Origin of the sequence: Paraburkholderia sp. (assembly GCF_035948235.1) — a bacterium.
Classification (GTDB): domain Bacteria; phylum Pseudomonadota; class Gammaproteobacteria; order Burkholderiales; family Burkholderiaceae; genus Paraburkholderia.
Map to the genome: position 1 here is coordinate 1 of NZ_DASZJJ010000275.1, position 46,884 is coordinate 46,884.

Genomic DNA, 46,884 nt, shown 5'->3' on the forward strand with positions numbered 1-46,884 from the left:
ATTCCGGCCTCGGTTTTTTTGCGGCTTCTGCCATGCTAGACCCCTACTATGTGTTAACACTAATACGCAATTTTACCGCCATTTCTTTTCGCGCTGCAGCGAAATCAGCCCTGCTAACCGCTGATGCGCGCGCGAATCGAACAGCGCGTGGGGGAGTACCCGCATGTCTCGTTGCGGGCACTCTTTCAACTCAAGTCATTCTGATAGTAGTACCCGGTTGTGACATACCATCCACGGCGTACTTCGACCGGTCGGTCTCCATAGGTATAGGACACCCGATCGACGGAAAGCAATGGGAAACCAGCCGGAACATTGAGCAGATCGGCAACGGCGGGTTCGGCCGCCACGGCGCGGATCTTTTCAGTTGCACGAATCATACGCGTGCCGAAGTCGGCTTCGAACATGGCGTAGAGCGGGCCTTTATACTCGGCCAGACGCTCGGCCGTGAGGCCGCGGAAGATACCGCCAGGCAGCCAGATTTCGTCGAGTACGGTACTCTCGCCATCGAACTGCAAAAGACGTTTGATGAGCACCACCGGATCGGCCGGCTTGAGGTCGAGCTGACGCGCGATCTCCGCCGAGGCGCGCAGCCGGCGGCACTCGAGCAGCCTGCTGACGTGCGGATGTTCCGCGCCGTCATCAGCCAGCAATCTAAGGAAGCGAAACTGGGCGCGCTCTTCGTTGTGCGTTGCAACAAAAGTGCCCTTGCCTTGACGTCGAACCAGCAGATTGTCGGCGGCCAGTTCGTCGATCGCCTTGCGCACGGTCCCCTGGCTGACCTTGTAACGGGCAGCCAGTTCGACTTCGCTGGGGATGATTTCACCGGGCTTCCATTCGCCGGACTCGAGGCTCTGTGTTATGAGCCCCTTGATCTGCTGATAAAGCGGACTGAAGGTGGGCGACGGAGAGGCCGCCGGGGCCGCAGTCGAAGAAGCGGAGGCGGACGCAGACGTGCCGCTGTCGGGAGCGGGAGAATTCGCGTTGCTGACCGGGTTCGCATTCATGGCGCGCATTTCAACATAAACCCCCGCTGAAATCTACCCTTTTGGCAGCAACAGTTATGTCTTATATAAGACATAAGATAGTGTTGACTTTACCCATAGCGAATCCTAAACTGCCGATCGAGCAAGGGTTTGCGGGCGAGCGCGTGTCAAACACAGCAGCCGCTTAAAGCATCCACTTCGTGGCGAAATGCGCCGCGGTCCGCCTTGCACATGCTGTTCCTTCTAGCAGTCATGCAGTAGCGGTTTTCGATCCGCCCCGCCCGCGCACTCTCCCGCGCGACGCGCCTGTGGACCGTCCCAGCCGAGCTGTTGCAGGAGTCGGCACACGCAAAGCGGCCCGCGTCAGGCGGCGCTGTCCAGGCGCCCCCGTTCATCCCCGAGCTTCGTCGTACAGGTTACCGGCATGGCGGCCCGCCCGCCGGCGCGCGCAACAGGCCTGCGAAGGCTTCGCCCGCACGCCGGGAAAGAGGACCGTCGGATTCACGAACGCTTCGGGTATCGCGCATATAGAATGGCGTTTTACCCTGGCGTCTAACGCATCTTCCTGGAGATTTTCAATGGCTAAGCCCGCAAAGCGCGTTGCCGTCACCGGCGCCGCAGGTCAGATCGCTTACTCCCTGCTGTTCCGCATCGCGAACGGCGACCTGCTCGGCAAGGATCAGCCCGTCATCCTGCAACTGCTGGACCTCCCGCAAGCGCAAGCTGCCGTCAAGGGCGTCGTGATGGAACTCGACGACTGCGCCTTCCCGCTGCTCGCAGGCGTGGTCATCACGGACGACCCGAAGGTCGCGTTCAAGGACGCCGACGTCGCCCTGCTGGTTGGCGCACGTCCGCGCTCGAAGGGCATGGAGCGTAAGGATCTGCTCTCGGCCAACGCTGAAATCTTCACGGTTCAGGGCAAGGCGCTGAACGATGTCGCCAGCCGCGACGTCAAGGTGCTGGTGGTCGGCAACCCGGCCAACACGAACGCCTACATCGCCATGAAGTCGGCTCCGGATCTGCCGAAGAAGAACTTCACGGCCATGCTGCGTCTGGACCACAACCGCGCGCTCTCGCAGCTCGCCGCCAAGTCGGGCAAGCCGGTCGCTTCGATCGAAAAGCTCGCCGTGTGGGGCAACCACTCGCCGACGATGTACCCCGACTTCCGTTTCGCCACGGTCGAAGGCCAGTCGCTCAACGCGCTGATCAACGACGACGAATGGAACCGCAACGAATTCATCCCGACGGTCGGCAAGCGCGGCGCGGCGATCATCGAAGCGCGCGGCCTGTCGTCGGCGGCTTCGGCAGCCAATGCAGCGATCGACCACGTGCGTGACTGGGTCCTGGGCACGAACGGCAAGTGGGTCACGATGGGCATCCCGTCGGACGGCTCGTACGAAATCCCGGAAGACATCATCTACGGCGTGCCGGTGACCTGCGAAAACGGCGAGTACAAGCGCGTCGAAGGCCTGGAAATCGACGCGTTCTCGCGCGAAAAGATGACGGGCACGCTCAACGAACTGCTCGAAGAGCGCGAAGGCGTCGCTCACCTGCTCAAGTAAGCTTGATGCAGGCAAACCGGGGCTGCGCCGCCACGCGGCGGGTTCCGGTTCTTGCGCGGGTTCTGGCGGCACACGCCGCCCGTCCCGCGCACTGATCCGCACGCGCCTTGCCTGTCCGTCGACCGCAGGACGCGTCCGAATCAGACTATTCCCACAACTCTCGTCCCCTGACGCCGAAGATGCGCGCCATCCTCCCCGCGGAAGTGTTGTTTGACGGTGAAGTACCCCCCACTCTCCTGCCCGCGTGCGACCACTACGCCGGCAGCGAGAAGCTGATGCTCAAATCCCTCGCGCTGCAGCAGGAGCTGGGCCCGGTTTTCGATATCACGCTCGACTGCGAAGACGGCGCCCAGGTCGGCCACGAAGCCGAACACGCGGAGCTCGTCGCCTCGCTGCTGGGCAGCGATCACGACCGCTTCGGGCGTGTCGGCGTGCGCATTCACGATTTCCACCATCCGCACTGGCGCGACGACGTGCGCCTGATCCTGCGCGCCGCGAAGCGCGCACCGGCGTTCTTCATGCTGCCGAAGATCCGCGCCGTGGGCGACGCCGCCGAGATGACCGCGTTTATCGAGGCCACGCGCGTCGAGATGGGCATCGAAAAAGCCATTCCCGTGCAGTTGCTGGTCGAAACCCACGGCGCGCTCGCGCGTGCGTTCGATCTGGCCGCGCTGCGCGGCGTCGAATCGCTCAGCTTCGGGCTGATGGACTTCGTTTCCGCGCACGATGGCGCAATTCCCGACAGCGCCATGCGCTCGCCGGGCCAGTTCGACCACCCGCTCGTGCGCCGCGCCAAGCTTGAAATCGCCGCGGCGTGCCACGCCTTCGGCAAGGTTCCGTCACACAACGTCAGCACCGAAGTGCGCGATATGGAGACCGTCGCCAACGACGCGAAGCGCGCGCGCGACGAGTTCGGCTACACGCGCATGTGGAGCATCCATCCCGCGCAGATTCCGGCCATCGTGGCCGCGTTTGCGCCGCGCGACGAGGAAATCGTTACCGCCGCCGAAATCCTGCTGGCCGCGCAGCACGCCCAATGGGGTCCGACGCGCCACGGCGACACCCTGCACGACCGCGCCAGCTACCGTTATTACTGGTCGGTGCTGCGCCGCGCGCGCTCGACCGGCCGCACGGTGCCGGTGGAAGCCGCGCCGCTGTTCGGCGAGGGCGCGGCGGCATGACGGCGCGACGCGCGGGCGGACCGGATCGCACCTTGCCAGAGCGCGCATAACTTCGGAAAGAACCGGCCAACAGAATTATTTTGACACCGGAAAAACTGAAATCCGCGCCGATAAATAGGTGAAAATAGCGTCCGCTGCGCGCTCACGGGGCGCGCGTAGTGCAACCGGCGGCCACAGTCCGTGGCCGCGCACTGTTCAACCGATTTGAGACATAAAGGTCCGACTCCATGAAGAAATTGCTGATCGCTACCATCATTGGCGCGCTGTCCTCCACGATGCTGCTGGCCGCTACCGACGCAGCCGCGCAAGGCACGTCGACGACGACGGCGAAGAAGCCCGCAAAGCCGGCACCGAAGCACCGCATCATCAAGCGCAAGGCCAACCCGGCCAAGGAAGCGAAGGTTGACGCCGTGCCGGAAGGCTCGGAACACTGGAGCTGCGCAGAAGGCATGCAGTTCGACCTGAAGGGCGACATGGCGCGCGACCAGATCGTCACGGTTCACTGGGCCGGCAAGAACTACAACCTGCCGCGTCAATCGACGACGACGGGCGCTGACCGTTTCCACGACGCCGCCACCGGCCTCGACCTGGTCGTGATCCCGACCAAGGCAATGCTGTTCTCGGATAAGGACAGCTCGCGTCTGGCCGACGAGTGCAAGACTGTTGCAATGCAGCAAGGCGCACCGGCGCCGACCCAGGCGAACGCCCTGAACCCGGCGACCCGCGCCGCACCGGCGAGCGGCGCATCGGGCCAGTAAGGACCGCGGAAAGCCTCGATGTCCGCCCCGCTCCCCAACATCAGGCCGCAGCCGGATCAGGTACTGGTCGATATCGTCGACTACGTACTTGACGGGCTGGACAAGGACGGGGTCGATAGCGCACTCGCGCTGTCGACGGCCCGCCATTGCCTGATCGACACGCTCGGCTGCGGACTCGAAGCGCTTTCCTACCCTGCCTGCACGAAGCTGCTGGGACCGATCGTGCCAGGCACGATCGTCCCGCACGGCGCGAAGGTGCCCGGCACCTCATTCCAGCTCGACCCGGTTCAGGCCGCCTTCAACATCGGCGCGATGATCCGCTGGCTCGACTTCAACGACACCTGGCTTGCGGCCGAGTGGGGCCATCCGTCGGATAACCTGGGCGCGATTCTCGCGACCGCCGACTGGCTCTCGCGCACGGCCGTAGCGCACGGCAAGCCGCCGCTCACCATGAGGCATGTGCTGGAAGCCATGGTGAAGGCGCACGAGATCCAGGGCTGCATTGCGCTGGAAAACTCGTTCAACCAGGTCGGTCTCGACCACGTTCTGCTCGTCAAGCTCGCCTCGACCGCGGTTGCCGGGCAGATGCTCGGCCTCACGCGCGACGAACTCATCAACGCTGTCTCGCTGGCGATGGTCGATGGCCAGGCGCTGCGCACCTACCGCCACGCGCCCAACACCGGCTCGCGCAAGTCGTGGGCGGCCGGCGACGCCACCTCGCGCGGCGTGCGCCTCGCGCTGATGGCTAAAACCGGCGAGATGGGCTATCCGTCGGCGCTCACGGCAAAAACCTGGGGCTTTTACGACGTCTCGTTCAAAGGCCAGCCGTTCAAATTCCAGCGGCACTACGGCACGTACGTGATGGAAAACGTGCTGTTCAAGATTGCGTTCCCCGCCGAATTCCACGCCCAGACCGCCGCCGAAGCCGCCATGACGCTGCACCGCCAGCTCGCGCAAATGGGCCGCACGGCGCAAGACGTCAAACGCATCACCATCCGTACGCACGCCGCGGCGATCCGCATCATCGACAAGAGCGGGCCGCTCGCGAATCCCGCCGACCGCGACCACTGCATCCAGTACATGGTCGCCGTGCCGCTGCTGTTCGGCCGCCTCACCGCCGCCGACTACGAAGACGATGTTGCCAGCGACCCGCGCATCGATGCGCTGCGCGCAAAGACGGTCTGCATCGAAGACCCGCAGTTCACCCAGGATTACCACGACCCCGCGAAGCGTTCGATCGCCAATGCGCTGACCGTCGAGCTGAACGACGGCACGACGCTGCCCGAAGTCGTGGTGGAGTACCCGATCGGCCATCAGCGACGCCGCGACGAAGGCATCCCGCTGCTGATCGAGAAGTTCAAAACCAACCTCGCGCGCCGCTTCCCCACCAGGCAGCAGCACGCAATTCTCGACGTCTCGCTCGATGCGGCACGTCTTGACGCCATGCCGGTGAATGAATACGTAGACTTGTATGTGATCTGAGCAATCGGACAGGTATCAGCACCCGCAGCATACGTGTAGTAAGAAAGCGTTATTTCCGCGATTAAACGAAGGAAAACACCATGGCCCACAATCTCCACAAAACGCTAAAGGAATTCGACAGCGGTTCCGGCAAAGGCAAGTTCTACTCGCTCCCGCAACTGGGCAAGCAGCTCGGCGTGAAGATCGATCGCCTGCCGGTTTCGATCCGCCTCGTGCTTGAGTCCGTGCTGCGCAACTACGACGGCAAGAAGATCGCGGAAGAGCACATCGAGCAGCTCGCGAACTGGAAGCCCAACGCCACGCGCGTCGACGAAATCCCGTTCGTGGTCGCCCGCGTCGTGCTGCAGGACTTCACCGGCGTGCCGCTGCTCGCCGATATCGCAGCGATGCGCGGTGTGGCGAAGCAGATTGGCAAGGACCCGAAGGTCATCGAGCCGCTGGTGCCGGTGGATCTGGTCGTCGACCACTCGGTGCAGATCGACTACTTCCGCCAGAAGGACGCGCTCGACCTGAACATGAAGCTGGAATTCCAGCGCAACAACGAGCGCTACCAGTTCATGAAGTGGGGCATGCAGGCGTTCGACACGTTCAAGGTCGTGCCGCCGGGCATCGGCATCGTCCACCAGGTGAACCTGGAGTATCTCGCGCGCGGCGTGCACAAGAAGGCCGAAGGCGGCGATACGGTCTACTACCCGGATACGCTCGTCGGCACCGACTCGCACACCACCATGATCAACGGCATTGGCGTGGTGGGCTGGGGCGTGGGCGGCATTGAAGCCGAAGCCGGCATGCTCGGCCAGCCGGTGTACTTCCTCACGCCGGACGTCGTGGGCGTCGAACTGAAGGGCAAGCTGCGCGAAGGCTGCACGGCCACCGACCTCGTGCTGACCATCACGGAAATGCTGCGCAAGGAGAAGGTCGTCGGCAAGTTCGTCGAATTCTTCGGCGAAGGCACGGCCTCGCTGTCGCTGCCGGACCGCGCGACCATCGGCAACATGGCGCCCGAATACGGCGCGACCATGGGTTTCTTCCCGGTCGACGAAAAAACCATCGACTACTTCAAGGGCACGGGCCGCACGGAAGCCGAAATCTCCGCCTTCGAGAACTACTTCAAGGCGCAGGACCTGTTCGGCGTGCCGAAGGCCGGCGAGATCGACTACACCAAGACGCTCGTTCTAGACCTTAGCACGGTCGCGCCGTCGCTGGCCGGCCCGAAGCGCCCGCAGGACCGCATCGAAATCGGCAACGTGAAGTCGACCTTCACGGACCTGTTCTCGAAGCCGGTTGCGGAAAACGGCTTCAACAAGAAGGCCGACGATCTCACCGCCGAATACACGGTCACCGACAAGGTCAACCTGCACAACGGCGACGTGCTGATCGCCGCGATCACGTCGTGCACCAACACCTCGAATCCGTCCGTGCTGCTGGCCGCCGGCCTGCTGGCGAAGAAGGCCGTGGAAGCGGGCCTGACGGTCGCGCCGCACATCAAGACCTCGCTCGCGCCGGGCTCGCGCATCGTCACCGAATACCTGACGAAGACGGGCCTGCTGCCGTATCTCTCGAAGCTCGGCTTTGAACTGGCTGCTTACGGCTGCACGACCTGTATCGGCAATGCGGGCGATCTGACGCCGGAACTGAACGAGTCGATCGTCAAGAACGACGTCGTCGCGGCAGCGGTGCTGTCGGGCAACCGTAACTTCGAAGCGCGTATCCACCCGAACATCCGCGCGAACTTCCTGGCTTCGCCGCCGCTGGTGGTGGCCTACGCGATCGCGGGCAACATCACGCGCGACCTGATGACCGAGCCGGTCGGCAAGGGCAAGGGTGGCCGCGACATCTACCTCGGCGACATCTGGCCGACCAGCGAAGAAGTCAACGCGCTGCTCAAGTTCGCGCTCGACGCGGACGTCTACCAGAAGAACTACGCGCAGCTCACCAAGAAGGGCGACCTGTGGAGCAAGATCGAAGGCGAAGAAGGCCAGGTCTACGACTGGCCGAAGTCGACCTACATCGCCGAGCCGCCGTTCTTCGGCAAGGACTTCTCGATGACGCCGTCGTCGGGCGTCGCTGAAGTCAAGGGCGCGCGTGCCCTGGGCATCTTCGGCGACTCGGTCACGACCGACCACATCAGCCCGGCCGGCTCGATCAAGGAAGACTCGCCCGCAGGCAAGTGGCTCAAGGAAAACGGCGTGCAGAAGGCCGATTTCAACAGCTACGGCTCGCGTCGCGGCAACCACGACGTGATGATGCGCGGCACGTTCGCGAACGTGCGGATCAAGAACCTGATGATCCCGGCCAAGGCCGACGGCACGCGCATCGAAGGCGGCCTGACGATCCATCAGCCGAGCGGCGAACAGCTGTCGATCTACGACGCGGCCATGAAGTACATCGACGCCGGCACGCCGACCATGGTGTTCGCGGGCGAAGAGTACGGCACGGGCTCGTCGCGCGACTGGGCCGCCAAGGGCACGCAGCTGCTGGGCGTAAAGGCTGTTGTCGCACGCAGCTTCGAACGTATCCACCGCTCGAACCTGGTCGGTATGGGCGTGCTGCCGCTGCAGTTCAAGGGTTCGGACAGCGTGCAGACGCTCGGCCTGACCGGCGAGGAAACCTTCGACATCGAAGGCCTCACGGACGACTTCAAGCCGCAACAGGACCTGACGCTGGTGATCCATCGCAAGGACGGCCGTGACGAGCGCGTGCAGGTGCTGCTGCGCATCGACACGCCGATCGAAGTCGACTACTACAAGCACGGCGGGATTCTGCCCTTCGTGCTGCGCTCGCTGCTCGCGGCGTAAGCGACAACGGCGTAAGCAGTTTTTTGCAGGTGCCGCGCCCGGCAACGGGTGCGGTCACACTTGGAGCCCGGCGAAAGTCGGGCTTTTTTTTCGCATTGCGACGGAATTTTGACGGGCGTAAGGTTAAATCGCCTCTTGAGAACAGGCGAGCCTTATGAACCCCGGTCCACGGACAGCGTCCCGACCGGGATTTTTTTGGATGCTTCGGAGAGTCGCGCGCCAGGAGGGAAAAGCGGGCGCAGCGTAGGGAATTCTGTAAATGACGGATCACCGAATGAGGAGTTCGGCATCGCCCCAGCCAGAGCTAGACCCGTCACGAACACCATTATCGGGCCTCGCTCCCGATGCGTCATTAGCACAAGCCGCAAGAATCCATTACAGATATTGTCAAGATGTGCGGACGCGTCCTGTGGTCGCAGTTTTCGGCGCTTGATCTGGCGCGCCCTGCGACGCTGCCTGCATCCGCTAACATGACGGTTTCCTCCAAGCCGTCTTGCCTGCTTTGCCCACCTACACCCTCGCCTCAACCGTCAGCGCGGAGCTTGAGATCCGCAAGAGCCGCTTCATCGGGCTCGCGATTCCGGTCGCCGACCGCGACGCGGCCATGATCGAGCTGCGCCGTCTGCGCGACGAACACCCTACCGCTACGCACGTCTGCTGGGCGCTGCTCGCGGGCGGCCAGTCCGGCATGTCCGACGATGGCGAACCCTCCGGCACGGCAGGCCGGCCGATCCTGGAAGTGCTGCGCCATCACGATCTGGACGGCGTGCTGGCCGCCGTGGTGCGCTATTACGGCGGTGTGAAGCTGGGCGCGGGCGGCCTCGTGCGCGCCTATACCGACGCCATCGCCAGCACGTTGCAGAACGCGCCGCGCGTCGAGCGCGTGGCGCAGGCGCGGCTCATGGTGGAAGTCGGCTACCCCGAAGAGACGCACGTGCGCCATTGGATCGAGCAGGCCCAATACACGCTCGTGGACAGCCGCTACACGATGACGGTGCGCCTGACCATCCAGATGCCCGTCACCGCCGTGGACGCAGCGCGCGACGCACTGCGCGACCTCACGCAAGGGCGCGCGGGTTTTCCCGAGCACGACTGAATGATTGAGCGCTTGAACGCACGTAAGCTTGCAAACGTAGCGCTCAAAAAAAAACCGCCGATAAAGATCGGCGGCTAAACAGGGGACGTGAAGAACAACCGCGAATCGACTATCGAATCGACCCGACACACCCATCATGGCTTCGCAAAATTAAGGCAAACTTAAACCCGCTCAAACGCATGCGAAATCTTGCCGGCCAAAGTGCGACGCGTACGCCCTGAAAGCGCGGAATCGGCCCATCGCTATAATCGATTCGAGGCTGATTCAAGTCGGTCGGCGGGCTGCGTACGGTGACGGGCCTGCCGGTTGTCATCCACCAGGAGGGCCACCCATGATTTTCGATCGACTGAGAGCCGGCGCCGGCCCGGAACGACGCCATCGCGTCTGGAGCAAGCTGCGCATTCTTGTAGCCGCCATCGGCACACTGGGCTCCGCAACGGGCATTGCCATCGCCGTGATTGGCCTCGTGGAATTCAATCACGCCAAGGTGGTGACAGGCGTGCTCGTCATCATCGTCTCGACCGCCATCTACGTGTCGATCCTCGTGCGCGATCGCGACCGCGTAGATTGAACGGTCATGGAGCGCGCCCGGTTTCAGGCGCGCTTCCCTGCGCGTTTACATCACAATCAGCGCCATTACTCCACGCGGGCGCCGTTGCGCATCACTTCCACCGCCGTTGCGCCCACATAGTCGGCGCGAATGCTGTCACCCACCTTGAGCTTTTCGAGCGGCACGTCCGGCGGCACGCCCACCACCATGGTGCGCGTCGGGCCACGCAATGTCACCTTGCGCTGCTTGCGGTCGATCTTCTGCACCGTCGCCACCACCTGCACCGCCTTTGCCGCCACCGTCACGCCGCCCGAGGCCGGCGTTTCAGCAGTCGTTTCGACGCGTGCGCGAATGCCCTTGGTATCCACCTTATCGGCACGCAGCAGCAGCGCTTCCTTGTAGACGATGTTGACCTGGTCGCCCGGCGCCAGTTTGCTGACGTTCGCAACGGCCGGGTCCACCGCCACCGTCACCTGCTTGCCATGCGGGCCGCGCAGCGTGACGGCATTGGCCGCCGCATCCACGCTCACGACGTGCGCCACGGTCTGCACCTCGCCGGTTTGCAGGACACCGGTGGGCACGCTGGCCGCCGCATCGGGCGCCGACGCCGTCTGCGCATAGAGCGGCGCGGATAGCGTCAATGCAGCCAGCACGGCGCTCACGCGCAGCAGATACCCGGAATGTTCGTTGACTCTCATGGCAAGCTTCCCTCGTTGTTGATATATGTATCGATACAAACAATTACCACGCATAACTAACTAAATCGCCAATGCCGGAATCCGGCATTCGAACGCATTCGCTCAAGCCTCGTGCAATGCAGGCGCGACCACGACGCTGCGATAGTGGTCGTACACGCGCTCGCGCTCCTCGCTTGCGAGCTGACGCTTCTCCGTGAGCTTGAGCATGCGATGACGGTCGGCCCCAAGCGTGGCGTAATAGCGCTCGGCATGCAGGCGTCTGAAACGCGTGTAGAAGTCAGGACCGGGCAAGCCCGAATCGGTCGCGAGCAGCGACGCGTAATCGGCCACCTGCGGTTCGCACAATGCCGCCGCCGCGGTTTCGAGTTTCTCGTAGCGCTCGCGCAGCGGCACATCCTGCGCGAACAGCGCGTGAAACGCGACATAAGGCACGAGCGAGCGCCTGCCCGCCGCACGCCTCAGCAAACGTTCAACCTTCTCGTCGAGTTCCTTGTTCATCCCCAATGGCCGTCAAGTGGTTCGCAGCAAGGGCGCATATGAATTACGACGCATGCCCCCGGACGTCCCGTCGGTTTAGCGATAACCAGTTCGCATAGATACGCAACACATGCCGTAATTAAGCAAATCCGGCAAACCCGTTTATCCGAATCAAAAAGGAATGCGTAATTCCATTCATACCGATTCGGAAAAGGCATTGTGCACAAAATTCCGGATTCGATGCCGTTAGGTGTGCCGTTGGTGTACAAACGTCTCGTTAAAAAGGATTGCAAACGTCTTGAAGCTCGCCGATGGTCTTGCCGATTGGGCACGTCGTGGCACGAATGCTCGTCACATCCGAGCATTGTTGAGCGAATCGGACACGATCATTTTTTCCGATAGTCCAGGAAAAACGCTAAGTCAAGCAGACTATTTTTCCGCCAGCTATACACAATCCATACAAAAACAATTATTAATATCCGCTGCGGGACAACCTGGGCCACGTGCCAACTGGAGCACGCCGGGCCACTTCCGCAAGCGCCCCCGCGTGGGCGCCTCGTTTCGCCGTCCGCGATGGCCCCGCATCACGCAGCAGCTTTGCAGGACCGTAGCAAGCGACTAGACCCGCATGCACTGAGAGGGTTGACTGGAGCGGCGCTTCCGTAAGCCGCATGACCGGAATCTTTCGTTGACGAGTGATCACATGCTTACCAGAACCGAAAATTTGCCGAGCGTGGCGCGCCGAATGGCTGCCGGCCAGATGTTGGTGGATGGTGCGACGGTGAACGCCGTGGCCGACTCCCTGCACCTCTCCGCGCAGACGGTGCGTCGTTACAAGACCATCGTCGAGGACGGCGGGCTCACTGCACTTCAGCAGATGAGCGTGGGCGGGCGCCCTTCGGTGCTCGACCAGGCCGCGCTGGGCTGGATCGCCAGCGCCCTGCATGGCTCCGCCCGCGAACACGGCTTTCCCAGCGACGCCTGGACCAACAGCCGTGTGCGTGAATTGATCGGCCGGCAATTCGGCGTGCACTATTCGCGCGTCTATACCTGGCAGATCGTGTCGAACCTGGGGATGGGCCACCGCCTGTCGAAATCGGCGCGCTAAGTGTGCCCTGAAGGTGCAGTGAAAGCGCGCTCTGGCGCAGCCAGGGCGCGCAGTTCAGGCCCCAGACGGCGTGTTCGCGGTTGACGCTGCATCCGTTTCGCCGGTCCACTCTTTCGCCTGTACCTGGTTGCGCCCCGCCGACTTCGCTTTGTAAAGAAGCACATCGGCGGCGGCCAGCAATTGCGCGCCGCTGCCGCCTGTGGGCGGATCGCAGCTCGCGCAGCCCACGCTCACCGTGACGCGGCCATGGCGCGATCCGCTATGCGAAAGATTGGCCGCCTCCACCCGCCGCCGGATCTTTTCGGCGATTGTCTGCGCGCCCGCCAGCGGCGTGGCAGGCAGGACGACTGCGAACTCCTCGCCGCCGTAACGCGCCGTCATGTCCGAGGCGCGCCGCGTGCCCGAGGCGATGCGCTCGGCCACCAGCGCAAGCACTTCGTCGCCCGCGCCGTGCCCGTAGGTGTCGTTGAAGAGCTTGAAGTGATCGATATCGAAAAACAGCACGGCGAGCGGCTGCTGCGAGCGCGCGGCGCGCTGCCATTCGGACGCAAGGCGCTCATCCAGCGCGCGCCGATTCGCCAGCCCCGTTAGCGGATCGGTCAGCGCAAGACGCTGCAGCGCAGCCTGCGCGAGCAGCTTGTCGCGTAGCGCGAACGCCAGAATCCACGACACCGCCACCCACGCGCCGCCAAACACCGTCGTCATGGCCAGCGCCAGCCACGAACGCCGCCGCCAGGCCGCGAGAATATCGTCCACGGCGGGCGCGACGCCGACGATGATCGGTGTGTTGCCCACGTGCGCATAGGTGTAGACGCGCTCCACGCCGTCCGCTTCCGAATGCGCCGTAAACGTGCCGCCATCGTGCTCCGAGATGATCCTGTAGTTGCGCCAGCTGGCGTAATTCGCGCCGATACCTCGCGGCATCATCGGCTTGCTCGCGAGCAGCGTGCCATCCTGCATCATGATGAAAACGCCGCCGCGCCGCCCCACATCGATACGATCGATCAGTTGCTGAAAATACTCCAGCCGCACGCCGAGCAGCGCAGCGCCCGCGAACGCGCCATCAGGCCCGTTGATACGACGCGACATGGCAATGGACAGCACGCTTTGCCGCAAACGCGATAGATAGGGCTTCGAAATGAATAATCCAGCCTGTTGATCGCGCAGCTGCGCGACAAAGTAGTCGCGGTCGGCAAACGAAATGCCAGCAGGCAGCACGCCGCTCTGCGAGGCTTTCACGCGGCCCTGTTCGTCCAGCACATAGGCGCCGCCGAGAAACGACGCCGCCGTAGCCCGATCGAACAGCATGCGCTGGCGCAGCGCATCGGGCAGCGCCCAGGTCTGCGGCTGCTGCGCACCGGCGACCACGGCACGCAGGGAAAGATCATACAACTCGACATTGCGTGCGATGTCGTTCGTCACGATACGCACGATATTCGACGAATTCTCGACCGCGTGACGCAGTTCCTCGGCGCGGCCTTCGTAGAGCGCGGCGTAGGTGAATGCGGCCATCGCCGTGGCGACGATCGTGCCGGCCCACCCCGCGAAAAATGGATGGCCGCCGATCAAACCAGTGAGGGACTTGCCGCGCGCGAACAGCCAGCGACGCGCACGGTATCGCAGACCCGACCAGCCGGGCCAGCCCGCAGCGAAAACCTGTCTCGCCCGCACGCGCGCGGACGGCTCCTCTACAGACTCCTGTATACGATCCGCCAAGTACGCAATCCTCCGACAAAAGCCTGGCGCATCCGCCTGTTTAGCGCCTCCGGCATGGCTTGCACGTCAATGTCATCAATCCGTCACGCATGCTCCGCATGATCGGAAGCGTTGCTTTCACCGCCGCTTTCAAAGCGGTTTCGACTGAACAAATCCCCCTGCAAGTCCTCACTACCCGCTACACACAGGAGCCTGCTCGTCATGCCGGACCTTTCCCTGTCACCGCAGCCGGGCGCCGCGCCCACGCGCGGCCGTAACGCGAGCCTGCTGGTATTTCTGCTCGTCATCGCTGCTGGCGCCGTCTATGTCGGCATGCATCTCGCCGACGATCTTTCTCCTGTGCGAGAAAGCTCTGCGCTACCGTGGCTGCTGCTCGGCATTGCCCTTCTGATCGCGCTGGGCTTCGAATTCGTCAACGGCTTCCACGATACCGCGAATGCGGTTGCAACCGTCATCTACACGCACTCGCTCTCGCCCAACCTCGCCGTGATCTGGTCGGGCGCGTGGAACTTCCTGGGCGTACTGACTTCAACCGGCGCCGTCGCCTTCGGCATCCTGCAACTGCTGCCCGTCGAACTGATCCTGCAGGTGGGCAGCAGCGCGGGCTTCGCGATGGTGTTCGCGCTGCTTATCGCGGCCATCATCTGGAATCTGGGGACGTGGTATTTCGGCCTGCCGTCGTCCAGCTCGCACACGCTGATCGGCTCGATCATCGGCGTGGGTCTGATGAACCAGTTGATGCACGGCGCCAACGGCACGAGCGGCGTGGACTGGAGCCAGGCGCTGGGGGTGGGCAAGTCGCTGCTGTTCTCGCCGATCGTGGGCTTCCTGCTGGCCGCGCTGCTGCTGCTCGTGCTCAAGGCGCTCGTGAAAGTGCCGGCGCTCTATAGCGAGCCGAAGGGCAACGAGCCGCCGCCGTTCTGGATCCGCGCGCTGCTGATCCTCACCTGCACGGGCGTGTCGTTCGCGCACGGCTCGAACGACGGCCAGAAGGGCATGGGCCTCATCATGCTGATCCTGATCGGCACGGTGCCGACCGCCTACGCGCTCAACAAGGCGGTCACGCCCGCCGAGACGCAGACCTTCATCGCCGTCGCCCACGAAGCCTCCAACACGCTGAACAAGTACGCCAACGGCGTGGCCGCGCCTGCCGATGCCCGCGCCGAAGTCGAACGCTTTGTCGGCACGCGCACGCTCGCGCCGGCGACGGTGCCCGCGCTCGCCGCACTGAGCAACCAGCTTGGCGACCAGGTGGGCGGTTATGGGTCGATGTCGCAGGTGCCGCAATCGGTGGTCGATAACGTGCGCAACAACATGTATCTTGCCTCGGAAGCGATCCGCCTGATGGACAAGGCGAAGCAACCGGCCTTCTCCGCCACCGACGCCAAGGCCATCGACAACTTCAAGGCGCAGACCGACCACGCCACCAAGTTCATCCCGACGTGGGTGAAAGTGGCCGTGGCGATCGCGCTGGGTCTGGGCACGATGGTGGGCTGGAAGCGCATCGTCGTGACGGTGGGCGAGCGCATCGGCAAGACGCACCTGACTTACGGCCAGGGCGCGAGCGCCGAACTCGTGGCGATGGCCACCATCGGCGCCGCCGACGTCTACGGCCTGCCCGTCTCGACCACGCACGTGCTGTCCTCGGGCGTGGCGGGCACCATGGCCGCGAACGGCTCGGGCCTGCAATGGAACACCGTGCGCAGCCTCGTGCTTGCATGGGTGCTCACGCTGCCGGTGTCGATCGCGCTTGCGGGCGCGCTTTACTGGGTGTTCCGCCACGTGTTCTGATCCTGCCGATCTGAGCGAAGCCGCATAAAAAAGCCGCGCCTCTCACGAGGCGCGGCTTTTTCAATATTCAGCGACGATGCGCTCAATAAATCTCGGGCACGATCATGTTTTGCGGCACCGGCTGGCGGATATAGTCCGGATGATGCACGCGCGAGGGCAGCGTCACCTGCGGATGCTCGATCTCGTGATACGGCACCTGGCTGAGCAGATGGCTGATGCAGTTCAGGCGCGCGCGCTTCTTGTCCACGCCCTGCACGACCCACCACGGCGCTTCGGGAATATGCGAGCGCTGCAGCATCGCTTCCTTGACGTGCGTGTAGGCCTCCCAGCGGCGGCGGCTTTCCAGATCCATCGGCGAGAGCTTCCACTGCTTGAGCGGATCGTCGATACGGCTCTGGAAACGCACTTCCTGTTCGTCGTCGGTGATCGAGAACCAGTACTTGACGATCTGGATGCCGCTGCGGACCAGCATCTTTTCGAACTCGGGCACCGAGCGGAAGAATTCCTCGTATTCGTCGTCGGAGCAGAAGTTCATCACGCGCTCGACGCCCGCGCGGTTGTACCAGCTACGGTCGAACAGCACCATCTCGCCGCCTGCCGGCAGATGCTGGACGTAGCGCTGGAAATACCACTGCGTGCGTTCGCGGTTATTCGGCGCGGGCAGCGCGGCCACGCGGCACATGCGCGGGTTCAGGCGCTGCGTGATGCGCTTGATGACGCCGCCCTTGCCCGCCGCGTCGCGGCCTTCGAAGATCACGACAAGCCGGTGGCCGGTGCTGACGATCCAGTCCTGCATCTTGACGAGTTCGCCCTGCAGGCGGATCAGCTCGCGGAAATAGACACGGCGCAGCGCACGCGCGTCCTCGCCGATATCGAGGCCGCCTTCCTGCAGGCGGTCGTCGACTTCCATTTCGAGTTCTTCGTCGTAAGCATCAAGCAGTTCTTCGTTCAGGCGCTGGCGGCGCTCGCGTTCGGCTTGCTGGTTCGCCTGCGCGTCGGCTTCGCGCTCCGAGCCGTAGCCCGCTTCCCGCGCGGTCTGCTCCGCGCGATCCATTTCGTTCATGGCGACTCTCCTCTTTCGATGAATGACAACCCGCGCCGCTCCCGCTGCGCGCGCATCCCGGCATCGGACGCTTCGCGCGCGGACGGACACGGCCACGCGCCACTATCGGTGCTGCGGGTGTCACACATATTTCAAATGCATGGATACGGATCGCGCAGCCGGAGCGCTCAACCCAGCGGCTTCGCGAAACTCAATTCATGGCCGTCCGGATCGAGCACATGGAAATAGCGCTCGCCCCACGGCGCATCCTGCGGCGCGAATTCGGGCGTGAGGCCCGCCGCGCAAACCTGCGCATAAAAAGCATCCACATCCGAAACATGGACGATCGCGCGGCCCCAGCCTTCGACCTTGCCATGCGGGCCTTCAAGCAGATTCAGATAGCAGGCCGGCCCCATTTCGCCCAGCACGAACGACGCAAATCCCGCAATCGACGGGCCGGGCTTGTGCGTGAAGCCCAGCGTTTCATAAAAGCGCACCGAACGCGCAATGTCGCTTACGGTGAGCGTCACGGCGCTCAGGGATTCGATACGCGCGGTGGGCGGGTTCATGGCCATGCCTCCTTGTTGTCGGTTTGTTGTGCGGCTTCACATCCTGCCTGCAGTGTTCCAGCCGACTTTAGCAGCCTTTGACGGCGTTTAGCGGCCGGTTAGACACTTAGCCGCCGCTCGCACGACGCGAGCGGCGTTTCGGAGCCGGACTGACCGGCCACGTTGCGCGCTCACTGGTTGGACCAGTTTCGAGCAATCCGCTCTCCTCGCCTACCCGCGCCCGCACGAAATCGATATGCGTCTGCATGGCTGTGCGCGCCTCCTCGGGGCGCCGCGCGAGAATCGCGTCGCACAGCGTGCGGTGCTGCAGCAGCAACAGCGCGGAGGCGTCCGCGTTCTGCTCGCGCAAGCCCGTGCCGTTGATCGTGATGTGCTCGCGCAGCACACCCAGCACGCTCGTGTGCAGGTGCAGAAACATGGCGTTGTGCGAAGCCTGGGCGATGACTTCATGCAGCTTCGCATCGGCGTCGGCTTCCGCGACTTTGTCGTCACTCACGCGCGTGCGCTCGAGTTCGTCCATCAGCACACGGATGCGCGCGAGGTCGTCGTCGCTTGCGCGCAGCGCCGCGAAATACGCCGTCGCCCCTTCCAGCACGCGGCGAAATTCGAGGATGTCGTCGCGCAGCGCCGGATGATCGGCCACCAGTTGCCCCCACGGTGAAGCAAAGCCCGTGCGCAACTGGTCGGTCACGAACACGCCCGCGCCCGCGCGACTCGCCACCAGACCGCGCGCGGCAAGGCGCTGGATCGCCTCGCGCACGGTGTTGCGCGCGACGCCGTAATCCTGCGCCAGCACACGTTCGGACGGCAGTTTCTCGCCCGCGCGCCATGTGCCGTCGAGCAGTGCGGTTTCCATCCGGCGCATCACCGTTTCGACGCGCCCACGCGCGCCAGCCCTGTCCCTCATTGCCTGTCCCCGACCCTTCGTCTGCATCGTTTGCGTCGTCTGATCCGGGCGAAAGCGCACTGGTCCAACCAGTTTGAAGCCGCCGCCCGAAGCGGGAATTATGCGCCACAAACGCGCCGATCCGCGCCCATCAATACGAGCGAGACATGAAGCCACGGACATATCCCAACGGCCCGCGCCCCACCGACGTCTACCTGTTCGCGACCTGCCTCGTGGACCTGTTCGTGCCCCAGGCGGGCCTGGACGCCGTCAAGCTGCTGGAGCGCGAAGGCCTCACGGTGCACTTCCCGCGCGGCCAGAGCTGCTGCGGGCAACCCGCCTATAGCAGCGGCAACCCGCGCCAGGCGCGCGAAGTCGCCCGCGCCCAGCTAGGCCTGTTCGAGCAACCGTGGCCCGTGATCGTGCCGTCGGGCTCGTGCGCGGGCATGATGCGTCACCACTGGCCCGCGCTTTTCGACAACGCCGATGAAACCGATCGCGCGGACGCCGCGCGCGCCGACTCGATCGCCGGGCGCGTCTACGAACTGACCGAATTCCTCGTACGCGTGCTGGGCATCGACCTGGGTCCGCACGGCGCCTACGGCGACGCCGCCCGCCAGCAACCCGAGGAGCGCGTGGTCCTGCATACCTCGTGCGGCGCGCGCCGCGAAATGGGCACGCGCGTACACGGTGTCGAAGCTGTCGACGCGCTGCCTGGCGTCACCCGCATCGACCACGAACGCGAATCCGAATGTTGCGGCTTCGGCGGCACGTTCTCGCTCAAGCACCCCGACATCTCCGGCGCAATGGTGGCCGACAAGATCGCATCGGCGTGCGCGACGGGCTGCAACCGCCTCGTATCCGCCGACTGCGGCTGCCTGCTCAACATCGGCCACGCCGCCGAGCGCAAGGGCGCACCGCTCACGGTCGAACATCTCGCCTCGTTTCTGTGGCGTCGCACTGGCGGGGAGGCAGCATGAGCGCGGATCACATCGACACGCCCGGCGCACGCGCGCGCATGCTGGAGCGTCTGCGCGCCAGCGCGCCCAGCGGAGCCTCGCCGGTTGAAGCGCTCGATCAGCGCATCGACGCGCACTATGCCCAGCGCCGCGAGCACGATGCCGCGATACTCGCGACCCAGGCCGCACGCATCGCGCAGTTCCAGCGCATGCTCGAAGCCGCACACGCCGACGTGGTCTGCGCGAGCGCGCCTGCATGGCCCGCCGCGCTCGCGCAACGGCTCGCGGCAGCGGGCGTAAAGCGACTGCTGCTCGACACGACGGGCAGCGAAGGCGCGGCGCTCGCGGCAGCGCTTCACCAGCACGCCCCAGCGATAGCAACACGCACCTACGCAGACCCAATAGAAACCTGGAAGTCCGAATTATTCGACACGATCGATGCCGGCTTCACGGTCGCACGTTCCGGATTGGCCGCGACCGGCACGCTGGTGGTCGTGCCCGACGCGCACGCGCCGCGCACCGTCTCGCTGGTACCGCCGCTGCATATCGCCCTGGTCCACGCTAACACCCTGCACGCCGATCTGCACTCGGCCGTTGCCGCCGAGCGCTGGGGCGACGGCATGCCGACCAATCTCGTGATGATCTCCGGACCGTCCAAGACCTCGGATATCCAGCAGACCACGGCCTACGGCGCACACGGTCCGCGCGCGCTGTGGGTCATCGTTGTAACCGGCGACGACACAACCCACTCGCAGGCCAATTCCAACGCAGCGAACGGAGCCGCGCAATGAGCACGCATGCACACGCCGGGCGCGCGGGCGACGAAAGCACGCTGCACTTCGTCCCCACCGCCGAATTCCGCCAGCGCGCCCGCACGGCGCTCGACGATCCGCAACTGCGCCAGAGCTTTCGCGGCGCGATGGATTTTCTGCAAGGCAAACGCGCCGCGCAGTTTCCCGAAGCCGACGAACTCGAAGCCTTGCGCGATCTGGGCGAAGCCGTGCGTCAGCATGCGCTCGCGCGTCTGCCAGAACTGCTCGAACAACTCGAAGCGAAGCTGCGCGCCAATGGCGTGCAGGTCCACTGGGCCGAAACCGCCGACGACGCCAACCGCATCGTGCACGCCATCGCACAGCGCCACGCGGCCACGCGCGTCATCAAGGGCAAGTCGATGGCGAGCGAGGAAATCGAGCTGAATCATTACCTCGGCGAGCGCGGCATCGATTGCATCGAATCGGACATGGGCGAGTACATCGTGCAGCTCGCCGGCGAAAAGCCCTCGCATATCGTAATGCCCGCGATTCACAAAACGAAGGGCGATATCGCGCATCTGTTCGAGGAACACATCCCGGACACGCCCTATACGGAGGACGTCGACGCGCTGATCCAGACGGGCCGCCGCGCGCTGCGCCGCGCCTTCGTCGATGCGCAGATCGGCCTTTCTGGCGTGAACTTCGCCGCCGCGGATACGGGCACGCTCTGGCTGGTGGAAAACGAGGGCAATGGCCGCCTTTCGACCACGGTGCCCGACGTGCATATCGCGATCATGGGCATGGAAAAGGTGGTCGCAAAGCTCGAACACATCGTGCCGCTGTCGAGCCTGCTCACGCGTTCGGCCACGGGTCAGCCGATCACGACGTACTTCAACCTCATCAGTAGCCCGCGTCGCGAAGGCGAAAAAGACGGGCCGCGCGAAGTGCATCTCGTGCTGCTCGACAATGGCCGCAGCCAGGCTTATGCCGATGAGCAACTGCGCGCCACGCTGCAATGCATCCGCTGCGGCGCATGCATGAATCACTGCCCGGTCTACACGCGCATCGGCGGCCATGCCTACGGCACGACCTACCCAGGCCCGATCGGCAAGATCATTTCGCCGCATTTGCTCGGTCTCGACGCGACCGCCGACCTGCCCACCGCATCGAGCCTGTGTGGCGCGTGCGGCGAGGTCTGTCCCGTGCGCATTCCGATTCCGCAACTGCTGGTGCGCCTGCGCACCGAAGCCAACCGCGATCCCGACGAAGCCGTCGCGCACCCGCTGCGCGGCCAGGGCGCGAACCATAGTCGCAGCGAGCAGTTCATCTGGCGTTTCTGGAGCGGGGCATTTGCCCACCCGCGCGCGTATCGCGCCTTGCGCTGGGCCGCCACGCGGTTGCGCGCGCTAGCGCCTTCGCAACAGATGGGCTGGACCCAACATCGCACGCCGCTCAAGCCTGCGCCGCGCAGCCTGCACGATCTGCTGCGCGAACGCGACCAGCCGCAGTAGCGGCATGTTTCATCATCGTCAGGGATGCGAAATATATTCCAAGCCATGCCTGACGATGCAAACCTCGTTTAGACCCGCATCATCGGAGGAGACCGTAGTGCAACCCTGGCATCAGATCTATACCCCGCTTGGCAGTCTGTGGCTATCCGCACTCGTGGCGGCCGTACCCATCCTGTTCTTCTTTGTCGCGCTTGCAGGGCTGCGCCTCAAAGGCCATGTCGCCGCGGCGATCACACTCGTGCTCGCGCTAGGCGTGGCCGTGTTCGAATACGGCATGCCCGTGCGCCAGGCGCTCGTCTCTGCAAGCTTCGGCTTTGCCTACGGTCTCTGGCCGATTGCGTGGATCATCGTCACCGCCGTGTTTCTCTACAAGATCGTCGTGAAGACGGGGCAATTCGAGGTCATTCGCGCCTCTGTCCTGTCGATCACCGATGACCAGCGCCTGCAACTGCTGCTGATCGGCTTCTCATTCGGCGCCTTCCTGGAGGGCGCGGCGGGTTTCGGCGCGCCGGTGGCGATTACGTCGGCACTGCTCGTAGGTCTTGGTTTTGAACCGCTGTACGCAGCGGGCCTGTGCCTGATCGCCAATACCGCGCCGGTGGCTTTCGGCGCGATGGGCATTCCCATCATCGTTGCGGGCCAGGTGACGGGCATCGATCCGTTCCTGATCGGCGCGATGGCCGGCCGCCAGTTGCCGCTGCTGTCGCTGTTCGTGCCGTTCTGGCTCGTCTTCATCATGGACGGCAAGCGCGGCCTCAAGGAAACGTGGCCCGCCGCGCTGGTTGCGGGCGGCAGCTTCGCGGTGACACAGTATTTCACGTCGAATCACATCGGGCCGGAACTGCCGGACATCACCTCGGCGCTGGTGAGCCTCGTCGCGCTCGCCGCGTTCCTCAAGGTGTGGTCGCCGCGTCGCGCCGCACAAGGCGCGACGGCTAACGTGCGGGTGAACGGTGGCGCAGCAGCGCTCGGCGGTTTTAGCGGTGGCGCGAAAGCCGCAGCGTCGAGCCGCCAGGCCTCGCCGTACAGCCTGGCGCAGACTGTGCGTGCATGGTCGCCCTTCATCCTGCTCACTGCGATCGTTACGGTCTGGAGCGTCAAGCCGTTCAAGGCGCTGTTCGCCGCGAAGGGCCCGCTTGCAGGCACCGTGCTGAGCTTCCACGTACCCGGTCTCGATCAGCTTGTGGTGCGTACCGCGCCCATCGTGGCCTCGGCCAAGCCCTTTGAGGCCGTGTTCAAGATCGACTGGCTTTCCGCCGTGGGCACTGCGATCATGCTGACCGCGATGCTCTCCGTGCTGATCCTCAAGATGAAGCCGCGTGCCGCCGTGGCCGCGTTCTTCGAAACGCTGGGCGAGCTGCGCCGCCCGGTGCTTTCGATCGGCCTCGTGCTGGCGTTCGCTTTTGTTGCCAACTACTCCGGCATGTCTTCTACACTGGCTCTTGCGCTCGCGGGCACCGGCGCCGCGTTCCCGTTCTTCTCGCCATTCCTCGGCTGGCTGGGCGTGTTCCTGACTGGTTCGGATACCTCATCGAATGCGTTGTTCTGCTCCCTGCAGCACACCACGGCGCACCAGATCGGCGTGTCGGACACGCTGCTGGTCGCGGCCAATACCTCGGGCGGCGTGAGCGGCAAGATGATCTCGCCGCAATCGATCGCGGTCGCCTGCGCGGCAACCGGTCTGGTCGGCAAGGAGTCGTCGCTGTTTCGCTTCACGTTGCGCCATAGCCTGTTTTTCGCGGCCATCGTCGGCATCGTGACGCTGATTCAGGCCTATGTACTCACGGGGATGATTCCGCAGTAAGTCCACGCAGTCAGCCTCGTAACACATTTGTATCGCAGTTGAAAGGCCGTCTTCCGCACTGGTGGAAGACGGCCTTAAATTTTTCTTCATCGATACTTTTAAGCCGCGTTTAAGGGACGAAATCTACGCTTGACTCGTCTAATCGACGAATCGATGGAGGTGGAAAAATGAATGCACGCTCAGTTCAATACAAGACCGCTGCGCTTTCGCTGGCTGCCACGCTCACGCTTGCACTCGGCGCTCAGGGCGCGTTCGCCGCGACCATGAACAATGCGGCGAATGGATTGCCGCCTGTACAACACGCAGATGGCATCGCGTATGTGTCGGGCGGCATCGGCAGCGACCAGTCGGCGGCGTTCAAGGCCGCGACCGCGCACTATCCGCTCTCACTCGAATTCGCGCGCCAGGCCGCAGGCGGTAACGAATATCTCGCCGATGTGCCCGTGACCATTGCCGACGCCCACGGCCAGACGCTGCTCACGACGCGCACGCATGGGCCATTCATGCTCGTCGCGCTGCCCGATGGCCACTATGTCGTGAGCGCGAGCCACGACGGCAAGACCGTCAAGCGCAATGTCGATGTCGGCAAGAGCACGCATAAACACGAAAACTTCGTCTGGCCAACGTAATATCGATTCGATTCAGGCGTAGAGCGCACGCCATGTTTGCGTTCATGCCACATAGATGAACTCCGTCCCCGTTTGCGGCTATGATCGTGGTCTGCGGTCGGCCGGCCAACGCGTCGGGCAAGCGATCCGCATCGTCCAGACACGCGCGGTCGATTTCCCGGAGAGCATCGCATGGCATTGGGGTGGCTGGTCGTACTTCCGTTTATCGCTGCGGCGCTGGTCGCGCTCACGGCGCACCGCATGCGCGCGCTGTCGACCTGGATCGCGTTCGCGGCGGCGCTGCTGGGCCTTGGACTGCTGCTGAGCGAACGCGTCGGTATGGCCACCTTCGGCGTCATGCAATGGCGGCGCGAATGGGTCCCCGACATTGGCCTCGCGCTTTCGCTGCGGCTAGACGGCCTGTCCTTCATGTTTGCGCTGCTGGTGCTCGCCATCGGCCTGCTGGTCTTTATCTACGCGCGATATTACCTCGCGGGCAACGACGCGCTGCCGCGCCTTTATCTGCTGCTCCTGCTTTTCATGGGCGCGATGCTCGGCGTGGTGCTGTCGAACAATCTGCTGTTGCTGGTGATCTTCTGGGAGCTGACGAGTCTGGTCTCGTTCCTGCTGATCGGCTTCTGGCCGTCACGGCCCGATGGACGGCGCGGCGCGCGCATGGCGCTCACCATCACGGGCGCTGGCGGCCTCGCGCTGCTCGCAGCGGTGCTGCTGATAGGCCACGTATGCGGAAGTTACGAGCTGAACGACGTGCTCGCGCAAGCGCCCAGAATCCAGCACGATCCGCTTTATCCCGCGATTCTGCTGCTCACGCTGCTCGCCGCCTTCACCAAGTCGGCGCAGTTTCCGTTTCATCTGTGGCTACCGCATGCGATGTCGGCGCCCACGCCCGTGTCGTCCTACCTACATTCGGCGACGATGGTGAAGGCGGGCGTGTTCCTGCTCGCGCGTCTTTATCCCGTCTTCGAAGGCACCGACTGGTGGACTTATACCGCCACGCTGGTGGGCCTCGTGACGCTGGTGGGCGGTGCGTCGATGGCCTTGTTCCAGCGCGATCTCAAAGGCCTGCTGGCCTATTCGACGATCAGCCATCTCGGCCTGATCGTGCTGCTGTTCGGGCTCGACACACAGTTGTCCACCGTCGCCGCGCTCTTTCACACGGTCAATCACGCCGTGTTCAAGGCCTCGCTGTTCATGGCCGCAGGCATCATCGATCACGAAACGGGCACGCGCGATCTGGGACGCCTGCGCGGCCTGCGCAAGTACATGCCGCACACCGCCGTGCTGGCGAGCGTGGCGTCGCTGGCGATGGCCGGCGTGCCCTTGCTCAACGGCTTTCTGTCGAAGGAAATGTTCTTCGGCGAGACGCTCGCGCAAGGCATGTTCGGCCCGTTCAACTGGGCGATTCCGGTGGTCGCGATCGCCGCGGCTGCGCTTTCCGTGGCGTATTCGCTGCGCTTCGTGTGGGGCGTGTTCTTCGACGGCGCGACGCCGCACGATCTGCCCCACTATCCGCCTCACGAGCCGCCGCGCTTCATGAAGCTGCCGGTGGAAATCCTCGTGGTGATCTGTCTGCTGATCGGCCTGTTTCCGCAGCACACCATCGGCCGCATGCTGGCATCGGCGGCATGGTTCACGCTGGGTGGCAAGCTGCCCGATTACAGCCTGAGCATCTGGCACGGCATCAACGCGCCGCTCATCATGAGCGTGGTGTCGTTCGCGGCGGGCGCGGCGCTGTTCATCCTGCGCCGCGATGCGTTCCGCCATCATCGCTCGATGCTCTCGGACATGAACGCGAGCGAGGGCTTCGACCAACTGGTGCAGCGGCTCGAAAAAGGCGCGGCCGTAATCGTGCGCGTGTTCGAGACGCGTTCGCTGCCCGCCTATCTGTCGTGGATGATCGCGGCGATGCTGATTGTGCCGGGCGCATATTTCTTTGCGCTCGGCGCCTGGGGCGGCACGCGCGCGCCGCTGCCCATCGACGCGCTCACGCTCTGCGGCCTCGTGCTGATGGCGCTGCTTGCGGTGGGCGTCGTGCTGGTGCGCCAGCACACGCTCTACTCGCTCGTCATGCTGAGCACCTGCGGGCTGCTCGTCACGCTCGCGTTCGCACGGTTTTCCGCGCCCGATCTCGCGCTCACGCAAGTGTCCGTCGAAGTCGTCACGGTGCTGCTGCTGGTACTGGCGATTTACTTCCTGCCCAACCTGCAGCCCGTTATCGAAACCATCCCCGCGCGTTTGCGCAATGGCCTGCTCGCGCTCGCGGGCGGTGGCCTGCTCGGCAGCGTCGCTTATGAAGTGATGACGCGCGAGCCCGCGCAGGGCATCGCACCATACTTCCTTGCCAACGCGCTGCCCGGCAGCGGCGGCCATAACGTCGTCAACGTGATCCTCGTGGATTTTCGCGGCTTCGACACCATGGTCGAAGTCAGCGTGCTGGTGGTCGCGGGACTAGCCGTCAAGGCGCTACTGCGCGGTCTGCGTTTGAAGGCGCAGGACACGGGTCCAGGCGGGCTGCCATGGTCGTCGCAATCGCATCCGCTGCTGCTGGCGATTCTCGCGCGTCTGATGCTGCCGCTCACCGTGCTCGTCGCTGTGTTCGTGTTCCTGCGTGGCCATAACCTGCCCGGCGGCGGTTTCATCGCCTCGTTGATCGTCTCCATCGCGTTGCTGCTGCAATACGTGGCGAGCGGCGTGCTGTGGACCGAATCGCGCATCCGCATTCAATACCGCGCCCTCGCCGGGCTTGGGCTACTCGTTGCGGCCGCAACGGGTCTGGGCAGTCTCGCGTTTGGCTATCCGTTTCTCACCAGCGCGTTCGGACATTTTCATCTACCGCTCATTGGCGAAATCGAACTGAGTACGGCGATGCTGTTCGATCTGGGCGTGCTGGGCGCGGTGGTGGGTACGACGCTCACGATCGTTTCGCACCTGGGCGTGCGCGACAAGGACATGCAGTCCGTGGAGAAAAGCTGATGGAAGCCGCCTTCGCCGCCGCGATTGGAGTGCTGTGCACCTGTGGCATCTATCTGTTGCTGTGTGCGCGCGTGTTCCCCGTGATACTCGGCATCACGCTGTTCTCGTATGCGATCAATCTGTTCCTGCTCGCCATGGGCAGGTTATCGACCGGCCAGCCGCCCGTGATCGCGCCCGGCGCGCAATATGCCGATCCCGTGCCACAGGCGCTGGTACTGACCGCCATCGTGATTGGCTTCGCGATGACCGCCTTTACTGTCGTGCTCGCGTTGCGCTCGCTCGCGATGACGGGCAGCGATCACGTCAATGGCGAGACCATCGGCAAGGGTGGCGAAAGCACACGCGAGAAGGAGACGCTCGGCGCATGAATCACGCCCTTTCTCACGCCCTTTCTCACGCCCTGCTGCTCCCGATCCTGATCCCGCTGTTCGCGGCGGGCGCTATCGTTGCGCTTCCGGTGCGCGCGAAGCGCCTGCAACGCGCGCTCAACGCCCTGGCGATCGTGGCGCTCCTGCCTGTTGCCTGCCTGCTGACCGCTCACGCCGCGCAAGGCGATATCGCAAGCTATGCGCTGGGCGCGTGGCCCGCGCCGTTTGGCATCGTGCTGCAGCTCGACCGGCTTGGCGCGCTCATGCTGCTGTTGACCGCCGTGCTGGCGTGCTGCTGTCTATTGGGCACTTCAAGCGCGGACGCGCGACGCGGCCGCTATTTCCGCGCGCTATTCCAGTTCGAACTGATGGGCCTGAACGGCGCGTTTCTGGCAGGCGATCTGTTCAACCTGTTTGTGTTCTTCGAACTGTTGCTGATCGCGTCCTATGCGCTGTTGCTGCATGGCGGCGGCACGCGGCGCGTGCGCAACGGTCTGCACTACCTGCTGATGAATCTGGTCGGCTCGTCGTTCTTCCTGATCGCGCTGGGCGTGCTGTACGGCATCGCGGGCACGCTCAACATGGCCGATATGGGCGAGCGTCTCGCGCACCTTGATCCCGCCACGCTGCCGCTCGCGCGCTTCGCCGGCGCCACGCTGATGCTGGTGTTCGGCCTGAAGGCGGCTGTGTTTCCGATGTCGTTCTGGCTGCCGCAGGCCTATCGCAGCGCCATCGGCCCGGTGGCCGCGCTGTTCGCAATCATGACCAAGGTAGGCATCTACGCGATGCTGCGTTGCGACGCGCTGGTGTTCGGCATCGGCACGGGTAGCGTGCTCGACGCCTTCATGCGCGACTGGGCCTGGTGGCTCGCCATCGCGACGATCGTGTTCGGCGCGCTGGGCGCGCTCGCCGTGTCGAGCCTCAAGACCACCACCGGTTATCTCGTACTGGTTTCAGTCGGACTCCTGATCGCTGCCATCGCGCAGCAGTCGCCACTTGCCTGGAGCGCGCTGCTCTATTACCTCATCAGCACGACGCTGTGCTCGGGCGCACTGTTTTTACTCGCCGATACGCTAGAACCAGAAGCTCCTGCGACAACGGACACCTTGGAGCCCGCTTCGCTCGAAGCGCTCGACGACGTCGCCGCCGCCGCGATCTCGCCCGAATCCGACGGCGCGGCCATCGCGAAGGCCCGCGTCGCTTTCGCGCCCTGGCCATCCAATGTCGCCGGCGTGCTCTATCTGGTCGCGGCCGTGGGTGCGGCGGGCCTGCCGCCGCTCTCCGGCTTCCTGGGCAAGGCGATGGTGCTCGCGGCCACGCCGATGCGCGACGCCGTGATCCTGTGGCCCGCCGTGCTGCTCTCGAGCCTGCTGCTGATCGTGGCGTTGAGCCGCACCGGCACGCGCCTGCTGTGGGCCGAACCCGCCGCGCGCGCCGCAGCAAGCGCGCCCGCCCGCGCGCCGCGCGGCAGTTCGGCGAAACTCGCGGCCTGCGCGTTGCTGCTGGGCTGCGTGGCGGCGGCGACGATTGGCGCGGGTTCGCTGCGGCAGTATCTGGATGCGACCGCCGCGCAGCTATTCGACCGCGCCGCCTATGTGCACGCGATCCTGCCGACTGCGCCCGCTGCGCTCACAGTCGCACCGACAAACGGGAGCTGACGCATGCTCAAACGGCTCTTTCCGCATCCGTGGCTCAGCATCGTGCTGCTCGTCTGCTGGGTTCTGCTAATGAACGACGTATCGCCGGGCAATCTGCTGCTCGGCGCGGTGCTCGGCATCGTCATCGCATTCTGTATCGGCGAAGGCTTGTGGCTGCAGCCGGTGCGCTTCGGCAGGCCGTGGCTGTTGCTGCGCCTTTTTGGCCACGTGCTGATCGATATCGTCGTGGCCAACGTGGAAGTAGCGCTGCTGGTGCTCGGCCCGACGAAGCGCCTGCGCCCCGCCTTTATCGAAGTACCGCTGGACAGCACGCACGAAATCGCGCTGACCGCGCTCATCAGCATCGTCTCGCTGAGCCCCGGCACGCTCTGCGCCGAACTCAGCGACGACCGCACGCGCCTCATCGTGCACGTCCTGGACCTTGATGACGAAACCGCCTTGGTGGCGTCGATCAAGTCCCGTTATGAAGCCCCCTTGCTGGAGATATTCGCATGCTAGCCATCGTGATTCCGGTCTCGTTCGCGATCCTCGGCGTCGCGTTCCTGCTCACGCTCGCGCGCCTTTTGCGCGGGCCGTCCTTGCCCGATCGCATCGTGGCGCTCGACACGCTCAACATCAACGCGATCGCGCTGATCGTCGTGTATGGCATCAGCCTGCGCTCGACGGTGTTCTTCGAAGCCGCGTTGCTGATCGCCGTGATGGGTTTCGTGGGCACCGTCGCGCTGACGAAGTATCTGCAGCGCGGCGACATCATCGAACTGAACTGAACGCATAAAGAAAGAGGCCCGCCGATGCAAACCGCCGTCGAAGCGATCGTGTCCGTGCTGCTGCTGGTGGGCAGCCTGTTTACGCTGATCGGTGCGATCGGGCTTTTTCGCCTGCCCGACTTTTTCATGCGCCTGCATGGCCCGACCAAATCGACCACGCTGGGCGTGGGCGGCATCGTGCTCGCCTCGGTGATTTACTTCAGCGCTCACAACAACTACGCGAGCCTGCATGAACTGCTGATTCCGGCGTTTCTGTTTCTCACCGCACCGATCAGTGCGCACATGCTGGCGAAAGCGGGCATCCAGCAGCGCGTCCCGCTCTCCGGCGTCACGCGCGGACGCCCGCCCGCCACGGGCGCGTGCGCCGATCAGGGCGACACGCGCACGCACGAAGCAAGCGAAGCCTCGGACAAAGGTGAGCAAAGCGCGCGCCCGTAAAAGCTTCGCCCTCGTTGTAAAGACAACCGCACCACTACCCACTCGCAGCGCACTTAAGATCCGTTTAAAGCGTATTTAAAGAACGCTTTAAGCGAGTCCAAGTGCGCTTCAGCCTCTTTCGTCTCATTCCCTTCATCGATTAGAGCGTTCGCTCGGCCTCTCGCCAGGCATTGAACGCCGTGCCTCGTTACGCCTGGTTACGACTTCGCCCGCCTGTTGGCAAACGTGCGGCACAGCGATTGCTGTTGACGCTCGCCTGGATGCAATATCGCGATTCCCCTTGGGTCTGCGAACTAACGCTGAAGGCAGCCAAAGCAGCACATAGAAATAAATGAACGCGCGCAATACAACGCCCTATACAACGCGCGACTTATACAGCTAAACCGAGACTCGATGAGGTGGATGAGATGAAGACGATTCGCACTCTGGCCGTGCTTGCGAGCGCGGCAGCCCTGTTGACCGCCTGCGGCGGCGGCGGCAATGACGTGGGCAAGGAACTTGGCCTGCAAAACCCCGAAATCCATTTTGTGCATGCCCTGCCCGGTGGCGGCAACGTGGACTTTCTCGTGAATGGCAGCGCGCTGCAAACCAATATCGCGTACAAGCAGGTCACGAACTTCGCGAATATCAACACGGGCAACACCACCGTGTCCTATGCGAACACCGGCACGACTACGGCCATCGCCAGTGGCAATTTCCCGGACGTCGCCAAGGGCCACGAATATACGGTGCTCGCGCTGCCAGCGGTCTCGGGCGGCGATATCGGCCTGATCGACGATCCCTTCGACAAGGGGCTGCTCTCCAATAGCGCACGCGTGCGGGCCTTTAACGCCACGGCCAATGCGCAGAATCTGGACATCTATATTGTCGCGCCCAATACCGATATCAATACGGTTTCACCGACCATGGCCGGCGTGGCATTCAAGAACGCGGTTCCGGCCAGCGGCCAGGACTCGAACTATCTGAACGGCGGCACCTATGTGGCGATCGTGACGGTGGCGGGTTCGAAGACGCCGATCTTCCAGTCCGCCTCGTTCAGCCTGGGCAACAACGCCGACTGGCTCATCACCTCGGTGCCGATCGCTGGCACGCTGTCGCAACTCGCGGTGGGCCAGATCCATCTGCTGGTCGCACAAGGCGGCAATACTTCGCAGCCGGCGCTGGAATTGACGAACTCGCTGACGGGCGTTTAATCCGCTGATGCGTGAGGACGGGTCGCGGGACTATGCCCCGCGTCCCGTCTTGTGCGCTTCGTCCAATACGAAATCGATAAACGTCGACGCCGCGCGCGTGTGATGCCGGTTCGGCATATACAACATATACATATGCGTGCCGAAAATACTCAAACGCCACGCATCGAGCGAAGTCACCACTTCGCCCGCGCGGATATCGTCGTTCACGACGTAGTCCGGCACGATCCCCACGCCCAGGCCTGCGAGAACGGATTGGCGCAAGAACAGGAAGTTCTCCGAAATAATCGACGGTTCGAGCAGGACTTCGTGCCGCTCTTCCTTTAGATATGCCGCCAGCCGCAATTGCCGTCCCACCACGGTCGCGGTGATGAGCGGCGCGCGCGCCAGATCCTCCAGAGTTTCGGGCATGCCATGCTGCGCCGCCCATTGCGCCGACGCGCACGCAATGTATTTCACCGCACCCATATCGCGCGCCACCAGATTCTGCGGCGGCTCGTGCATCACGCGCACGGCAATATCGACTTCGTCGCGCAGCAGATCTTCCACTCGGTTCTCGAACATCACGTCGAGCACGATGCCCGGATACAGCCGCTTGAAGCGGATCAGCCAGTCCGACATCACCAGTTGCCCATAGCCGCTGGGCACCGAAAGCCGCACACGGCCCTGCAGACTCTGCCCCAGCGTGGATACCGACTCATGCGCGGCTAGCAGCGCATTCTGGATCGTGCGGCCATGTTCGTAGAGCTTCAGGCCGATCTCGGTCGGCTCTACGCGGCGCGTGGTGCGCCGCACGAGTTGCAGGCCGATCGATTTTTCCAGGTGGTTGAGGTGATAGCTCACGTTCGCGCGGCTCATCTTGAGGCGGCGCGCGGCCTCGCTCAGATTGCCAGCATCGAGAATTTCCACCAGCAGCGTCAGCGCATTCACATCCATGGTAGGCCCGCAATCTGATCGATTGTCAAAGATTCTTTGACAGCATGTCAACGAACGATGGGATTGTCAATGAACCCTGGCATCCACACAATGAAGCCCACTATTGGAGAACCGCCATCAGGACTCACTGATGGCGCCCTGAATCCTGGAGACATCTGCATGGCACTCGACCCGGCCGCATCCCCCCTTTCCGTTTCCCCCGTCACGCACGAACTGCGCGGCAAGGTGCTGCTCGTCACCGTGGACAACCCGCCCGTCAATGCGTTGGGCGTGGACGTGCGTCGGGGCCTCGCCGGCGCCATCGAGCACGCGGAATCGAACGCCGCCGTGCAGGCCGTGCTGATCGTCGGCGCGGGGCGCAACTTCATCGCCGGCGCGGATATCCGCGAGTTCGGCAAGCCGCCGCAACCGCCCGCGCTGCCGGACGTCTGCAACCGTATCGAAGCCAGCCACAAGCCGGTGATCGCGGCGATTCACGGCGCGGCGCTGGGCGGCGGTCTGGAAATAGCGCTGGCGTCGCACTATCGGCTCGCCCTGGCGGGCGCGAAGCTCGGCCTGCCCGAAGTGCAACTGGGCCTGCTGCCCGGCGCCGGCGGCACGCAACGCACGCCGCGCCTGATCGGCGCAGAAGCCGCGCTGGCGCTGATGTTGAGCGGCAAGCACATCGGCGCTCAGGAAGCGCTCAAGCTGGGGCTCGTCGATCGCGTGGGATCGAGCGACGATATCCTCGCCGAAGGCCTTGCCTACGCGCAGGAATTGCTGGCGGCGCACGCACCGGTGCGCCGCACGCGCGACGCCCAGGCGCTGGCCGATCGCACCGTCACGCAAGCCGCGATCGACGCCGCGCGCGCCGACACCGCGAAGAAGTCGCGCGGCCTGTTCTCGCCGCTGAAGATCGTCGATTGCGTGCAGGCCGCGCTCGATCAGCCGTTCGAGGAAGGCCAGCGCGTCGAACGCAAGCTGTTCCTCGAATGCCTCGAAAGCCCGCAGCGCGCAGGCCTCGTACACGCCTTCTTCGCCGAGCGCGAAGTGCAGAAGACGCCGGAAGCCAAAACGGCCAAACCGCGCGCGATTGAAACCGTGGGCGTGGTCGGCGGCGGCACGATGGGCGCGGGCATTGCCGTGGCCGTGCTCGACGCGGGCCTGCCCGTGACGATGATCGAGCGCGACGACGCCTCGCTCGCCCGCGGGCGCGTTCATGTGGAGAAAGTCTATGACGGTCTGATCGCGAAGGGCCGCATGAAGCCCGAGGCGAAGGCCGCGATTCTCGCGCGCTTCAACGGCAGCACCTCGTATGACGCGCTCGCGTCGGTCGATCTCGTGATCGAAGCGGTATTCGAAGAGATGGGCGTCAAACAGGCCGTATTCGCTGAACTCGACCGCGTCTGCAAGCCCGGCGCCGTGCTCGCGACCAACACTTCGTATCTCGACATCGACGCCATCGCCAATAGCGTGAAGCGCCCGCAGGACGTGATCGGGCTGCACTTCTTCTCGCCCGCAAACATCATGAAGCTGCTGGAGGTCGTGGTGCCCAGCCAGGTGAGCGCCGACGTCGTGGCCACCGCGTTCGAGCTGGCGAAGAAGCTGCGCAAGGTGCCCGTGCGCGCGGGCGTGTGCGATGGCTTCATCGGCAATCGCATTCTGGCCGTGTATCGCACCGCCGCCGATCATCTGATGGAAGACGGCGCATCGCCGTATCAGATCGACAAGGCCGTGCGCGAATTCGGCTATCCGATGGGCCCGTACCAGGTGGTCGATCTGGCGGGCGGCGATATCGGCTGGGCCACGCGCAAGCGCCGCGCCGCCACGCGCGACCCCAAGGCGCGTTACGTGCAGATCGCCGACCGGCTGTGCGAGCGCGGCTGGTTTGGCCAGAAAACGGGCCGCGGCTTCTACCTCTATCCGGACGGCGCGCGCACCGGCACGCCCGACCCCGAAGTCGAATCGATCATCCGCGCCGAGCGCGAACGCGCGGGCATTGAGCCGCGCAGCTTCAGCGACGAAGAAATCCTGCGCCGCTACATGGCCGCGATGATCAACGAAGGCGCGAACGTCGTGCATGAAAAGATCGCGCTGCGCCCGCTCGATGTGGACGTGACCTTCCTCTACGGCTACGGCTTTCCGCGTCATCGCGGCGGCCCGATGCACTACGCCGATAGCGTGGGTCTGGCGAAGGTGCTCGCCGATATCCGCGAATTCGCCAGGCAAGATCCGCTGTTCTGGAAGCCGTCGCCGCTGCTGGTCGATCTGGTGGAACGCGGCGAGAACTTCGCGAGCCTGAACCAGACGGTTTAATTGCGCGCGCAACCCGTTACGGAAAAAGAGTCATATATGGACCTGAAATTTACCGCTGAAGAGGAAGCCTTCCGCAGCGAAGTGCTGGACTTCCTGCGCGAGCGCCTGCCGCAGCGCATCGCCAGCAAGGTGCGCAACGGCCAGCACCTCACGCGCGACGACATGGCGCAATGGCACGCCATCCTCAACGAAAAGGGCTGGCTCGCCAATCACTGGCCGAAGGAATACGGCGGTCCAGGCTGGAGCGCGGTGCAGAAGTTCATCTTCGAAAACGAATGCGCGATTGCGGCCGCGCCGCGCATCGTGCCGTTCGGCGTGAACATGCTTGGGCCGGTGCTGATCAAATACGGCAACGAAGCGCAAAAGCGCCACTGGCTGCCGCGCATTCTCGATGGCTCCGACTGGTGGTGCCAGGGCTATTCGGAACCGGGCGCGGGTTCGGACCTGGCTGCCGTGCGCACAACCGCTGTCCGTCAAGGCGATCACTACGTCGTGAACGGCCAGAAGACGTGGACCACGCTCGGCCACTACGCGAACATGATCTTCTGTCTCGTGCGCACCGCCACCGATGTGCGCAAGCAAGAGGGCATCAGCTTTCTGCTGATCGACATGAATACGCCGGGCATCGAAGTGCGCCCGATCGTCACGCTCGACGGCGAGCATGAGGTCAACGAGGTGTTCTTCACCGACGTGCGCGTGCCGGTTGAAAACCTCGTCGGCGAAGAAAATAAAGGCTGGACCTACGCGAAATATCTGCTCACCTATGAGCGCACCAATATCGCTGGCGTGGGCTTTTCGGTGGCGGCGCTCGCGCGCCTTAAGCACGCCGCGCAAAAGGTCACGCGCAACGGCAAGCCGCTCGCGCAGGACCCGCAGTTCGCCGCGCGCCTGGCCAAGGTCGAGATCGATCTGGAGAACATGAAGACCACCAATCTGCGTGTGATCGCAGCGGTGGCGGGCGGCGGCGTGCCGGGCGCGGAAAGCTCGATGCTCAAGATTCGCGGCACCGAGATCCGCCAGGAGATTTCGTCGCTGCTGCGCCGCGCGATGGGACCGTACGCGGCGCCTTTCATCGAAGACGCGCTGCAGGAAGGCTATGCCGAAGAAGCCATTGGCCCGGACGAAGCCGCCAGCGCCGCCGCGCTCTACTTCAACAATCGCAAGCTGTCGATTTTCGGCGGCTCCAATGAAATCCAGAAGAACATCATCTCCAAGATGATTCTCGGTCTTTAAGAGGTCTTGCGATGAATTTCCAGCACACCGAAGACCGCCGCATGCTTGCGGATACGCTTAATCGTTTCATTGCAGAGCAGTACGGTTTTGAAACGCGCGATAAAATCGCGCGCTCCAGTGAAGGTTTCAGCGCGGATATGTGGCGGCGTTTTGCCGATCTTGGCGTGATCGGCGCGCTGTTCGAGGAGGCCGACGGCGGCTTCGGCGGCCAGGGTTTCGACGTGGCCGTGGTGTTCGAAGCGCTCGGGCGCGGGCTCGTGGTCGAGCCGTTTCTCGATACGCTGATTGTGGGCCGCGCGCTCGCGCACGCGGGCAACGAAGAACAACGCGCTCGCATTGCGTCGCTGATCGACGGCTCGCAGATCGTCGCGCTCGCGCACGATGAGCCGGGTTCGCATTACGAGGCTTCGCGCGTGAGCACGCGTGCCGAAAAAAACGGCGAGGGCTGGGTGCTGCAAGGCGCGAAAGGCGTCGTGCAGCATGCGGAACGGGCGGACATATTGCTCGTTTCGGCGCGCACTTCGGGCAACGAATTCGATGAAGCGGGTATTTCGCTCTTCCTCGTGCCGCGCGATGCCGAAGGCGTGAAAGTGCGCGGCTATCGCAAGATCGACGGCGGACGCGCGGCGGAAGTGACGCTCGACAACGTGAAGGTTGGCGCTCACGCGCTGGTCGGCGCTGCGGGCAGCGGCTTCGCCACGCTCGAACATGCAACCGGTTTCGGCCTGATCGCCTTGACAGCGGAAGCGCTCGGCGCGATGGACGTGGCACGCGATTTCACGCTTGAGTATCTGCGCACGCGCAAGCAGTTTGGCTTGCCGATCGGCAGCTTCCAGGCCTTGCAGCATCGCATGGCCGATCTGCTGCTCGAGATCGAGCAGGCGCGCTCGGCGGTCATCAACGCGGCGGCCGCGGCGGATGCGCCGCGCGTGCAGCGCGAGCGCGCACTGTCGGCGGCTAAGTACACGATCGGGCGCATCGGCGCGCGCGTGGCTGAAGAGGCGATCCAGTTGCACGGCGGTATCGGCATGACGTGGGAATTGCCGCTCGCGCACTACGCCAAGCGCCTCGTGATGATCGATCATCAACTCGGCGACGAGGATCATCATCTCGCGCGCTATATCGCGCTGAATGCACTGGAAAGCGCTGCGGCGTAAGTCGGAAGTGGCAGGCCCGCTCCACTCGCGCTGGAGCGCGGTCTTCCATCCACAACGAATCAGGAGTACTTGCTGATGCAGACGGAAAACACTGGCCTGCTGAATGGCCTGCCGCTGGCGGGCGTGCGCGTGCTCGATCTTTCGCGCATTCTCGCGGGGCCGTGGAGCGCGATGGTGCTCGGCGACCTGGGCGCGGAGGTCATCAAGGTCGAGCATCCCGATCGCGGCGACGATACGCGCGACTGGGGCCTGCGCATCGGCCAGACCGAAACCGCGTACTTCAACAGCGTGAACCGCAACAAGCGTTCGATCACGCTCGATCTGCAGACGCCCGAGGGCCAGCAGATCGCCCGCGATCTGGCGAAAACCTGCGACGTGGTGGTGCAGAACTTCAAGTTCGGCGGCGCGGAAAAACTGGGACTCGGCTACGAGCAGTTGAGCGCGGAAAATCCGCGTCTCATCTATTGCTCGATTTCGGGCTACGACCGCACCGGCCCGGAAGCGAAGCGTCCCGGCTACGATCTGGTGGTTCAGGGCGAAGCCGGCCTGATGGCGCTGAACGGCGAGGCGAGCCAGCCGCCGCTGAAGTTCGGCGTGGCGGCCGTCGATCTGTTCACGGGCATGTATTCGGCGCAGGCGATGCTTGCGGCGCTGTTCCAGCGCGAGCGCAGCGGGCGCGGCCGTCACATCGAAATGGCGCTGTTCGACTGCGGCCTGATGATTACCGCTTACTACGGGCTGGAAGCGCTCGTGTTGGGCGAAGATCCGCCGCGCTACGGCAACGATCATCCGTCCATCGTGCCGTATGGCGTATTCGATGCGGCGGACGGCCCGCTCGTGATTACGGTCGGCAATAACAGCCAGTTCGAGCGCTTCGCGCGCGAAGTGATCGAGCGCCCCGATATTGCCGACGACGCGCGCTACAAGACCAATATCCTGCGTTCGCAGAACCGCGCGGCTCTGCTGCCCGAACTCAAGCGCGAGCTGGGCAGCCGTCCACGCAAGCTGCTGCTCGAACGCCTGGCGCGCGCGGGCATTCCATGCGGCGAAGTCGCGGGCCTGCGTGAGGCGCTGCTGTCGCCGCGCGCCACCGAGGCGGGACTGGTGACGCAGCAGCCGCATCCGCATACGGAAAGCGGCACGACACCCGTGCTCGCGCCGCCGTGGCGCTTCGACGGCGAGCGCATGCCGGTGCGCCGCTCTCCGCCGCAACTGGGCGAAGGCACGCGCGAAGTGCTGGCCGGAACGCTCGGTCTGACGGACGAACAACTCGCGCAACTGAAGGAAAAAGGCGTCATTTGACCGCGCTGTAACCCGCCTTGAATTGGGCGGGAGCAGAAGATGCGGACCGGATGCCAGCGCATGCACCCGCCCCGCCGCGTAGGCAGCACGCACACTCGGCGGGGCGCTTGCGTTTGTACTTTCGTTTGTACTTTCGTTTGCGTTCTGGTTGCGGCCGGCGCGCCTTCGCACGCACATCGCCGCAGCCGGTTATATTGCGCGTGGAACACGCCAACCCAACGCCTGCGAGATGGAGCACGCCTACACCCAGTTGCTGCACCTGCTTGCCGATTACCCCGGCTGGACGCTGGCGTTCGTGGTGTTCGCCGCGTTCCTGGAATCGCTCGCGCTGGTCGGCACGTTCTTCCCCGGCAGCACCGCCATGTTCATCGCCGGCGCCTTTGCCGGCACGGGCACGCTCAATCTGGGCTGGCTGTTCGTCTGCGCCATCTCGGGCGCGGTCGCCGGCGACGCCCTGAGCTTCTGGATCGGCCATCGATACCGCGACAGGATCGCGTGCGTCTGGCCGTTCAGCAAGCACCCCGCCATCCTCGACAAAGCCCAGGCGTACTTCGCCAGCCACGGCACGCGCAGCGTGATCCTCGCGCGCTTTGTCGCGCCGCTGCGCGCCGTGGTGCCGATCGTCGCAGGCATGGCCGGCATGGCGCCGTGGCGCTTCTTCGTGATGAACGTGATTTCGGCGCTGGTGTGGGCGCCCGCGCACATCCTGCCGGGCGTGGTGTTCGGCGCGTCGCTGCAGCTGGCGGGCGCGGTGTCGTTCCGGCTGGTGGTCGCGCTGGCCATCATCGCGCTCACGCTCTGGCTCGTCTGGCGCTTCACGCACGTGCTGCTGGACCATCTGGACAACTGGGCCAGCGCCTCGCGGCGCGGCGTGGCGAACTGGGCGGCGCAGCACGAAGGTGCGGCGGCGCGGCGGCTCGTGCGCCTGCTCGATCCGAAGCAGCCCGCGCTGGGCGCAGTGCTGGCGATCACGGCGCTGGTGCCGCTGTGCGCGGCTGTGTTCTCCTACGTACTAGGCAACCTGCTGAGCGGCGATCCGCTCGTGCAGATCGATCAATCGGTGCGCCAGTTCCTGCAGTCGATCCACACGACCTGGGCCGACACCGTGCTCGCGCACGTCGAAACCCTCGGCAGCAACTACACGCTCGCCGCGCTGGTGCTGACGGTGACCATCTGGATGGCCATCGAGCGGCGCTGGCGCACCATCACCTACTGGATGCTCGCGGCGGCGTTCTCGCAGGTACTTATCCTGTTGCTGCGCTTTGCGATTCACCACGGCTCGCCCGGCGCCGCCCATGTGGGCGCCTACGTATTCCCGAGCGACCGCGTGGCGTCGATGGTGATCGTCTACGGCTTCACGATGTTCCTGCTGGTGCGGCGCGTGAAGATGATCGAGGCGGCCATTGTCGCGACGGTCGGCAACGGCATCGTCGTGGCAGTCGCCTTCGCGGGGCTCTACTTCGACCGTTTCCTGTTCTCCGACGCCATTGGCGGCGCCGCCTTCGCGTCCATCTGGGTGGCGGCGGTCGTACTGCTGTCGCTATGGCGCTATCCCGCGCGGCCCTCCGAGCGCAACGTCATGCCCGCGGTGGTGTTTGTCGTGCTTGCGGTGGCCTTCGTGCTGCAGCGCGGCGTAGCCGAGCGCCAGGCCGAGGCCGCCTCGAGCGCCACCGAAACACCCACGGTCGTCGCGCAAATGACGTGGACCGACACGCTCTGGCGCAACCTCGCTTGCTACCGCGTGGACATGAAAGGCGAGCGGCGCGAGCCGATGACGCTCCAATGGGCCGCCAGCGCCACCGACCTGCGTGCGGCGCTGCACGACGCGGGCTGGACCGAGGGCGGCCAGTTCACGGCGAAGAGCGTGCTGTCGCTGATCGCGCCGAATGTGGATGCGCTGGCGCTGCCGCTCTTGCCCAAGCTCAATAACGGCCTGCCCTCGCCGCTGGTGTTCGCGCGCGTGCACATCCCCGACGATCCCGCGCGGCCCGGCAGCCGCCGCGACGTGCTGCGCTTCTGGCCGACCGGCTATGCGCTGGCCGCGCGCGCGGATTCGACGGCCTCGCAGGACGCGAGCGGCGATTTACAGGCCGATGCGGTGACGCCCGCCACCATCAACGCGAGCGCCGCAAGCGATGCAAGCGGCGCCGATGCGGCGAGCGTAGCGGCTGGCCAAAAAACCGCAGCCGCGCAGCCTGCAGGGCCGGAACTCACGCCGATCTGGGTCGGCTCGCTGGTCCACGAGCGTCTGCGCCGCGCATCGTGGCCGTTCAACGTGCTCACCACCTATGTCGATCGCGGCCACGGCACGCAACTCGCGCTCGATGCGAAAGGCGGCCCGCCCACAGGCTGGCGCGTCATCACCATGCCGGGCAGCGAAGGCTGCGAAGGACGGCCCGTGATGCTGGTGGTGTCCGGCGGGCGCTAGGCGCGAGGCTTCAGCCCTCCGGCCCGTCGCCCCAGCTACCCGCCGCGTGAAAATGGTCGATGCGCTTGCGCGCGTCGCTATAGGCCGCGTCCAGCGCGGCATCGGGGCCGACGTAATTGCGCATCAGATCGTGAAAGCGCACGCTGCGCCCTTCCAGATGCGCGTCCGCGCCATGCCGGCAGATATAGCCGCTGTAGTGGAACAGCGGCTCGGGCGAACGCGGCCCGAACGCCGGAATCGGCAACACCCAGATTTCGAAGCCCTCGTGCTCGGTGTGATCCCACATGGTGCGTCTCCTCTCTCGTCAGCACTCACCGTTGGTCCCGCACAAAATCGCTCACCCAGTCACTATGCTCCCATGTTGTGACATGAAGTGGCAAACCGGCCTGCAAACCCGCTCTACCGGCAAAGCGCCTGTTTTTTCGAGTTTGGCTAAACTATGCGGCACACGGCTTTCACCGGCCGCCCCTGCGCGTTCAAGGCATGCGTTCCGAAAGGTTCGCGCCGCGCGCGAGGCAACGTGTCACGCGCCACAAACCCGCATCAGACCAATCGAGCGATACCCCACATCATGACGCCGGCCTCACTCACGCAGGAACCGCAGTCCGTCTCCAGCGCCGTCACGCGCAGCGCCTTTTTCATCGTCGCGACCGTCAACGAAGATGCCACGAGCCGCGCCACCGTGCGCGCCTGGTGCGCCGACGTCGCCAATCTCGTGCGCGCAGTCGGCAAGCGCGTGCCCAACGGCAATCTCTCGTGCGTGGTGGGCTTTTCGTCAGACGCATGGGACGAGCTGTTCGGCGAACCGCGTCCCGCGGGCCTGCATCCGTTCCGCGAATTCGGCACGGGCGAGCGCAAGGCCATCGCCACGCCCGGCGATATCCTCATGCACATCCGCGCCGACCAGACCGATCTCTGCTTCGAACTCGCCACGCAACTGATGAAGCGCCTCGAAGGCGCGGTCAAGACCGTCGACGAAGTGCATGGATTCCGCAATTTCGACATGCGCGCAATGATCGGCTTCGTGGACGGCACGGAAAACCCCGTCGGCAACGAAGCGGTTCATTTCACCGTGATCCAGGACGAAGACCCCGGCTTTGCGGGCGGCAGCTACGTGCTGGTGCAGAAGTACCTGCACGATATGAAAGGCTGGAACGCGCTGCCGGTGGAAGCACAGGAACACATCATCGGCCGCACCAAGCTGCACGACATCGAACTCGACGAAGACGTGAAGCCGAGCTGGTCGCATAGCTCGCTCACCACGCTAGACGACGCCCAGGGCAACGAAATCAAGATCCTGCGCGACAACATGCCGTTCGGGCATCCCGGCCAGGGTGAATTCGGCACCTACTTCATCGGCTACGCACGCGATCCGCAGCCCATCGAACAGATGCTGGAAAACATGTTCGTCGGTCTGCCGCCGGGCAATTACGACCGCCTGCTCGACTTCAGCCGCGCCGTGACGGGAGGCCTGTTCTTCGTGCCCTCGCAGCCGCTGCTCGAAGAGCTTGCGGATCAAGCGCCGGGCGCGGCCGCCACCGTCGCCGTGGACAGTCACGATCAAACTGAACCCGAGCCCGCCGCCGCGCTTTCCGCCGACGGCTCGCTCGCCATCGGATCCCTCAAAGGAGCACCCCGGTATGAATAATCTCCATCGCGAACTCGCGCCAATTTCCACGGCGGCGTGGTCGCAGATCGAAGAAGAAGTCGCGCGAACCTTCAAGCGCTCGCTTGCAGGCCGCCGTGTCGTGGATGTGAACGGCCCCGGCGGCTCGGACCTGGCCGGCGTTGGCACGGGTCACCAGAACGGGATCGAAGCGCCGTTCGACGGCATCCGCGCGCGCCAGCGCGAAGTGAAGGCGCTGGTCGAACTGCGCGTGCCGTTCGAACTCTCGCGCGACGCCATCGACGATGTCGAGCGCGGCGCGCAGGACTCCGATTGGCAGCCCGCCAAGGAAGCGGCCACGCGTCTCGCGTTTGCGGAAGACCGCGCGATCTTCGACGGCTACAAGGCCGCGCAGATCACCGGCATTCGCGAAGGCACGTCGAACCCCACGCTGCACCTGCCCGCCGATATCGCCGATTACCCCGCAGTGATCGCGCGTGCGCTGGAGCAATTGCGTTTGCAGGGCGTGGACGGTCCATATGCGGTGCTGCTGGGTTCAGATGCCTACACGGCGGTGAGCGAAGCGAGCGATCAGGGTTATCCGATTCTTGAACACATTCGCCGGCTGGTGAACGGTGAGATTATCTGGGCGCCAGCGATTGATGGCGGCGCGATCGTTAGCACGCGCGGCGGGGATTTTGCGTTTCACATCGGCCAGGATGTGTCGATTGGGTATTCGTCGCATGACGATAAGAGCGTGCGCCTTTATCTGCAGGAAAGCTTTACGTTCATGATGCTGACCGCAGAGGCTTCGGTCGCTGTCACGGGTGAGGTTGCGGAAGAGGCCAAGTGAGCGAGCACTAGCGCTTTGGGTTGGATAAGGCGCTTAGGTGGGCAGATGCCGTTCGGTTGCGAGACTGGGCGGCATTTTTGTTTTTTGGCTCGATTAGGGCCACGCTTGCCCTTCTAGATATTGACTGAAATGGCAGTCAATATTTCGTCGATTAATCATCGGTGGTAGTCAACTCCTTCAATCTCAAGTTCGTGATCCGGCTCATGCAATCCCAGAAATACACAAAATGTAGCGACGCCTGGCCGGCCTGATAAGTCTCTGAGTAACATTCGTTATCGCGATACATAGTCCAACTTTTCTGCGCTTCTTTGAGATGGGGAAGCGCTTCTGGCTCTGCGTTGGCTTTTCTCTCCACGTCGGTATCGCGTGTGACCGCTTCAATTTTGACAATTTCCTTGTTCAACACCGCGGCCGATTCCTCATAGCGAAATTGCGCACATGCAGATAGGTCCATCGTACTTGACACGTTCCTCCTGCAATAAGAGGCGACTTGCGAGCGGACTTTCCCTGGGAACGATTCCATAGCTGGCCTCGCTTTCCTGTAGTCAAACTCGGTTCCATAAATGGATGTTGACGCATGCGTACCACTGTATATCAGTAGCATCAATAACAATAGCCTAATGACGTGCATCATAGTTCCCGCTCTCGAAAAGACGTGCCTCCAGCCGACGACGCCAAGGTACACGCCTGGCAACGAAGGTTCGTATTACGTCTCTCATCCGGTCGTATTCGCCATGATTTAAAAAATCGGCCAAATGCTGGGATCGAGAAGCCGGATACCACAAATCGCCTTTCTTTGGATATGTACCAGAGGTAAATAGAGTGGAGACCAGTGCATCATATTCGTGCTGATACAAAGCAACCATCACATCCCGATTGATCGCGGCTTCGGTCTCTCTCAAGTTGACTTCAAAGAACTTTCTTGCCCGCTCGACCGTTATGATGTCACCCATTCTCAGGTTATCCGATGGAATGACTTTGTGTCCGAGTCCAACTGTTGGAAGTCCAAAGCCATCGTCGTAAACTTTTACGATGAATCCATCTGACACAGGCAATCCGTTGTATTTCCCGTTTAATACTCCACTCTCGCAAACGGCCATAAACGTATAGCCATCCCTGGAGAGCTTCCATGGCTTACAGAGACGTCCGGTCTGAACGAACACGCAAGAATTCGGATCCGTGTTGGTTGCGGCGGTCGCGAGTGCATCAGGCATCACGCCTCCCGTTTATGGCCCATATAGAATTTAATCGACTGCGCACCACCTGTTTCATAGCGTTCGGTACGCCCCTGGGAATCTGTTATGCCGTGGCGCAATTCATCAGAAGGCAATTTCACCGTGTAATAGGTATTGGCAAGCACCAACCCATTAGCATCATGAAACGTGAATTGCTGGTCGTACTGAACGGAGTCTTCGTAGGTCACAGGCGCGACTGTCTGCGCTTTGTCGGTTGCGTGCAAGGCGGCGTGCACCAGAAATTGTCCGCCAGTGAAGCCCAATATTCCATCCTCGCCAAGCGTCATCTCGGTACCTGACCCATTCAGAACAATGCGCTTCGCGGTCAAGCGTATTTCGTCGCGCTCACTCAGGATGTTGATGACCTTTTGCGCGATCAGGTCCAGTTGGTCGCCTCTGGACACAATGCGCACAGGGCCAGGTGTGAGTAAAGTAATCGCCTTCGACGCAAACATGGAAACCGTTTGCCGTACCGATAGAAAAAACGACCGAGCCGCAGCGATTGAGACACTTCCGCCTGTAGTGACAGCAGTATTTTCGCTGCTTGCAATGTGCACATTTTGCTCTGCCGTCACATGCACATTTGCCGCGCTAGAAAGAGCAATATCGGGGTTCTCAAGCTCGGGGAAATCCCCTTCGCCGCTACCGCGTAGCTGGGCATTGGCTTCCTTGATGGCTTTCGCCACGTCCTCCTGATTGTCGGTCCCGTCCTGCGCGCCGTGTTGCCGCGCCGTCAGCGCCAGTTCCTCGTGAATGCCACGCGCTCTGGCCAATCGCGAATGGGTTTCGCGCATATCCTTGACCTTGGCTGACGCGCTTTCGCGCGAGAAACTCGTCATCAGCCAGCCCTTTCCGGCACGCAGCACACCCCAAAGATCGGTGCGCGCTTCTATACCTTCACCTCTTGCGTCCTGCCGCCCCTGATTCCCATCAATACGCGTGTTGTAACCCAGGCTGATGCTGGATTTTCCGTGGTCGCTGGCGATCTGCGCCTGTAGTCTGCCAGGTGTATCGTCCAGCGCTACGTGATTCGATTGCGCGCGGTGTTCAAGGCTGCGCGAGCGCATACCGGAAAGCGCCTGATTGGCCGGCAATGACCAAGGTGGTTTATGGTCCCTATCGGGCACGAACGCAGCAATAACAGGGCGGTCTGGATCACCGTTGATATACGACACCAGCACAGCGTCGCCGCGCCGCGCGTGGGCGACAATGCCCATCTGCTCGCCTTGCCATGGCGTCGCCAGACGAACCCAGATTGATTTGCGACCGTCGTACTGGCTTTCGCGATCCCATAGATACTGAATCAACACCCGGTTATGTTCATCGATCCAGATTTCGCGCTTGTCGGGAGAAACAATGACCGCATATTCGTAGCCGTCGATGCGCGGTCGCGGCGTGATCTGGGGCAGGCGATAGGGTTCGTCAACCGGAACCGCCTCAAATGTGCTTCGAGTCGTATATGACGGCGCGACTCCCGAAGTCGTCGGTAATTCGCAAATGTCGAGTTCTGCATACGTCACAAGCCAGCTTCGATTGGCTGCGCGATGTGGATACTCCGTGAGCCTGAAAGTTTTGCCGGACTGGATGCCGCGTAATGCCCCGCTGCCGCGTGCACAATGCCCCGTGCAACGCATTGCCTCCAGTTTGACGCGCGCGAGGTGCCGCGCGTCGTCCTGCCAGACTTCGCCCGCTTCCGGCATGTCGAGCCGCGTTTGCGGCTGCGCGAAATCCGCTGGTACATAGGTATCCTGATGACAAATCGACTCTTCGCGTACGTCGCTGTATTCGACAAGGTAAGGCGAACTGCCCGGATTCTGGCGCGGCGACAGATAGCTATGATCGTGTACCGTCACCGTGCCGACTGTCACGGTACGCGAGTACACAAACTCCGTGATGTGCTCCGAGCCGATATGGCCGCCGCTCGTACGGTAAGGCAGCGTTTCGAACGGCGCGTCATGCTTAAGGTAGGCATTGGCGTTATCGGCGATGACTAGCACGGGCTTGGCGTTCTGATGTTCGAACCACACCACGTAGCCAAACTCTTCGCAAAGTCGCATAAAAAACTGCCAGTCGGTCTCCCACGCCTGGCGTAT

40 protein-coding genes are annotated in these 46,884 nt (G+C 63.6%); 28 read left to right on the top strand and 12 right to left on the bottom strand.

Annotation, left to right across the window (positions count from 1 at the left end):
• Nucleotides 1-185 precede the first annotated feature (185 nt).
• Nucleotides 186-1,004, bottom strand: coding sequence for a GntR family transcriptional regulator (locus tag VG320_RS23940; RefSeq protein ID WP_327202542.1), 819 nt, complete (start codon nucleotides 1,002-1,004; stop codon nucleotides 186-188).
• Nucleotides 1,005-1,561: 557 nt separating this feature from the next.
• On the opposite strand from VG320_RS23940, the gene VG320_RS23945 reads away from it, so the two are divergent.
• The 7 genes from VG320_RS23945 (at nucleotide 1,562) to VG320_RS23975 (ending at nucleotide 10,431) form a co-directional block, all read left to right on the top strand.
• On the top strand, nucleotides 1,562-2,545 hold the full coding sequence (locus VG320_RS23945; protein ID WP_327202543.1) for a malate dehydrogenase: 984 nt from the start codon (nucleotides 1,562-1,564) through the stop codon (nucleotides 2,543-2,545).
• Between the two features lie 179 nt (nucleotides 2,546-2,724).
• Entirely contained in the window at nucleotides 2,725-3,726 is a 1,002-nt protein-coding gene (locus VG320_RS23950) for an HpcH/HpaI aldolase/citrate lyase family protein (RefSeq protein WP_327202544.1), read from the top strand.
• A 227-nt stretch (nucleotides 3,727-3,953) separates the two neighbouring features.
• Complete coding sequence (locus VG320_RS23955) at nucleotides 3,954-4,484, top strand: hypothetical protein (protein WP_327202545.1); 531 nt, start codon at nucleotides 3,954-3,956, stop codon at nucleotides 4,482-4,484.
• Between the two features lie 18 nt (nucleotides 4,485-4,502).
• Nucleotides 4,503-5,966 (top strand): bifunctional 2-methylcitrate dehydratase/aconitate hydratase, encoded by a 1,464-nt coding sequence (locus VG320_RS23960; protein ID WP_327202546.1) that lies wholly within the window; start codon nucleotides 4,503-4,505, stop codon nucleotides 5,964-5,966.
• A gap of 80 nt (nucleotides 5,967-6,046) precedes the next feature.
• On the top strand, nucleotides 6,047-8,764 hold the full coding sequence (gene acnA / locus VG320_RS23965) for an aconitate hydratase AcnA (RefSeq protein ID WP_327202547.1): 2,718 nt from the start codon (nucleotides 6,047-6,049) through the stop codon (nucleotides 8,762-8,764).
• Nucleotides 8,765-9,266: 502 nt separating this feature from the next.
• A complete protein-coding gene (locus VG320_RS23970; protein ID WP_327202579.1) occupies nucleotides 9,267-9,860 on the top strand; it encodes a YigZ family protein in 594 nt (197 codons plus the stop codon).
• Between the two features lie 331 nt (nucleotides 9,861-10,191).
• Complete coding sequence (locus VG320_RS23975; protein ID WP_327202548.1) at nucleotides 10,192-10,431, top strand: hypothetical protein; 240 nt, start codon at nucleotides 10,192-10,194, stop codon at nucleotides 10,429-10,431.
• Between the two features lie 65 nt (nucleotides 10,432-10,496).
• Here VG320_RS23975 and VG320_RS23980 read toward each other — a convergent pair whose 3' ends face one another.
• Both VG320_RS23980 and VG320_RS23985 read right to left on the bottom strand, forming a co-directional pair.
• Nucleotides 10,497-11,108, bottom strand: coding sequence for a hypothetical protein (locus VG320_RS23980; RefSeq protein WP_327202549.1), 612 nt, complete (start codon nucleotides 11,106-11,108; stop codon nucleotides 10,497-10,499).
• A gap of 102 nt (nucleotides 11,109-11,210) precedes the next feature.
• Entirely contained in the window at nucleotides 11,211-11,606 is a 396-nt protein-coding gene (locus tag VG320_RS23985) for a hypothetical protein (protein WP_327202550.1), read from the bottom strand.
• Nucleotides 11,607-12,288: 682 nt separating this feature from the next.
• On the opposite strand from VG320_RS23985, the gene VG320_RS23990 reads away from it, so the two are divergent.
• Nucleotides 12,289-12,693, top strand: a complete 405-nt coding sequence (locus VG320_RS23990) for a helix-turn-helix domain-containing protein (protein ID WP_327202551.1) — start codon at nucleotides 12,289-12,291, stop codon at nucleotides 12,691-12,693.
• 54 nt (nucleotides 12,694-12,747) lie between these two features.
• Here the strand turns inward: VG320_RS23990 and VG320_RS23995 are convergent, their stop codons facing one another.
• Nucleotides 12,748-14,364, bottom strand: a complete 1,617-nt coding sequence (locus VG320_RS23995; protein WP_327202552.1) for a sensor domain-containing diguanylate cyclase — start codon at nucleotides 14,362-14,364, stop codon at nucleotides 12,748-12,750.
• Nucleotides 14,365-14,610: 246 nt separating this feature from the next.
• On the opposite strand from VG320_RS23995, the gene VG320_RS24000 reads away from it, so the two are divergent.
• Nucleotides 14,611-16,200 (top strand): inorganic phosphate transporter, encoded by a 1,590-nt coding sequence (locus tag VG320_RS24000; RefSeq protein ID WP_327202553.1) that lies wholly within the window; start codon nucleotides 14,611-14,613, stop codon nucleotides 16,198-16,200.
• A gap of 82 nt (nucleotides 16,201-16,282) precedes the next feature.
• On the opposite strand, the gene ppk2 is transcribed toward VG320_RS24000, so the two are convergent.
• From ppk2 to VG320_RS24015, 3 genes are all read right to left on the bottom strand, one after another.
• A complete protein-coding gene (gene ppk2 / locus VG320_RS24005) occupies nucleotides 16,283-17,263 on the bottom strand; it encodes a polyphosphate kinase 2 (protein WP_327202554.1) in 981 nt (326 codons plus the stop codon).
• A 167-nt stretch (nucleotides 17,264-17,430) separates the two neighbouring features.
• Complete coding sequence (locus VG320_RS24010; protein ID WP_327202555.1) at nucleotides 17,431-17,811, bottom strand: VOC family protein; 381 nt, start codon at nucleotides 17,809-17,811, stop codon at nucleotides 17,431-17,433.
• A 106-nt stretch (nucleotides 17,812-17,917) separates the two neighbouring features.
• Nucleotides 17,918-18,718 (bottom strand): FadR/GntR family transcriptional regulator, encoded by an 801-nt coding sequence (locus VG320_RS24015; protein ID WP_327202556.1) that lies wholly within the window; start codon nucleotides 18,716-18,718, stop codon nucleotides 17,918-17,920.
• Nucleotides 18,719-18,864: 146 nt separating this feature from the next.
• Here VG320_RS24015 and VG320_RS24020 point away from each other — a divergent pair, with 146 nt between their 5' ends.
• The 12 genes from VG320_RS24020 to VG320_RS24075 all read left to right on the top strand — a co-directional run bounded on the left by VG320_RS24020 (nucleotide 18,865) and on the right by VG320_RS24075 (nucleotide 31,749).
• Complete coding sequence (locus VG320_RS24020) at nucleotides 18,865-19,677, top strand: (Fe-S)-binding protein (RefSeq protein ID WP_327202557.1); 813 nt, start codon at nucleotides 18,865-18,867, stop codon at nucleotides 19,675-19,677.
• An 11-nt stretch (nucleotides 19,678-19,688) separates the two neighbouring features.
• Nucleotides 19,689-20,447 (top strand): LutC/YkgG family protein, encoded by a 759-nt coding sequence (locus tag VG320_RS24025; protein ID WP_414696108.1) that lies wholly within the window; start codon nucleotides 19,689-19,691, stop codon nucleotides 20,445-20,447.
• Nucleotides 20,444-21,919, top strand: a complete 1,476-nt coding sequence (locus VG320_RS24030) for a LutB/LldF family L-lactate oxidation iron-sulfur protein (protein ID WP_327202559.1) — start codon at nucleotides 20,444-20,446, stop codon at nucleotides 21,917-21,919. Before VG320_RS24025 ends, VG320_RS24030 begins: the two co-directional genes overlap by 4 nt.
• A 97-nt stretch (nucleotides 21,920-22,016) precedes the next feature.
• Nucleotides 22,017-23,723 (top strand): lactate permease LctP family transporter, encoded by a 1,707-nt coding sequence (locus VG320_RS24035; RefSeq protein WP_327202560.1) that lies wholly within the window; start codon nucleotides 22,017-22,019, stop codon nucleotides 23,721-23,723.
• A gap of 167 nt (nucleotides 23,724-23,890) precedes the next feature.
• Nucleotides 23,891-24,352, top strand: a complete 462-nt coding sequence (locus VG320_RS24040; protein WP_327202561.1) for a carboxypeptidase regulatory-like domain-containing protein — start codon at nucleotides 23,891-23,893, stop codon at nucleotides 24,350-24,352.
• A 171-nt stretch (nucleotides 24,353-24,523) separates the two neighbouring features.
• A complete protein-coding gene (locus tag VG320_RS24045; RefSeq protein ID WP_327202562.1) occupies nucleotides 24,524-27,325 on the top strand; it encodes a monovalent cation/H+ antiporter subunit A in 2,802 nt (933 codons plus the stop codon).
• The gene (locus VG320_RS24050; protein ID WP_327202563.1) at nucleotides 27,325-27,693 is read left to right on the top strand and encodes a Na+/H+ antiporter subunit C; all 369 of its coding nucleotides are present in this window, start codon (nucleotides 27,325-27,327) and stop codon (nucleotides 27,691-27,693) included. The genes VG320_RS24045 and VG320_RS24050 overlap by 1 nt, the downstream gene beginning before the upstream one ends.
• Nucleotides 27,690-29,351, top strand: a complete 1,662-nt coding sequence (locus VG320_RS24055) for a monovalent cation/H+ antiporter subunit D (protein WP_327202564.1) — start codon at nucleotides 27,690-27,692, stop codon at nucleotides 29,349-29,351. The genes VG320_RS24050 and VG320_RS24055 overlap by 4 nt, the downstream gene beginning before the upstream one ends.
• A gap of 3 nt (nucleotides 29,352-29,354) precedes the next feature.
• Nucleotides 29,355-29,849: a Na+/H+ antiporter subunit E gene (locus tag VG320_RS24060; protein WP_327202565.1), complete on the top strand. Its 495-nt coding sequence runs from the start codon at nucleotides 29,355-29,357 to the stop codon at nucleotides 29,847-29,849.
• Complete coding sequence (locus VG320_RS24065; protein ID WP_103703199.1) at nucleotides 29,843-30,118, top strand: K+/H+ antiporter subunit F; 276 nt, start codon at nucleotides 29,843-29,845, stop codon at nucleotides 30,116-30,118. The genes VG320_RS24060 and VG320_RS24065 overlap by 7 nt, the downstream gene beginning before the upstream one ends.
• A 24-nt stretch (nucleotides 30,119-30,142) precedes the next feature.
• Nucleotides 30,143-30,556, top strand: a complete 414-nt coding sequence (locus tag VG320_RS24070; RefSeq protein WP_327202566.1) for a Na+/H+ antiporter subunit G — start codon at nucleotides 30,143-30,145, stop codon at nucleotides 30,554-30,556.
• A gap of 407 nt (nucleotides 30,557-30,963) precedes the next feature.
• On the top strand, nucleotides 30,964-31,749 hold the full coding sequence (locus tag VG320_RS24075) for a DUF4397 domain-containing protein (protein ID WP_327202567.1): 786 nt from the start codon (nucleotides 30,964-30,966) through the stop codon (nucleotides 31,747-31,749).
• A gap of 30 nt (nucleotides 31,750-31,779) precedes the next feature.
• Here the strand turns inward: VG320_RS24075 and VG320_RS24080 are convergent, their stop codons facing one another.
• Entirely contained in the window at nucleotides 31,780-32,682 is a 903-nt protein-coding gene (locus tag VG320_RS24080) for a LysR family transcriptional regulator (protein WP_327202568.1), read from the bottom strand.
• A 159-nt stretch (nucleotides 32,683-32,841) separates the two neighbouring features.
• Here VG320_RS24080 and VG320_RS24085 point away from each other — a divergent pair, with 159 nt between their 5' ends.
• From VG320_RS24085 to VG320_RS24105, 5 genes are all read left to right on the top strand, one after another.
• The gene (locus VG320_RS24085; protein ID WP_327202569.1) at nucleotides 32,842-34,977 is read left to right on the top strand and encodes a 3-hydroxyacyl-CoA dehydrogenase NAD-binding domain-containing protein; all 2,136 of its coding nucleotides are present in this window, start codon (nucleotides 32,842-32,844) and stop codon (nucleotides 34,975-34,977) included.
• A 36-nt stretch (nucleotides 34,978-35,013) separates the two neighbouring features.
• Nucleotides 35,014-36,210, top strand: coding sequence for an acyl-CoA dehydrogenase family protein (locus VG320_RS24090; protein WP_327202570.1), 1,197 nt, complete (start codon nucleotides 35,014-35,016; stop codon nucleotides 36,208-36,210).
• Nucleotides 36,211-36,221: 11 nt separating this feature from the next.
• Nucleotides 36,222-37,367: an acyl-CoA dehydrogenase gene (locus VG320_RS24095; protein ID WP_327202571.1), complete on the top strand. Its 1,146-nt coding sequence runs from the start codon at nucleotides 36,222-36,224 to the stop codon at nucleotides 37,365-37,367.
• Nucleotides 37,368-37,442: 75 nt separating this feature from the next.
• Nucleotides 37,443-38,669, top strand: a complete 1,227-nt coding sequence (locus VG320_RS24100) for a CaiB/BaiF CoA-transferase family protein (RefSeq protein WP_327202572.1) — start codon at nucleotides 37,443-37,445, stop codon at nucleotides 38,667-38,669.
• A gap of 229 nt (nucleotides 38,670-38,898) precedes the next feature.
• On the top strand, nucleotides 38,899-41,097 hold the full coding sequence (locus VG320_RS24105; protein WP_327202573.1) for a VTT domain-containing protein: 2,199 nt from the start codon (nucleotides 38,899-38,901) through the stop codon (nucleotides 41,095-41,097).
• Nucleotides 41,098-41,107: 10 nt separating this feature from the next.
• Here the strand turns inward: VG320_RS24105 and VG320_RS24110 are convergent, their stop codons facing one another.
• Nucleotides 41,108-41,383 carry a hypothetical protein gene (locus tag VG320_RS24110; protein ID WP_103703190.1) on the bottom strand — a complete coding sequence of 92 codons (276 nt, stop codon included), beginning with the start codon at nucleotides 41,381-41,383 and terminating at the stop codon, nucleotides 41,108-41,110.
• Between the two features lie 285 nt (nucleotides 41,384-41,668).
• Here VG320_RS24110 and VG320_RS24115 point away from each other — a divergent pair, with 285 nt between their 5' ends.
• Together VG320_RS24115 and VG320_RS24120 are read left to right on the top strand one after the other, a co-directional pair.
• The gene (locus tag VG320_RS24115) at nucleotides 41,669-42,745 is read left to right on the top strand and encodes a Dyp-type peroxidase (RefSeq protein WP_327202574.1); all 1,077 of its coding nucleotides are present in this window, start codon (nucleotides 41,669-41,671) and stop codon (nucleotides 42,743-42,745) included.
• Nucleotides 42,738-43,556 (top strand): family 1 encapsulin nanocompartment shell protein, encoded by an 819-nt coding sequence (locus tag VG320_RS24120; RefSeq protein WP_327202575.1) that lies wholly within the window; start codon nucleotides 42,738-42,740, stop codon nucleotides 43,554-43,556. Before VG320_RS24115 ends, VG320_RS24120 begins: the two co-directional genes overlap by 8 nt.
• 151 nt (nucleotides 43,557-43,707) lie before the next feature.
• On the opposite strand, the gene VG320_RS24125 is transcribed toward VG320_RS24120, so the two are convergent.
• The 3 genes from VG320_RS24125 to VG320_RS24135 all read right to left on the bottom strand — a co-directional run.
• Nucleotides 43,708-44,022 (bottom strand): lysozyme inhibitor LprI family protein, encoded by a 315-nt coding sequence (locus VG320_RS24125; protein WP_327202576.1) that lies wholly within the window; start codon nucleotides 44,020-44,022, stop codon nucleotides 43,708-43,710.
• Nucleotides 44,023-44,173: 151 nt separating this feature from the next.
• Nucleotides 44,174-44,770, bottom strand: coding sequence for a lysozyme (locus VG320_RS24130; RefSeq protein ID WP_327202577.1), 597 nt, complete (start codon nucleotides 44,768-44,770; stop codon nucleotides 44,174-44,176).
• The coding region (locus VG320_RS24135) for a type VI secretion system Vgr family protein (protein ID WP_327202578.1) at nucleotides 44,770-46,884 on the bottom strand (2,115 nt) is incomplete at its 5' end. The genes VG320_RS24135 and VG320_RS24130, both read right to left, overlap by 1 nt.

What these genes read in the sequence shown, in the direction of transcription:
- VG320_RS23940 (WP_327202542.1), bottom strand. Translation starts at nt 1,004, where the DNA reads ATGAATGCGAACCCGGTCAGCAACGCGAATTCTCCCGCTCCCGACAGC.
- VG320_RS23945 (WP_327202543.1), top strand. Translation starts at nt 1,562, where the DNA reads ATGGCTAAGCCCGCAAAGCGCGTTGCCGTCACCGGCGCCGCAGGTCAG.
- VG320_RS23950 (WP_327202544.1), top strand. Translation starts at nt 2,725, where the DNA reads ATGCGCGCCATCCTCCCCGCGGAAGTGTTGTTTGACGGTGAAGTACCC.
- VG320_RS23955 (WP_327202545.1), top strand. Translation starts at nt 3,954, where the DNA reads ATGAAGAAATTGCTGATCGCTACCATCATTGGCGCGCTGTCCTCCACG.
- VG320_RS23960 (WP_327202546.1), top strand. Translation starts at nt 4,503, where the DNA reads ATGTCCGCCCCGCTCCCCAACATCAGGCCGCAGCCGGATCAGGTACTG.
- acnA (WP_327202547.1), top strand. Translation starts at nt 6,047, where the DNA reads ATGGCCCACAATCTCCACAAAACGCTAAAGGAATTCGACAGCGGTTCC.
- VG320_RS23975 (WP_327202548.1), top strand. Translation starts at nt 10,192, where the DNA reads ATGATTTTCGATCGACTGAGAGCCGGCGCCGGCCCGGAACGACGCCAT.
- VG320_RS23980 (WP_327202549.1), bottom strand. Translation starts at nt 11,108, where the DNA reads ATGAGAGTCAACGAACATTCCGGGTATCTGCTGCGCGTGAGCGCCGTG.
- VG320_RS23985 (WP_327202550.1), bottom strand. Translation starts at nt 11,606, where the DNA reads ATGAACAAGGAACTCGACGAGAAGGTTGAACGTTTGCTGAGGCGTGCG.
- VG320_RS23990 (WP_327202551.1), top strand. Translation starts at nt 12,289, where the DNA reads ATGCTTACCAGAACCGAAAATTTGCCGAGCGTGGCGCGCCGAATGGCT.
- VG320_RS24000 (WP_327202553.1), top strand. Translation starts at nt 14,611, where the DNA reads ATGCCGGACCTTTCCCTGTCACCGCAGCCGGGCGCCGCGCCCACGCGC.
- ppk2 (WP_327202554.1), bottom strand. Translation starts at nt 17,263, where the DNA reads ATGAACGAAATGGATCGCGCGGAGCAGACCGCGCGGGAAGCGGGCTAC.
- VG320_RS24010 (WP_327202555.1), bottom strand. Translation starts at nt 17,811, where the DNA reads ATGAACCCGCCCACCGCGCGTATCGAATCCCTGAGCGCCGTGACGCTC.
- VG320_RS24015 (WP_327202556.1), bottom strand. Translation starts at nt 18,718, where the DNA reads ATGAGGGACAGGGCTGGCGCGCGTGGGCGCGTCGAAACGGTGATGCGC.
- VG320_RS24020 (WP_327202557.1), top strand. Translation starts at nt 18,865, where the DNA reads ATGAAGCCACGGACATATCCCAACGGCCCGCGCCCCACCGACGTCTAC.
- VG320_RS24030 (WP_327202559.1), top strand. Translation starts at nt 20,444, where the DNA reads ATGAGCACGCATGCACACGCCGGGCGCGCGGGCGACGAAAGCACGCTG.
- VG320_RS24040 (WP_327202561.1), top strand. Translation starts at nt 23,891, where the DNA reads ATGAATGCACGCTCAGTTCAATACAAGACCGCTGCGCTTTCGCTGGCT.
- VG320_RS24045 (WP_327202562.1), top strand. Translation starts at nt 24,524, where the DNA reads ATGGCATTGGGGTGGCTGGTCGTACTTCCGTTTATCGCTGCGGCGCTG.
- VG320_RS24050 (WP_327202563.1), top strand. Translation starts at nt 27,325, where the DNA reads ATGGAAGCCGCCTTCGCCGCCGCGATTGGAGTGCTGTGCACCTGTGGC.
- VG320_RS24055 (WP_327202564.1), top strand. Translation starts at nt 27,690, where the DNA reads ATGAATCACGCCCTTTCTCACGCCCTTTCTCACGCCCTGCTGCTCCCG.
- VG320_RS24060 (WP_327202565.1), top strand. Translation starts at nt 29,355, where the DNA reads ATGCTCAAACGGCTCTTTCCGCATCCGTGGCTCAGCATCGTGCTGCTC.
- VG320_RS24065 (WP_103703199.1), top strand. Translation starts at nt 29,843, where the DNA reads ATGCTAGCCATCGTGATTCCGGTCTCGTTCGCGATCCTCGGCGTCGCG.
- VG320_RS24070 (WP_327202566.1), top strand. Translation starts at nt 30,143, where the DNA reads ATGCAAACCGCCGTCGAAGCGATCGTGTCCGTGCTGCTGCTGGTGGGC.
- VG320_RS24075 (WP_327202567.1), top strand. Translation starts at nt 30,964, where the DNA reads ATGAAGACGATTCGCACTCTGGCCGTGCTTGCGAGCGCGGCAGCCCTG.
- VG320_RS24080 (WP_327202568.1), bottom strand. Translation starts at nt 32,682, where the DNA reads ATGGATGTGAATGCGCTGACGCTGCTGGTGGAAATTCTCGATGCTGGC.
- VG320_RS24085 (WP_327202569.1), top strand. Translation starts at nt 32,842, where the DNA reads ATGGCACTCGACCCGGCCGCATCCCCCCTTTCCGTTTCCCCCGTCACG.
- VG320_RS24090 (WP_327202570.1), top strand. Translation starts at nt 35,014, where the DNA reads ATGGACCTGAAATTTACCGCTGAAGAGGAAGCCTTCCGCAGCGAAGTG.
- VG320_RS24095 (WP_327202571.1), top strand. Translation starts at nt 36,222, where the DNA reads ATGAATTTCCAGCACACCGAAGACCGCCGCATGCTTGCGGATACGCTT.
- VG320_RS24100 (WP_327202572.1), top strand. Translation starts at nt 37,443, where the DNA reads ATGCAGACGGAAAACACTGGCCTGCTGAATGGCCTGCCGCTGGCGGGC.
- VG320_RS24105 (WP_327202573.1), top strand. Translation starts at nt 38,899, where the DNA reads ATGGAGCACGCCTACACCCAGTTGCTGCACCTGCTTGCCGATTACCCC.
- VG320_RS24110 (WP_103703190.1), bottom strand. Translation starts at nt 41,383, where the DNA reads ATGTGGGATCACACCGAGCACGAGGGCTTCGAAATCTGGGTGTTGCCG.
- VG320_RS24115 (WP_327202574.1), top strand. Translation starts at nt 41,669, where the DNA reads ATGACGCCGGCCTCACTCACGCAGGAACCGCAGTCCGTCTCCAGCGCC.
- VG320_RS24120 (WP_327202575.1), top strand. Translation starts at nt 42,738, where the DNA reads ATGAATAATCTCCATCGCGAACTCGCGCCAATTTCCACGGCGGCGTGG.
- VG320_RS24130 (WP_327202577.1), bottom strand. Translation starts at nt 44,770, where the DNA reads ATGCCTGATGCACTCGCGACCGCCGCAACCAACACGGATCCGAATTCT.